53 protein-coding genes (2 of these 53 only partly in view) are annotated in these 55,371 nt (G+C 65.3%); 27 read left to right on the forward strand and 26 right to left on the reverse strand.

Annotation, left to right across the window (positions count from 1 at the left end):
• The 7 genes in view from AC3WUT_RS13520 to AC3WUT_RS13550 are tightly spaced (at most 53 nt apart) and all read left to right on the forward strand, a layout consistent with a single transcriptional unit that may run on beyond the window.
• Positions 1-750 carry the 3' portion of a Nit6803 family nitrilase gene (locus tag AC3WUT_RS13520; protein ID WP_492347587.1) on the forward strand. It extends 264 nt beyond the left edge of the window, so 750 of the gene's 1,014 nt are visible here — the last part of the coding sequence; its start codon lies beyond the left edge, outside the window; the stop codon is at positions 748-750.
• 53 nt (positions 751-803) lie between these two features.
• Positions 804-1,874, forward strand: coding sequence for an MSMEG_0568 family radical SAM protein (locus tag AC3WUT_RS13525; protein WP_492347807.1), 1,071 nt, complete (start codon positions 804-806; stop codon positions 1,872-1,874).
• A 26-nt stretch (positions 1,875-1,900) separates the two neighbouring features.
• Positions 1,901-2,479: an MSMEG_0567/Sll0786 family nitrogen starvation N-acetyltransferase gene (locus AC3WUT_RS13530; RefSeq protein WP_492347588.1), complete on the forward strand. Its 579-nt coding sequence runs from the start codon at positions 1,901-1,903 to the stop codon at positions 2,477-2,479.
• On the forward strand, positions 2,476-3,489 hold the full coding sequence (locus AC3WUT_RS13535; RefSeq protein WP_492347589.1) for a sll0787 family AIR synthase-like protein: 1,014 nt from the start codon (positions 2,476-2,478) through the stop codon (positions 3,487-3,489). Before AC3WUT_RS13530 ends, AC3WUT_RS13535 begins: the two co-directional genes overlap by 4 nt.
• Positions 3,486-4,715 (forward strand): MSMEG_0565 family glycosyltransferase, encoded by a 1,230-nt coding sequence (locus tag AC3WUT_RS13540; protein WP_492347590.1) that lies wholly within the window; start codon positions 3,486-3,488, stop codon positions 4,713-4,715. Before AC3WUT_RS13535 ends, AC3WUT_RS13540 begins: the two co-directional genes overlap by 4 nt.
• 10 nt (positions 4,716-4,725) lie before the next feature.
• Positions 4,726-5,022 (forward strand): MSMEG_0570 family nitrogen starvation response protein, encoded by a 297-nt coding sequence (locus AC3WUT_RS13545; RefSeq protein WP_492347591.1) that lies wholly within the window; start codon positions 4,726-4,728, stop codon positions 5,020-5,022.
• A gap of 22 nt (positions 5,023-5,044) precedes the next feature.
• The gene (locus tag AC3WUT_RS13550; RefSeq protein WP_492347592.1) at positions 5,045-6,358 is read left to right on the forward strand and encodes an MSMEG_0569 family flavin-dependent oxidoreductase; all 1,314 of its coding nucleotides are present in this window, start codon (positions 5,045-5,047) and stop codon (positions 6,356-6,358) included.
• 54 nt (positions 6,359-6,412) lie between these two features.
• On the opposite strand, the gene AC3WUT_RS13555 is transcribed toward AC3WUT_RS13550, so the two are convergent.
• The 7 genes from AC3WUT_RS13555 to AC3WUT_RS13585 form a co-directional block, all read right to left on the reverse strand.
• The gene (locus AC3WUT_RS13555) at positions 6,413-6,877 is read right to left on the reverse strand and encodes a hypothetical protein (protein WP_492347593.1); all 465 of its coding nucleotides are present in this window, start codon (positions 6,875-6,877) and stop codon (positions 6,413-6,415) included.
• Positions 6,878-6,961: 84 nt separating this feature from the next.
• Entirely contained in the window at positions 6,962-7,309 is a 348-nt protein-coding gene (locus tag AC3WUT_RS13560; protein ID WP_492347594.1) for a copper-binding protein, read from the reverse strand.
• Positions 7,310-7,315: 6 nt separating this feature from the next.
• A complete protein-coding gene (locus AC3WUT_RS13565; RefSeq protein WP_492347595.1) occupies positions 7,316-7,798 on the reverse strand; it encodes a DUF411 domain-containing protein in 483 nt (160 codons plus the stop codon).
• A gap of 30 nt (positions 7,799-7,828) precedes the next feature.
• On the reverse strand, positions 7,829-8,320 hold the full coding sequence (locus AC3WUT_RS13570; protein WP_492347596.1) for a cupredoxin domain-containing protein: 492 nt from the start codon (positions 8,318-8,320) through the stop codon (positions 7,829-7,831).
• Positions 8,321-8,348: 28 nt separating this feature from the next.
• Positions 8,349-9,761 (reverse strand): multicopper oxidase family protein, encoded by a 1,413-nt coding sequence (locus tag AC3WUT_RS13575; protein WP_492347597.1) that lies wholly within the window; start codon positions 9,759-9,761, stop codon positions 8,349-8,351.
• Positions 9,762-9,779: 18 nt separating this feature from the next.
• On the reverse strand, positions 9,780-11,213 hold the full coding sequence (locus tag AC3WUT_RS13580) for a TolC family protein (RefSeq protein WP_492347598.1): 1,434 nt from the start codon (positions 11,211-11,213) through the stop codon (positions 9,780-9,782).
• Positions 11,210-11,530 carry a hypothetical protein gene (locus AC3WUT_RS13585; RefSeq protein WP_492347599.1) on the reverse strand — a complete coding sequence of 107 codons (321 nt, stop codon included), beginning with the start codon at positions 11,528-11,530 and terminating at the stop codon, positions 11,210-11,212. The genes AC3WUT_RS13580 and AC3WUT_RS13585 overlap by 4 nt, the downstream gene beginning before the upstream one ends.
• Before the next feature lie 157 nt (positions 11,531-11,687).
• Between AC3WUT_RS13585 and AC3WUT_RS13590 the strand changes: the two genes are divergently transcribed.
• On the forward strand, positions 11,688-12,371 hold the full coding sequence (locus AC3WUT_RS13590) for a heavy metal response regulator transcription factor (RefSeq protein WP_492347600.1): 684 nt from the start codon (positions 11,688-11,690) through the stop codon (positions 12,369-12,371).
• A gap of 1 nt (position 12,372) precedes the next feature.
• The gene (locus tag AC3WUT_RS13595; RefSeq protein ID WP_492347601.1) at positions 12,373-13,758 is read left to right on the forward strand and encodes a heavy metal sensor histidine kinase; all 1,386 of its coding nucleotides are present in this window, start codon (positions 12,373-12,375) and stop codon (positions 13,756-13,758) included.
• A 66-nt stretch (positions 13,759-13,824) separates the two neighbouring features.
• Here the strand turns inward: AC3WUT_RS13595 and AC3WUT_RS13600 are convergent, their stop codons facing one another.
• The 7 genes from AC3WUT_RS13600 to iaaH all read right to left on the reverse strand — a co-directional run bounded on the left by AC3WUT_RS13600 (position 13,825) and on the right by iaaH (position 22,533).
• A complete protein-coding gene (locus tag AC3WUT_RS13600; RefSeq protein WP_492347602.1) occupies positions 13,825-14,514 on the reverse strand; it encodes an acyl-CoA dehydrogenase family protein in 690 nt (229 codons plus the stop codon).
• Positions 14,515-14,621: 107 nt separating this feature from the next.
• Complete coding sequence (locus AC3WUT_RS13605) at positions 14,622-16,601, reverse strand: acid phosphatase (protein WP_492347603.1); 1,980 nt, start codon at positions 16,599-16,601, stop codon at positions 14,622-14,624.
• 89 nt (positions 16,602-16,690) lie between these two features.
• Positions 16,691-17,377: an ATP-binding cassette domain-containing protein gene (locus AC3WUT_RS13610; RefSeq protein WP_492347604.1), complete on the reverse strand. Its 687-nt coding sequence runs from the start codon at positions 17,375-17,377 to the stop codon at positions 16,691-16,693.
• Positions 17,374-19,104, reverse strand: coding sequence for a branched-chain amino acid ABC transporter ATP-binding protein/permease (locus tag AC3WUT_RS13615; RefSeq protein WP_492347605.1), 1,731 nt, complete (start codon positions 19,102-19,104; stop codon positions 17,374-17,376). Before AC3WUT_RS13615 ends, AC3WUT_RS13610 begins: the two co-directional genes overlap by 4 nt.
• Positions 19,082-19,936 carry a branched-chain amino acid ABC transporter permease gene (locus AC3WUT_RS13620; RefSeq protein WP_492347606.1) on the reverse strand — a complete coding sequence of 285 codons (855 nt, stop codon included), beginning with the start codon at positions 19,934-19,936 and terminating at the stop codon, positions 19,082-19,084. The genes AC3WUT_RS13615 and AC3WUT_RS13620 overlap by 23 nt, the downstream gene beginning before the upstream one ends.
• Before the next feature lie 3 nt (positions 19,937-19,939).
• Positions 19,940-21,091 (reverse strand): substrate-binding domain-containing protein, encoded by a 1,152-nt coding sequence (locus tag AC3WUT_RS13625; RefSeq protein ID WP_492347607.1) that lies wholly within the window; start codon positions 21,089-21,091, stop codon positions 19,940-19,942.
• A gap of 17 nt (positions 21,092-21,108) precedes the next feature.
• Complete coding sequence (gene iaaH, locus AC3WUT_RS13630; RefSeq protein ID WP_492347608.1) at positions 21,109-22,533, reverse strand: indoleacetamide hydrolase; 1,425 nt, start codon at positions 22,531-22,533, stop codon at positions 21,109-21,111.
• Between the two features lie 181 nt (positions 22,534-22,714).
• Between iaaH and AC3WUT_RS13635 the strand changes: the two genes are divergently transcribed.
• The gene (locus AC3WUT_RS13635) at positions 22,715-23,623 is read left to right on the forward strand and encodes a helix-turn-helix transcriptional regulator (protein ID WP_492347609.1); all 909 of its coding nucleotides are present in this window, start codon (positions 22,715-22,717) and stop codon (positions 23,621-23,623) included.
• Here the strand turns inward: AC3WUT_RS13635 and lysA are convergent.
• Positions 23,571-24,815 (reverse strand): diaminopimelate decarboxylase, encoded by a 1,245-nt coding sequence (gene lysA / locus AC3WUT_RS13640; protein ID WP_492347610.1) that lies wholly within the window; start codon positions 24,813-24,815, stop codon positions 23,571-23,573. The genes AC3WUT_RS13635 and lysA overlap by 53 nt on opposite strands.
• 132 nt (positions 24,816-24,947) lie before the next feature.
• Here lysA and AC3WUT_RS13645 point away from each other — a divergent pair, with 132 nt between their 5' ends.
• From AC3WUT_RS13645 to AC3WUT_RS13660, 4 genes are all read left to right on the forward strand, one after another.
• Entirely contained in the window at positions 24,948-25,928 is a 981-nt protein-coding gene (locus tag AC3WUT_RS13645) for a LysR family transcriptional regulator (RefSeq protein ID WP_492347611.1), read from the forward strand.
• Positions 25,929-26,090: 162 nt separating this feature from the next.
• Positions 26,091-26,975 carry a pirin family protein gene (locus AC3WUT_RS13650; RefSeq protein WP_492347612.1) on the forward strand — a complete coding sequence of 295 codons (885 nt, stop codon included), beginning with the start codon at positions 26,091-26,093 and terminating at the stop codon, positions 26,973-26,975.
• Positions 26,976-27,020: 45 nt separating this feature from the next.
• The gene (locus AC3WUT_RS13655; RefSeq protein ID WP_492347613.1) at positions 27,021-27,434 is read left to right on the forward strand and encodes an OsmC family protein; all 414 of its coding nucleotides are present in this window, start codon (positions 27,021-27,023) and stop codon (positions 27,432-27,434) included.
• Between the two features lie 28 nt (positions 27,435-27,462).
• Positions 27,463-28,362: a LysR family transcriptional regulator gene (locus AC3WUT_RS13660; RefSeq protein ID WP_492347614.1), complete on the forward strand. Its 900-nt coding sequence runs from the start codon at positions 27,463-27,465 to the stop codon at positions 28,360-28,362.
• Between the two features lie 55 nt (positions 28,363-28,417).
• Here the strand turns inward: AC3WUT_RS13660 and AC3WUT_RS13665 are convergent, their stop codons facing one another.
• Positions 28,418-29,362: a DMT family transporter gene (locus tag AC3WUT_RS13665; RefSeq protein WP_492347615.1), complete on the reverse strand. Its 945-nt coding sequence runs from the start codon at positions 29,360-29,362 to the stop codon at positions 28,418-28,420.
• A gap of 86 nt (positions 29,363-29,448) precedes the next feature.
• On the opposite strand from AC3WUT_RS13665, the gene AC3WUT_RS13670 reads away from it, so the two are divergent.
• The 3 genes from AC3WUT_RS13670 (at position 29,449) to AC3WUT_RS13680 (ending at position 32,168) form a co-directional block, all read left to right on the forward strand.
• On the forward strand, positions 29,449-30,315 hold the full coding sequence (locus AC3WUT_RS13670; protein ID WP_492347616.1) for a LysR family transcriptional regulator: 867 nt from the start codon (positions 29,449-29,451) through the stop codon (positions 30,313-30,315).
• 280 nt (positions 30,316-30,595) lie between these two features.
• Complete coding sequence (locus AC3WUT_RS13675; protein WP_492347617.1) at positions 30,596-30,910, forward strand: helix-turn-helix transcriptional regulator; 315 nt, start codon at positions 30,596-30,598, stop codon at positions 30,908-30,910.
• The gene (locus AC3WUT_RS13680; protein WP_492347618.1) at positions 30,903-32,168 is read left to right on the forward strand and encodes a type II toxin-antitoxin system HipA family toxin; all 1,266 of its coding nucleotides are present in this window, start codon (positions 30,903-30,905) and stop codon (positions 32,166-32,168) included. Before AC3WUT_RS13675 ends, AC3WUT_RS13680 begins: the two co-directional genes overlap by 8 nt.
• 75 nt (positions 32,169-32,243) lie before the next feature.
• Here the strand turns inward: AC3WUT_RS13680 and AC3WUT_RS13685 are convergent, their stop codons facing one another.
• Positions 32,244-33,500: an MFS transporter gene (locus tag AC3WUT_RS13685; protein WP_492347619.1), complete on the reverse strand. Its 1,257-nt coding sequence runs from the start codon at positions 33,498-33,500 to the stop codon at positions 32,244-32,246.
• 95 nt (positions 33,501-33,595) lie between these two features.
• Between AC3WUT_RS13685 and AC3WUT_RS13690 the strand changes: the two genes are divergently transcribed.
• The 6 genes from AC3WUT_RS13690 (at position 33,596) to AC3WUT_RS13715 (ending at position 42,021) form a co-directional block, all read left to right on the forward strand.
• Positions 33,596-34,525, forward strand: a complete 930-nt coding sequence (locus AC3WUT_RS13690) for a LysR family transcriptional regulator (RefSeq protein WP_492347620.1) — start codon at positions 33,596-33,598, stop codon at positions 34,523-34,525.
• Between the two features lie 342 nt (positions 34,526-34,867).
• Entirely contained in the window at positions 34,868-37,384 is a 2,517-nt protein-coding gene (gene nirB / locus AC3WUT_RS13695) for a nitrite reductase large subunit NirB (RefSeq protein WP_492347621.1), read from the forward strand.
• 53 nt (positions 37,385-37,437) lie between these two features.
• Positions 37,438-37,776, forward strand: a complete 339-nt coding sequence (nirD, locus tag AC3WUT_RS13700) for a nitrite reductase small subunit NirD (protein WP_492347622.1) — start codon at positions 37,438-37,440, stop codon at positions 37,774-37,776.
• Positions 37,777-37,866: 90 nt separating this feature from the next.
• Positions 37,867-39,162 (forward strand): nitrate- and nitrite sensing domain-containing protein, encoded by a 1,296-nt coding sequence (locus AC3WUT_RS13705; RefSeq protein WP_492347623.1) that lies wholly within the window; start codon positions 37,867-37,869, stop codon positions 39,160-39,162.
• 307 nt (positions 39,163-39,469) lie between these two features.
• On the forward strand, positions 39,470-40,276 hold the full coding sequence (locus AC3WUT_RS13710; RefSeq protein ID WP_492347624.1) for a formate/nitrite transporter family protein: 807 nt from the start codon (positions 39,470-39,472) through the stop codon (positions 40,274-40,276).
• A gap of 11 nt (positions 40,277-40,287) precedes the next feature.
• On the forward strand, positions 40,288-42,021 hold the full coding sequence (locus AC3WUT_RS13715; protein ID WP_492347625.1) for a bifunctional protein-serine/threonine kinase/phosphatase: 1,734 nt from the start codon (positions 40,288-40,290) through the stop codon (positions 42,019-42,021).
• Positions 42,022-42,033: 12 nt separating this feature from the next.
• Here AC3WUT_RS13715 and AC3WUT_RS13720 read toward each other — a convergent pair whose 3' ends face one another.
• Genes AC3WUT_RS13720 through AC3WUT_RS13730 form a run of 3 tightly spaced genes read right to left on the reverse strand, consistent with a single transcriptional unit; the run spans position 42,034 to position 44,151 of the window.
• Positions 42,034-42,348, reverse strand: a complete 315-nt coding sequence (locus tag AC3WUT_RS13720; protein ID WP_492347626.1) for a non-heme iron oxygenase ferredoxin subunit — start codon at positions 42,346-42,348, stop codon at positions 42,034-42,036.
• A gap of 8 nt (positions 42,349-42,356) precedes the next feature.
• Entirely contained in the window at positions 42,357-42,854 is a 498-nt protein-coding gene (locus tag AC3WUT_RS13725) for an aromatic-ring-hydroxylating dioxygenase subunit beta (protein WP_492347627.1), read from the reverse strand.
• Positions 42,855-42,870: 16 nt separating this feature from the next.
• The gene (locus tag AC3WUT_RS13730; RefSeq protein WP_492347628.1) at positions 42,871-44,151 is read right to left on the reverse strand and encodes an aromatic ring-hydroxylating dioxygenase subunit alpha; all 1,281 of its coding nucleotides are present in this window, start codon (positions 44,149-44,151) and stop codon (positions 42,871-42,873) included.
• 322 nt (positions 44,152-44,473) lie between these two features.
• On the opposite strand from AC3WUT_RS13730, the gene AC3WUT_RS13735 reads away from it, so the two are divergent.
• Positions 44,474-45,535, forward strand: coding sequence for a lactonase family protein (locus AC3WUT_RS13735; protein ID WP_492347808.1), 1,062 nt, complete (start codon positions 44,474-44,476; stop codon positions 45,533-45,535).
• A 99-nt stretch (positions 45,536-45,634) separates the two neighbouring features.
• Here the strand turns inward: AC3WUT_RS13735 and AC3WUT_RS13740 are convergent, their stop codons facing one another.
• The 5 genes from AC3WUT_RS13740 to AC3WUT_RS13760 all read right to left on the reverse strand — a co-directional run bounded on the left by AC3WUT_RS13740 (position 45,635) and on the right by AC3WUT_RS13760 (position 50,233).
• The gene (locus tag AC3WUT_RS13740; RefSeq protein ID WP_492347809.1) at positions 45,635-46,585 is read right to left on the reverse strand and encodes a Bug family tripartite tricarboxylate transporter substrate binding protein; all 951 of its coding nucleotides are present in this window, start codon (positions 46,583-46,585) and stop codon (positions 45,635-45,637) included.
• A gap of 135 nt (positions 46,586-46,720) precedes the next feature.
• A complete protein-coding gene (locus AC3WUT_RS13745; RefSeq protein WP_492347629.1) occupies positions 46,721-47,500 on the reverse strand; it encodes an SDR family oxidoreductase in 780 nt (259 codons plus the stop codon).
• 4 nt (positions 47,501-47,504) lie between these two features.
• On the reverse strand, positions 47,505-48,203 hold the full coding sequence (locus tag AC3WUT_RS13750; RefSeq protein ID WP_492347630.1) for a fumarylacetoacetate hydrolase family protein: 699 nt from the start codon (positions 48,201-48,203) through the stop codon (positions 47,505-47,507).
• A complete protein-coding gene (locus tag AC3WUT_RS13755; protein ID WP_492347631.1) occupies positions 48,200-49,186 on the reverse strand; it encodes a Bug family tripartite tricarboxylate transporter substrate binding protein in 987 nt (328 codons plus the stop codon). The genes AC3WUT_RS13750 and AC3WUT_RS13755 overlap by 4 nt, the downstream gene beginning before the upstream one ends.
• A gap of 93 nt (positions 49,187-49,279) precedes the next feature.
• The gene (locus AC3WUT_RS13760; protein ID WP_492347632.1) at positions 49,280-50,233 is read right to left on the reverse strand and encodes a 2-hydroxyacid dehydrogenase; all 954 of its coding nucleotides are present in this window, start codon (positions 50,231-50,233) and stop codon (positions 49,280-49,282) included.
• 114 nt (positions 50,234-50,347) lie between these two features.
• Here AC3WUT_RS13760 and AC3WUT_RS13765 point away from each other — a divergent pair, with 114 nt between their 5' ends.
• A complete protein-coding gene (locus tag AC3WUT_RS13765) occupies positions 50,348-51,490 on the forward strand; it encodes a citrate synthase family protein (RefSeq protein ID WP_492347633.1) in 1,143 nt (380 codons plus the stop codon).
• Between the two features lie 263 nt (positions 51,491-51,753).
• Positions 51,754-52,983 (forward strand): MFS transporter, encoded by a 1,230-nt coding sequence (locus tag AC3WUT_RS13770; RefSeq protein ID WP_492347634.1) that lies wholly within the window; start codon positions 51,754-51,756, stop codon positions 52,981-52,983.
• 195 nt (positions 52,984-53,178) lie between these two features.
• Here the strand turns inward: AC3WUT_RS13770 and AC3WUT_RS13775 are convergent, their stop codons facing one another.
• Positions 53,179-54,027, reverse strand: a complete 849-nt coding sequence (locus AC3WUT_RS13775) for a MurR/RpiR family transcriptional regulator (RefSeq protein ID WP_492347635.1) — start codon at positions 54,025-54,027, stop codon at positions 53,179-53,181.
• A gap of 162 nt (positions 54,028-54,189) precedes the next feature.
• On the opposite strand from AC3WUT_RS13775, the gene AC3WUT_RS13780 reads away from it, so the two are divergent.
• Positions 54,190-55,371, forward strand: the 5' portion of a protein-coding gene (locus AC3WUT_RS13780) for an aspartate aminotransferase family protein (RefSeq protein WP_492347636.1). 153 nt of this gene lie beyond the right edge of the window; 1,182 of the gene's 1,335 nt are visible here — the first part of the coding sequence; its start codon is at positions 54,190-54,192; its stop codon lies beyond the right edge, outside the window.

Below are 55,371 nucleotides of genomic sequence, written 5' to 3' on the forward strand. Positions count from 1 at the left end.
GAGCGCGCCCGCGCCCGTGGCCTGGTCGTGGTGCTGGGCGTGAATGAGCGCGACCACGGCAGCCTCTACAACACGCAACTGATCTTCGATGCCGACGGTGCCCTGAAGCTCAAGCGCCGCAAGATCACCCCCACCTACCACGAGCGCATGGTCTGGGGCCAGGGCGATGCGCAAGGCCTGCGCGTGGTCGACACAGCCGTGGGCCGTGTGGGCGCCCTGGCCTGCTGGGAGCACTACAACCCGCTGGCCCGCTATGCGCTGATGACCGAGCACGAAGAGATCCACTGCGCCCAGTTCCCGGGTTCGCTGGTGGGCCCCATCTTTGCCGAGCAGATGGGCGTGACCCTTCGTCACCACGCGCTCGAATCGGGCTGCTTCGTGGTCAACGCCACCGGCTGGCTGACCGATGCCCAGATCGAGTCCGTGACCCCGGATGTGAGCCTGCAGCGCGCGCTGCGCGGCGGCTGCCACACCGCCATCGTCTCGCCCGAGGGCAAATACCTGGCCGAGCCGCTGACCGAGGGCGAGGGCATGGTGATCGCCGATCTGGACCTGGCCCTGGTCACCAAGCGCAAGCGAATGATGGATTCGGTGGGCCATTACGCGCGCCCTGAGTTGCTGAGCCTGGCCATCAACCGGCGCCCGGCCCAGACCCACTTTGAGATGCCGGGCACCCAGCCCATCTCGTCCGCGACCGCTGCGGCGCCTGCAGGCGATTCCGCGCCCGTTTCCACCCTTGTCCAGGAGTGAATCCCATGAGCCCTCAAGCCGCCTTGATGCCCGCGCCGGACACCCGGCACCTGATGAGTGAGCTGCAATCGCTGGGTCTGCGCCTGGTCGATACATCGGCGGGCGTGGCCAGCCGACGCGGCGGTGCCGGCCCCTCCGATCACAAGGCCGTGACGGTGGACGGCCACACCATCATGGTGCCGGTCCACACCTCGACCGCCTGGACCTCGCCCTTCGTGGCCCTGGCGCCGGATGCCCAGGGGCGCAGCGTGATCACCCGCGACGCGATTCCGATTGCCAGCATCAGCTTCCCCAGGCAACCGCGCTTTTATGCGCTGCAGACGCTGGACGGCGTGCCTTACTCGCACATCGCCACGCTGCATGGCGCCGATGTGCTGGCCACCACCGTGCTGCAGACCTGCATCCGCTACGAAAGCCGCAAGAAGACCTGCCAGTTCTGTTCCATCGGTCAGTCGCTGGCGGCAGGCCGCACCATCGCGCGCAAGACGCCCCAGCAACTGGCCGAGGTGGCCCGCATGGCGGTGCTGCTTGACGGTGTGAAACACATGGTGCTGACCACGGGCACACCCAACGCCACCGACCGGGGCGCGGCCCTCTTGTGCGAGAGCGCCCAGGCCATCAAGGCCGCGGTCGACCTGCCCATCCAGGGCCAGTGCGAGCCACCTGACGACGATGCCTGGTTCGCCCGCATGAAGGCGGCCGGCATCGACACCCTGGGCATGCACCTGGAGGCGGTCACGCCCGCGGTGCGCGAACGCATCATGCCCGGCAAGGCCTCGGTGCCGATTGCGCGCTACCTGAGCGCCTTCGAGGCTGCCGTGCAGGTCTTCGGCCGGGGCCAGGTCAGCAGCTACATCCTGGCCGGGCTGGGCGACAGCCGCGAAGCCATCCTGGACATGAGCGCGCGCCTGGCTGCGCTGGGGGTCTACCCCTTCGTGGTGCCCTTCGTACCCATCAGCGGCACCCCGCTGGAGAGTCACCCTGCACCCAGCCCCGGGTTCATGCGCTCGGTACTGGAGCCCCTGGGCCACATCGTGCGCGAGGCCGGCCTGCGCTCCACCGACATCAAGGCGGGCTGCGGCAAATGCGGCGCCTGCTCGTCGATGTCGGTCTATGAGTCCTGAACCCGTCAGAGCCCCACGGAGGCCCCATGAACAGCCTGATCACCCCACCGTCCACCCACCCCGCCGGGGCGCGTGACCCAAGCCCCGCCTGCCCGGCTTTCCATGTGCGCCAGGCCTTGCTTGACGAAGAGATCGCGCAGGCCATGGCCCTGCGCCGCGCCGTGTTCTGCGACGAACAGGGCATCTTCACCGGCAGCGACCGTGACGACATCGACTCGCGAGCCCGCATGTTGATCGCTGCCGCCTATGACGTGCGGCAGGCCCACAGCAGCGTGCTGGGCACGGTGCGCATCCACGAGGCCTCGCCAGGCCTGTGGTGGGGTTCCCGGCTGGCGGTGCAACGCGCCATGCGCCGCCAGGCCAGGCTGGGCGCCCAACTGATCCGTCTGGCGGTCTGTACGGCCCATGGCCTGGGCTGCGAGACCTTTCTGGCCCACGTGCAGGTGCAGAACGTGCCCCTGTTCGAGAAGCTGCACTGGCGCTCGCTGGACACCTCGCTGGCCCATGGCCGACCGCATCACCTCATGCAGGCCGATCTGGCGCACTACCCACCTTGCCACGACCCACTGATGGGGTTTTTTGTCGAAGCCGGGGGCCAGCCATGAGCGCCTTGACCGATCTGGTGGCCGCGTTGCTTGACAGCCGCGGCTTTGCCCACAAGCGTGACATCAGCGCCGTGGTCGACTGCTTTGACGATCTTTTGGCGCAGGGCGTGGGTCAGATGGACCAGGCTGTGCCCCTGGGTGACGACTGTGCTGCACTGCCCGATGGCCAGGGTGGTTACCAGCTGCTGGCCATCGAGGGCTTGGTGGAAGACTTCATCACCCGCATGCCCTGGTTTGCCGGCTACAGCAGCGTGATGGTCAACATCAGCGACATCTACGCCATGGGCGGCCGGCCCACGGCGGTGGTCAACGCTTTGTGGGGGCGGGGCGCAGGGGCTGAAACCCAGAAAATGCTGGCGGGCATGGCGGCGGCCTCGCAGCGTTACGGCGTGCCCATCGTGGGCGGGCACAGCAATCTGCGCTCCGAACGGCCTCAGCTGGCGGTCTCCATCGTCGGCCACGCCAAGAAGTTGCTCAGCAGCTTTTCGGCACGCCCAGGTGATCAACTGTTGATGGCGGTGGACCTGCGCGGCCAATGGCAGGAGCCGTTTCCATACTGGAACGCCTCCACCGAGGCCCCCGCCGAGCGCCTGCGGGCCGACCTGGCGCTGCTGCCCGAGATGGCCGAGGCGGGCCTGTGCGAGGCCGCCAAGGACATCAGCATGGCCGGCACCCTGGGCACGGCGCTGATGCTGCTGGAGTGCTCGGGTGTGGGGGCCATCGTCGATCTGGACGCGATCCCCCGGCCCGAGGGCGTGCCCCTGCTGCGCTGGCTGACCGCCTTCCCGAGCTATGGCTTCATCCTCAGTGTGCGGCCCGAGCATGTGGCGGCCGTGCGGCAGCGCTTCGAGGCGCGGGGCCTGGCCTGCGCCTCGGTGGGCGAGGTCAAGCCCGCGCGGCAGCTGATCGTGCAGCAGGGCCCCGAATGGGCCTTGTTGTGGAACCTGGCCGAGCAGCCCTTCATCCAGGGCACACCGGCACGCGGCCTTGAGGACAGGAGCTTGGCATGAGAGCAGATTCGTTGCGCATTGCCTTGCTCACCCATTCCACCAACCCGCGTGGCGGGGTGGTCCACTGCCTGGAGTTGGCCGATGCGCTGTGCGCCCAGGGCCATGCCGTGACGGTGCATGCCCCCGGCGTGCCCGGGCGGCCCCTGTTTCGGAGCAGCCGGGCCGCCGTGCGCATCCTGCCCGTAGCGGCCTCGGGTCCCAGCCTGCGCGAGGTGGTTCAGACCCGCATCCGCAGCTTTGTGCAAGGCCTCTCGGAGGCCGGGCAGGCCGGCTTCGATGTGTTCCATGCCCATGATGGCATTGGCGCCAATGCCCTGCTCACACTGCGGCGCCAGGGCTTGGTTGGGGCCTATGTGCGCACTGTGCATCATGTGGATGCCGGCTTTGGTGATCCGGTGGTGGATGCCTGGGAAGAGCAGAGCATCCGGCAGGCCGATCGCCTGATCTGCGTCAGCGAATCGTGGGCACCCAAGCTGCGCGAGCGCTTTCAGCGCGAGGCCCAGGTCATCCACAACGGGGTGGATCTGCGCCGCTTCAGCCCCGTGCCGCAGGCCACCGATGCCGACCTGGCCAGGCGCCTGGGCCTGGGCACCGGCCCGGTCTACCTGATGGTAGGCGGCGTTGAAGCCCGCAAGAACACCGTGGGCGCTCTGCAGGCTTTCGTGGCCTTGCGGGCCCGGGTGCCCCAGGCCCAATTGCTGATTGCCGGCGGCGCCAGCCTGCTGGATCACAGCCCCTACCGGCAGCGCTTCGAGCAGGTCCTGGCCCAGGCCGGTTGGCAGGCCGGGCCTGGCCAGCCCGTGGTGCTGAGCGGCGTGCTGGCCGATGCCGACATGCCCGCCCTGTACCGGCTGGCCACGGCACTGCTGTTTCCATCACTGCTTGAGGGTTTTGGACTGGCCATCGTCGAGGCCATGGCCAGCGGGGTACCCGTCGTCGTCTCGCGGCAAGAGCCCTTCACCGATTTCCTGGGGCCCGACGACGCCCTGTGGGTGGACCCGCATTCGACGCCCTCCATGACCGAGGCCCTGCTGCAGGTGTTGTTTCAGGGCACGGCCCAGGCGCTGCGCGAGCGGGGCCTGCCGCTGGCGCGCCGCTTTGACTGGGGCGCTGCGGCCCGCGCCCATGTTGCTCTGTATTCGGCCCTGTATTCGAACCTGGATAGGGCGCTAGGCGCCCCCGCCGCACAGCCTGCCCGCCCGCTTTCCCAACCGTCTTTTTGCTGAGGAGATATCCATGCCTGAAATGTTTTTCACCGTGAAATGGCCCGATGGTGCCCAGGAGCGCTGCTACTCGCCTTCGCTGGTCATCACCGACCACCTGGCTGTGGGCGCGGACTACGCGCTGGGCGATTTCGTGGCCCGTTGCGATGCCGCCCTGAGCGAGGCCTCAGACCGGGTGCAGCAGAAGTACGGCTACTTCTGCTCCAGTGCCATCGACCAGTTGGGCCAGATAAAACACCGTGCCCAGGCCTTCGAGTCAGAACCCGCGCCCCGCGTTCAGGTGCTGGCCTTCACCCCCGGATCCCGTTGATTTTTCCAAGGAGAACACACCCATGTCCACCCTCTTCAAGAACCAGGAACACCTGCTCAATCAAAAAGACTACCCCGTGGTGGTGGTCGGTGGCGGCCAGGCCGGCCTGTCGGTCAGCTACTACCTTCAGCAACAAGGCATCGAACACATCGTGCTCGAAAAGAAGTTCGTCGCCCACGCCTGGGCCAAGGACCGTTGGGATACCTTCTGCCTGGTCACGCCCAACTGGCAATGCCGCCTGCCCGACTTCCCCTACGCCGGTGACGACCCTGAAGGCTTCATGCTCAAGGACCAGATCGTCGAGTACGTGCAGGCCTTTGCGCTGAAGACCCGGCCCCCGGTGGTAGAGGGCGTGGGTGTGAACCGGGTCACCCGACAAGCCAATGGCGACCTGCTGGTGGCCACCACGGCAGGTGACTTTCACACCCGCCACGTCATCGTCGCTACCGGTGGGTATGACCTGCCCATCATTCCGGCCTATGCCGAGCGCCTGCCACGGCACATCCAGCAGATCCACTCGGTTGACTACCGCAACCCCGAGCAGTTGCCCGAGGGCGAGGTGCTGGTGGTGGGCACGGGCCAGTCGGGTGTGCAGCTGATGGAAGACCTGCACCTGGCAGGTCGCAAGGTGCATTTGTGCGTGGGCCCGGCCCCACGTTCGCCAAGGGTGTACCGTGGTCGAGAATCCACGGCCTGGCTGATGGACATGGGTGTGTATGAGCTGACGGTGGACCGCCACCCCCTGGGTGACAAGGCCCGCGAGCGCACCAACCACTACATGACCGGGCGTGATGGCGGTCACGAAATCGACCTTCGCAAGTTCGCCCTGGAAGGCGTGAAGCTGTATGGCAGCATGGCCGACATCGAAGGCAGCACGCTGCGCTTTCTGCCCGACCTGGAGAAGAACCTCGACGATGCCGACGAGGTCTACGTGGGCATCCGCCGCGACATCGATCGCTACATCGCCGCGCAGGGCATGGATGCCCCGGCCGAGCCGGATTTCGTCAAGGTCTGGCGCCCCGAACACGAGGTGCTGGCACTGGACGCCGAGGCCGCCGGCATCACCACCATCATCTGGGCCATCGGCTTCCGGCCCGATTACCGCTGGATCGAACTGCCTGCCTTCGATGGCCGCGGGCACCCGAAATACGAACGCGGCGTCTCCTCCGTGCCGGGCCTGTATTTTCTGGGCCTGCCCTGGCTCAACACCTGGGGTTCGGGCCGTTTCCTGGGCATTGCCGACGATGCGCGGTATCTGGCGGATGTGATTGGCGGACGCGAAGCGCCCGCCGGTGAGGCCCGACACGGCTGCGTACCGGAGGCGCTGGCTGCCTGAGAGCGGAGGACGGCCAGGGCGCAGGTGCTGCTGGTCTCAGGCCCGCGGCCGCGCTCAATTGGCAGGGCCAGAGGGGGGCATGCGGTCCATCATCATCCGCATCATGGACTCCATCATGTCCATGCGCTTTTCCAGCATTCGCTGCCGATCCGGCATGCCTGAGTTGGGGGCCTTGTCGGAGGGCATGCCTCCCATGCCGGGGGTTCCCCCCATGGGCTTCATCATGGCCATGCCTTCTTGCATGAGCTTCATGTGCTCGCTCATCAAGGCTTGCCGTTCCTCAGGGGTTTTGGCTGCGGCCATCTTCTCGTGCATGGCCTGCATCGCTTTCATGTGCTGGTCCATCGCGCCCATCTTGGTGGCCCCCATGGTGCTGTCGGCAGGCTTTTGAACGGGCGCCGCAGAGGGGGCTGTGGCCTGGGGATGATGGCTTTTGTGCTCGTCTGCCGTCTGCGCCGAGGCCGTCAATGCGGCGACGGCCATGCAGAGCCCCATCCATGTTTGGCGAGAGGTGGTCATGGTTTTCTCCATTCACGAGTTGATGATGCGGGGATTCACTTGAGAGCCGCTGAACTGGGCGCTTCGATCGCGCCCGCTAGCTTCTTACTTCTGCGCGGGCTGGATCTCGGTGACGATCAGTTTTCCGCCCTCGTCAGTCGCCATGAATCGGATCTTGTCGCCGACCTTGAGGGGCGCCAGAAGAGCCTTGTCTTTGGCGGTGAACACCATGGTCATGCCAGGCATGTCCAGGTGCTTGATGTCGCCGTGTTTGATCGTGACCTTGCCGGTGCCTGGGTCGATCTTTTTGATTTCGCCGTCGGTCAGGGATGCCGGCGTTTGTGCCGCGGCCATCGTGCTCTGGTCGAGGGCGGCTTGCGCCAAGCCTGCAACTGGCAAGGTGCTCCCCAGCGCAAGGGCGCAAATCGCCAGGGTTCGGGTGATTGGGTTCATGGCTTTTCACACGTCAGAGTTGAAGGTTTTTGCCGTTCCGTCCTTCTGGACCAGAAGCACCCGAAAGGCGTCGCGACGTCCGCCATACTCGGGTCCGTCCATCCCGGGTGAGCCGATCGGCATACCCGGAACGGCCAGACCCAAAGCGGCGGGGCGTTCCTTGAGCAGTCGCTGGATGTCGGCGACCGGCACATGGCCCTCGATCACGAAGCCCTGGACCATCGCCGTGTGGCACGAGCCAAATTGCGTGGGCATGCCCAGGCGGGACCTGGCGGCCGTGTTGCCCTGCTCAAGAACGGTGACCTGAAAGCCACTTTTCTCAACGACCGCGATCCAGTCTTTGCAACAACCGCATTGGGGGTCTTTCCAGACCCGCATTGGTACAGGTGCTGGCGACGCAGCATGTGCGATGGCCAGGCCACCCACGGCAGCGAGCCCCACCAGGAGCGCACGTCTGGTGGCTGAACTTGGGATGTACAGGTCCGTCATGCTGAATTCACTCCTTTGCACAAACAGTCATCATTTCTTGTCCACCTGGATCAAACCTCTCATGCCGGCCTCGTAATGACCTGGCATCAGGCAGGCAAAGTTCACGCTGCCTGCCTGGGTGAACTGCCAAACAATTTCGCCTTGCTGGCCCGGCGCTACCGTGACCTTGCTGGGTTCATCGTGCTCCATGTCCGGAAACCTCTTCATCAGTGCCAGGTGCTCCAGCAATTCCTGCCGGGTCCCCAGGCTCAGCTCGTGTTTGACCTGGCCGGTGTTCTTCACAACGATGCGAACGGTCTCCCCTTTGCCGACCCGGATGTCGGAGGGTGTGAAGCGCATGTTGTCTCCCATCTCAACCGTGAGGGTGCGGCTGGCCTTGGCGGCCAAGCCCGGCTTTCCGATGGCTGAATCTTCGTCGGCGTGAGCGTGTCCGCCGGTGTGATTTCCGTTGGCTAAAGCCGTGCTGGACACGGCCATCCATGCCAACCCAGCCAAGGTGCGAGCGCAGCGGGATGGTTTCATTTTCTCTCCTGAGGCCGACTGAATCGCTTCAATGGCCGGTGTGGGACGTGGGCTTGCGCACCTGCACTTCAGTGGGTGCCTTCGGCTTTTGGGCCAGGGGCATGGACTGACCCCCTTCAGCGCTGAAGCGGGCCGGCTGAGCCAATGGGCCTGTGTACTCGTGGGCCACCGTGCCTGGCGGGTGCTTGTACCAACCCGGGTCTTTGTAGTCCCCCGGCTTTTGATCCTTGCGGACCTTCAGGACGCTGAACATGCCGCCCATTTCCACGGGGCCGAACGGGCCTTCACCCGTCATCATGGGAGCCGTGTTGTCGGGGATGGGCATCTCCATGTCCGACATGTCTGACATGCCACGCTCGCCCATGACCATGTAATCAGGGATCAGCTTGTTGATCTTCTTGGCCAGCCCACTGTGATCAACGCCGATCAAATTGGGCACGTTGTGCCCCATGGCATTCATGGTGTGGTGGCTCTTGTGGCAATGGAGCGACCAGTCGCCTTCCTCATCGGCCACAAATTCGATCTGGCGCATCTGCCCGACGGCCACATCGGTGGTGACCTCGTGCCAGCGTGCCTGCAGCGGGGTCGGCCCGCCATCGGTGCCCGTGACCTGGAACTCATGGCCATGCAAATGCATCGGGTGGTTGGTCATCGTCAGATTGCCGACCCGGATGCGCACCTTGTCGCCGAGCCGCACATTGAGGGAGTCGATGCCCGGAAAGACCCGGCTGTTCCAGGCCCACAGATTGAAGTCCAGCATCGTCATCGTCTTGGGGGTGTAGCTGCCCGGGTCAATGTCGAAGGCATTGAGCAAAAAGCAGAAGTCGCGTTGCACCTCATCGATCAGCGGGTTCTTGGCCTTGGGATGGGTCACCCAGAAGCCATACATGCCCATGGCCATCTGAACCATCTCGTCGGCATGTGGGTGGTACATGAAGGTTCCCGGGCGCCGGGCGATGAACTCATAGACAAAAGTCTTGCCAGGCGGAATGGAGGGCTGGGTCAACCCAGAAACACCATCCATGCCGTTGGGAAGGCGTTGTCCATGCCAATGGACGGCGTGGTGTTCGGGCAGCTTGTTGGTGACAAAGATCCGCACCCGATCGCCCTCGACCACCTCAATCGTGGGGCCCGGGCTTTGACCGTTGTAGCCCCACAGATGCGCCTTGAATCCAGGGGCCATTTCTCGCACCACGGGTTCCGCGACCAGGTGGAACTCTTTGACACCCTGGTTCATGCGCCAAGGCAAGGTCCAGCCGTTCAGGGTCACGACCGGGTTGTAGGGGCGGCCACTGTTGGGCACCAGGGGGGCCATGGTTTCTGCGGAGGTCTGGAGGATGGGCTCGGGCAAGGCGGCCATGGCCACCCGGTTGACGGCGGCGGCGGCGAGTGCCCCCCCGGTCAGCCCGGCATGTTTGAAAAATTCACGTCTGGAAGTCATGGAGGTTCGCCTAGAGAGTCAGTGTCCGGTGACGTTGCCGGCGGTGGGGCTACCCGAGACAGGCAGGGGGGTTTTGGTGGGGCGGCCAATCAAGGACGACTGAAGCGCGGCATCGGCCAGCCAGAACTGTTGTTCGGCCTGGATGGCGCCGATCACCGTGCTGACCTGGTCTCTGGCGTCGGCCAGAAGTTCGAAAACGCCGATGATCATCCCGTTGTAGCGGAGTTGGTTCTCCTCGGAGATCACCTTGCGGACGGGAACGACTTCATCGCGAAAATGCCGGGCCATGTCATAAGCCGTCCGGTAGGCGGAGTAGCTTTCACGCAGACTGGAGCCTGCTGACCTGATCGTTGCCTCCAATTGGTTGGCTGCCGCGAGCGTGCGTGCATTCCAGGCCTGCCGCTGCATGCCTCCCCAGTCGAAGATGGGAAGGCGAACACCGATTTCATACCCCCGTTGATCGGAACGAGTGCCCGCTGCGCTGTCCCACTGGGTGTTGCGTCGCGCTGTCAGCTCGATGTCGGTGAGGCTGGTCACCGTGTTCAAGCCCTGCGACCGGCCCGCCGATGCGAGCGCGCTTTGTGCCAGCCTGACATCCAGACGCGCTTTGCTGGCAAGTTGCCCCACCACCGCGGGTGACAAGGCCTCTTTAGGCAGATCGGGCAAGCGATCCGGCAGTTGCAGTTGCTGCGCCTGAGACTCGCTCAAGCCCAGCAGCCGGATCAACTCTTCGCGATTGGCCGTGGCCTCGTGGCCTGCGGCGGCCAGGCGCGACGCCGAGTCGGCATAGAAGGCCTGCTCGCGGGCCCGGGTGAGTCGGTTGTAGTTTCCGACGGACTGCATCCGCCGCGCCAGTTCGGCACTGGCTTCGGCACTTTCGAACACTTGCTGGGCGTACCTCAAGGTTTGTCGGCTGGTCACGGCACGGACCCAGGCCTGCCGGACTTGGGTGACATGGTCGACAACATCAGCCGAGAGGCGCAGCTGAGCTTGTTCGATGCGGCGTTGCGCGATGCCCTGCCGCGCCGGCAGGGTCAGGACATCGAGCAAACCAAAGGACAAAGCGCGATTCACATCCAGGTCGTGGCCGGTGGTCAGGCGCTCAAACCCGAAAACAGGGTTGGCGATGCGACCGCTCTGCGCCGCCGAGGCTGACTCTGCCCAACCTTGGGCCAACAAGGCCTGCAAAGCCGGGCTGTTGACCAAGGCCAACTGCACAGCCTCCGTGGGGCCCAAAGGCTTGCTCAGCAACTTGGCTGATGCGTTGGTGCGCTGGGTTTGTTCTTCGCGCGTTTGGGCCAGGGTGACCTGGCCTCCGGTGAAATCGGCGGTTTCAGCGTTGACCCGGTCAAGGCTTTGTTCCAACGACACGCTGGCGCATCCGGACAAGGCGGCCACGACGGCAAGCGCCGTGAACAGGGAAGTGCGAGAAAGAGTGGCACCGCGACTCATGGCTTGGCGCCTCCATGGGAGGCGGGGTGCCCCTCCATGCCTGGCGAGCCCGACACCGGGGCCTGGTCAGACCGCTCTTTGGCATACGTGCGCCAACCGCCAATGCGTTGAACGCGATCATTGGCCTCACGCCAGGGCTGAACAGCCGGGTCGCTATAGGTTTCGTAGTGGCTGATCCATGACCGGTACTGCAAGGGCTGAGTCAGAATGGGCGCGATTTCGGGGGTCTGGTTGAGCGTTGGTGTCTGCGCGCCCACGGCGCTTGCAAACAAAGCCAGCGTCAGCGGCCATCGGGGCCTGACGAATTGAAATGGCATGGGCGGGTTCCTCTCGGTGATCTTTCGAAGCACAGCATGATTCTGATGGGATGAAGCTGTCAGAAACCCGCCTGGAAGATGACATGTTTGTCATCTTCAGCCCGGGCGGGCCGGGAGACGGCACACTAGGGCCAGCACAGAAACTGGAGCGAGGCTTGTGAAGATCTTGATCGTTGAGGATGAGCCCAAGACGGGTGAGTACCTTCAGCAGGGCTTGACGGAGGCGGGCTTCGTCGTGGACCTGGCCAAGGACGGCATTGACGGCTTGCACATGGCCGAGGGGCAGGACTACGACCTGGTGATACTCGATGTCATGCTGCCCGGGCTCAATGGGTGGGAGGTTCTCCAACGGCTGCGAGCGCGTGGCCTGAGAATGCCCGCCATGTTCCTGACGGCTCGGGATCAGGTGGAAGATCGCGTGAAAGGCCTGGAACTGGGGGCTGATGATTACCTGGTCAAGCCCTTTTCATTTGCCGAATTGCTGGCCCGCGTGCGCACCATTCTGCGCCGGGGCCGCAGCGCCCAAGAGGTCACAACGCTCAAGGTGGCCGACCTGGAACTCGATTTGCTGCGCCGCCGTGTTTCGCGAGCCGGCCGGCGCGTCGACCTGACGGCCAAAGAGTTTGGTCTGCTCGAATTGCTGATGCGGCGGCATGGCGAGGTCTTGCCTCGATCCTTGATCGCTTCACAGGTGTGGGACATGAATTTCGACAGCGACACCAATGTGATCGAGGTCGCCGTGCGCCGTCTGCGCAGCAAGGTCGATGACGGTCAAGCCGTCAAGCTCATCCAGACCGTGCGCGGCATGGGCTATGTGCTCGAAGTGCCGGAAGACCTGTGAGATGTTGCGTCGTCTTTCACTGATCCATCGCCTGACCGTATTCTTCACCGCCGTCGCGGCGGTGGTGGTGCTGGGCCTGGGCTGGCTTGTCTTCGCGGCCTCCGATCAACACTTTGCGGAACTGGACCAGATCACGCTGCAAGACAAGCGGCAGTTGATTGAGCACCTGCTGGCCCATGCCCAATCGGCGGAAGATGCCCAAGGGCGTCTGAACGAGGCCTTGAATCACCACCATGGGCTGTTGGCGGCCGTGGTGACGCCCGACGGGCAGATCTTGTTCCGATCGGATGGCTTTGTACCCTTGCCCCAGACCCAGTCGTTGGCCACAAGCCACGACACGGCGCCTGTGCTGCAACTGGGCTCGCCTGATGGCCGGGCGTTGCGGGCGCTGCTGTTCAAGGTCAGAGCCCCCTATTCATCGGCCTCCCCTCTGGAGGTCACGATCGAGATGGACACGGCGCACCATGCCCAATTTCTGGCCGATTTGCGCCTGCGCCTCACGCTTTATGCCTTGGCTGCCACGCTGGTCAGCGGCTTGCTGGGCTGGTTGGCGGCCCACCGCGGCCTGGCGCCGCTGCACGCCATGAGGGCGCGTGCCGCAGGGGTCAGCGGGCAGCGATTGAGTGAGCGCATGCCAGTTGACCAAGTGCCCGTGGAAATGGCGGAGCTGGCCGGTGAGTTGAATCGCATGCTCGACAGGTTGCAGAGCGATTTCACGCGCCTGCAGGATTTCTCATCGGATCTGGCGCATGAGCTGCGCACCCCCATCAGCAATTTGCTGACTCAGACCCAGGTCACCCTGTCGATGCCCCGCGATGCGGCCATCTACCGTGACATCCTGGCCTCGAACGCCGAGGAACTGCAGCGCCTGGCCAGAATGGTGTCCGACATGTTGTTTTTGGCCAAGACCGACCGTGGCGTCCATTTGCCTCGCAAAGAGAGTTTCTCAGCCTTGCAGGAGGTACAGGCGCTGTTGGAGTTCTATGAAGCCGTTGCTGAAGAGAAAAGCATCCGCATGAGCGCGCAGGGCCGAGGCGACATCCTGGGCGATCAGCTGATGTTCCGTCGTGCTGTCAGCAACCTGCTCTCCAACGCACTGCGCCACGCCCCTGAAGGTGGCGAGGTTCACGTCGTCATCGAGAGCGCGGGGCCCCACACCGAAGTCACGGTGGAGAACACCGGTGAAGACATTGATCCCCAGACCTTGTCGCGCTTGTTCGATCGATTCTTTCGCGCCGATCCGGCACGGCATCGGTCGGCCTCCGACGGCGCCGGTTTGGGCCTGTCCATCACCAAGGCGATTGCTGAGGCGCATGGGGGCACCGCCGTGGCCAGCTCCATGAACGGGCACACACGCTTCACGCTGACTTTTCCCTGCAGTTCATAGCGTTGGCATCGTTCGTGCCAATGGCCGCCTGATGGCGGCGACCGGGCCGGCACAGGCGCTGCGGCCTCAGATCAGTTCCACATGCTGCTGCAGGTGCTCGGCCACACGGCCCAGGGCCATCCGCACGGGGTGAACAGCCCTCTCCAGGGCGCTGTCGCCCAGCCACTCGTCCTCGCGAAAAAAGACCTGACGCACATCGATGCGGGCGCTCCAGGCCCGCGACGGCAGCGCGGTGTCGCCGCTGGTGCGCACGTCAAAGCCGTCTTCCTCGCTGCGCAACAGACACCAGCCTGCCGTCGACCCCATCTGAACGGGGGCGATGAACGAGAAGCCCTGGGGCGGCGCATTCACGGCCTGCAAGCCCTGGCCACTCAGCTGCCAGCCCCGACCGGTGTCGTGCGCCTGCAAGCGGTACAGCCCCAAGGGCAGCGGCACCGTGGCAGCACGCTCGCCACTCAACAGGTCAGGCAGCAGGTATTCGCGCAGGGCGCCGTTGGGCGACTGGAGCAGAAACTCGATGGCCATGCGCTGGCCCCAGAACACCAGGGCGGCCGACATCGAGTGCTGGCACACCTCGACCATGCGTGCCGCCAACTCATGGGCCTCGCCACCCAGGCCCCCGTAGCGGGTGGGGACGGCGCATCGGAACAGATCGTTGTCTTGCAGATACGTCAGATCGGGTACGGGCGAAGCGCCGGTCGAGGCAGGCAGTCTGCCGGGCGTGTGGCGGGGTGGGGCGATCGTTCTCGTAGGCATGCAGCCGAGTATCGGAACTCTGCCCCGCCGTGAGCAGGATCAGATCCGCCGAAGCGGGGCGGATCAGAGGCCGGTGTGCTCCAGGCGCCCTGGGGGCGCCTGCAGGCTCAAACGCCGTCCAGGCGGATCTGGACGCTGCCGCCCTGGTACAGCGGCGTGACCTTGCTGAAGCCAGCCACGCTCACGCTGCCGAACTGGCCCGAGCGGGCGCCAGCCGTGAGCACGGTCAGCGTGGTGCCGACGGCGGGGGTGTAGCCCGAGAAGCTGATCTTCAGGTCGCCGCCCTTGATCACCGCGTTGCCCTGGATGCTCAGCACCCCTTGCGAGGCCGACTTCATCACCAGGCTCAGCGTGCCCGCCGACTGGCTGTAGGCGCCGCCGATGGCCAGCGCTCCGGGTGCGGTGCATTCCAGCGTGCCGCCCTTCACGAACACATCGCCGGTACCGAGCGCCGTGGTCGAGTCCGCACCCAGCGTGCCGGCACTCAGCACAGTGCCGCCGCTGTAGCTGTTGGCTCCGGTCAGGCGCAGGCTGCCGCTGCCCAGCTTGCTGAGCAGGCCCTTGCCAGCGATGTTGTTGCGCCAACTGTCCAGCGCATTGAAGCCGCCCAGGCTGGCATCCAGGGTCACGGCCACATCACCATTGAAGTTGCCGTAGCCGTCGGCCGCGGCAAACAGGTTCAGGCGCCCCCAGCCTTCGCCGTCATTGCCCAGCGGGTACCCGGAATCGAGGGCCGTGCTTTTCAGCACCACGCGGCGCTGGTCGGCCGTCAGGTAGGGCAGGCGGGTTTCCAGCAGCACTTCGGCGCCCTTGGGCACGGTGCTGGTCTGGCTGGCCGCATTGATCTGCCCGAAGCCATAGGTCAGGCGTTGAACGTAGCTGCTGCGGTTGCTGCTGTAGCTGGCAAAGCGGTCGTAGTCGGCACTGCTGCTGTCGCTGGTCTTGGCGGTGTGGGCGTAGGTGTTGAGCGCATTGAAGTCCGTGCTGCCGGTCTTGCTCTGCAGGTAGGCCTGGGCCTGCTTGTAGGCGGCGCCTTTCACGGCGCTGGTGTAGTAGGCCACGTTGGAAAGGTTGTAGGCCACCACGGCGGTGGCGTGCACCCGGCCCCCCATCACGTCCAGCGGCGAATGCATGCCCGCCAGGATCCGGTTTTCACCCATTTCCATGGCACGGCTGATCAGCTCCTGGTAGCGCTGCGGCACCAGGTAGGCCATGGCCAGGGTGTCGCGCCAGGCCTCGGCGGTGTGGCCACTCGGAAAGCCGCCATCGGTGGCCGGTGTGCTGCTCTTGGCCGACTCCAGCGCGGGCACCACCTTCACATCGCTGCTCCAGCGCCAGGGGCGGGCGTACTTGTAGAAGCGCTTGGGGGGTTCGGTGGAGCCATCGGCCAGGCCGTTGATGAAGTCGACCGCCAGACCCAGGTCGGCATTGGCGCTGGAGCCCACGCCCAGGTTGTTGCCGCCATCGTTCACGGCCGGGCTCACGGCCTGCGTCGGGTCCACCGCGGTGATGGTGGTGGTCTGCTGGGTACCCTGGCGCCACAGGCTGGTCAGGGGGCCCAGGCCGTCGCTCACGCTGTAGCCCTTGTTGCGGCGGTCATCGAGGTAGGCGGCCAGGGCCTGCGCCGTGCTTCGGTTCTGGGTGGCGGTCTTCACATAGCCAATGTTGGCCGTGTGTACGGTGCTGTTCTTGATCGTGCCGTCGGTGCTGTCGCCCGGGATGCCGGTCCAGGTCGACGCGGTGACGGCGGGGCAGCCATTGGCGGCCGCCAGGGTCACACCGGCATCGACGAGCTGGGTGCTGGGTGTCCACAGGTCCAGAAAGCCTTGCAGCACCCGGGCGCCGGCGTTGGTGGCCAGCGTCACGTTGCAAGGGTTGCTGCGGCTGTTGGTGGCACCGGCGTCGACGTAGGCGGTTGCTGTTGGCACCGCAGCGGTGTCTGCAGCCCCGATGCCGGTGGGCTCGGCCGGCAGGGGCAGGTTCAGTTCTGATCCACCTCCGCCACAGGCGACGAGCAAGGTGGTGGTGGACAGGGCAAGGATCAGGGGGCGCAAGGCCCAGTTCGGTTTCAGGCTCATGATCGCCATCCATGTTGAGTTGCAGAAAGCTCGGGATCTTTCCAAGCTTGTGTGTCAACTTGACGGCAGGCCAGGGACATCGGCCTGCTGGACCCGCGCTAGACCACCATGTGCCGCTCGATCCGCTCGCGGCCCAGCTCGCCCAAGGCCCCCTGAAGCACCTGTTCGCCGTGGTCCAGCACGATGACATCGTCCGCACAGGCCGATACGAATTCCAGGTTCTGCTCGACGATGATGAAGCTGGCCCCTGTGCTTTTGCGCTGCCGTATCAAGTGGGCCATGCGGTCGATGTTTTCGGGCTGTACCCCTTCAGTGGGCTCGTCCAGCAGGGCCAGCTTGGGGCGCAGGCCCAGGGTGCGGGTGAAGGCCAGCAGCTTGCGTTCTCCGCCGCTCAAAGAGCCCGAGCGCTGGCTCCGCCGCCGGGCCAGCAAGGGGAATTGCTCGAACAGCTCGGTGTAGCGGTCGGCATCACGGGCGTCGAGGTGCAGCCACAGGTTCTCGGCCACGCTCAGCTCGGCGAACACCACATTGTCCTGCGGCGTGTAGGCCATGCCCAGCGCTACCCGGGTGTGCAGTGCGCTGCCGGTGATGTCGCGACCACCCCAGATCAACTGCCCCTGGGCCAGGGGCAACAGGCCCGCCAAGCCCTTCAGCAGGGTGCTTTTGCCGACCCCGTTGCGCCCCACGATGGCCAGTGCCCGGCCAGCTTGGACCTGGCCCGATACGCCCCTGACGACCAGGGTGTCGCCATAGCCGCAGACGATGTTGGAGAATGTCAGGCTCATTTTCGGCCTCCGGCGTAGATGGCCCGAACCACCGGGCTGGCCTGGATTTGCGCCAGCGACCCTTGCTCCAGCAGGCGGCCTTGGTGCAGGACATAAACCTCACCGCCCAGCGCGTCAACGGCCGACATGTCGTGTTCGATCAGCAAGGCTGCCGCCCCGATGCGTAGCACCAGCGACTGGATGGCCTGGATCATGTGGTGGGTCTCTGCTGGCGATAGCCCGGCGCAAGGCTCGTCGAGCAACACAAGGCCGGGCTCGGGCAGGAGGGTCATCGCCAACTCCAGGGCCTGCCGATGCCCTTGTGCCAAGTTGCCGGCCGGGTTGTCCAGGCGTTCGCTCAATGCTTGGAATTGGCCCAGGATGTCGGTCAGCAAGGGGGTCTGCCAGCCCAGGGTGGCCAGGCGCAGCAGGTCTGAGCCGTGGGCTCGCCCGGCCCAAAGCGCCAGCCCCAGGTTTTCTCGCACGCTCAGCGCCGGGAAGACAGAGGGCACCTGCATCTTTCGGCCTATGCCCTGGCGGGCCACCCGCCAGGCGGGCTGGCCGCCGATGTCGTGGCCGTTCAGCCTGATGCTGCCGCCCAGCAGCGGCAGTCGCCCTGTGATGAGGTTGAACATCGAGGTCTTGCCCGCGCCATTCGGGCCGATGATGCAGCGTATGCCCGGGCCCTGAAGCCCGAGCGACAAGCCGTCCAGGATGCGCACGCCCGACTGGCCTGTTTGGACCTCGGCCAGGGCCAGCGAGGCTGTTGGGGCATAAGGGCGCTGTACGGGCTTGGCCTGCCCGGCATTGGCGCGCCGTGGCGCCTGGCCCCGGCGCATCAAACCGGCCACCCCGTCTGGCAAAAACAGCACGACCCCGATGAACAGCGTGGCCACGGCGGCCTCCCAGTACGGGAATTGCTCCCGCAGTTCGGCCGAAGCGTATCCGACGATGGTGGCGCCCAGCAGAGGGCCGAGCGCACTGGCCTTGCCCCCGACAGCCGCCCAGATGACCAGTTCGGTCGACAGCACAAAGCTCATGGCCTGGGGGGTCACGATGCCCTGGTGCGCGGCAAACAGGGCACCCGCCAGTGAGGTCAGCAGGGCCGAACCAGCGAAGGCCAGGGCCTTGATGCGGTCGGTGGCGTAGCCCAGCAGTTGCAGCCGGTCCTCGTTCTGGGCGATGGCCTCCCAGACAACCCCGATGGGGCGTGCCACCAGCAAGGACAGCGCCAGCGTGGACCCCACCGCGCAAGCCGCAATCACCCAGTAAAGCGTCTCGTAGCGCGAGGTGCCCGGAAGCTCCGGAATGTCGGCCATGCCGTTGAAGCCGCCCGTCAGGCCGCTCCATTGCTGAGCCGCCAGAAAGCCCAGCATGGTGAGGGCCAGTGTGATCAGCGAAAAGTAAGGCCCGCTGCGGGTGCTGCGCGCAAACACCACACGTGCGATCAGATAGGCCAGCAGCGCAGGCGCCGCGATGGCCAGCGGCAGCAGCAGGTACCACAGGGCCCCGTTGCTCGCCGCCCGCAGCACCCCGCCACTCAGGTAGGCCCCCAGGCCGAAGAACAGCGCATGCCCCAGCGACAGAAAGCCAAGGCGGCCCCAACACAGCGCCACGCCCTGGGCGGCCATGCCGTAGACCAGGAACAGGGCGATTTGATAGGCGGTGAAGTCATTGCTGGCCCAGGGCAGGCCTGCCAACACGGCTGCGAGAGCAGCCGCCGGTTTAGCGTCGCGAAAAAAGGCCATCGGGTTTCAACCACAAAAAAACAATGGAGAGCATGAGCACGACCGCGTAACCGCTGGTTTGGCCCGCCATGCTGCTGGTGATGGCCTGAGCGCCACCGATGATGCCAACCCCGCCGAACAGGCCTCCCAGCGTGCCCATGCCGCCCACCACCAACACGAAGAATGCATCCAGCAGGTAGTCGACCCCGATCCCTGGCTCAATGCGGATCAGTGGGGCCAGCAGCACGCCCGACAGGCCGGCCAGCACCACGCCAATCACGAACGCTTGGGAGGCCAGGCGCCGGGTCGGGATGCCCAAGGCCTGGGCCAGGATCGGGTTGGCGGTCATCGCTCGCACACGCAGGCCAGCCGCACTTTGCCGATACCAGGCGAACAGACCCGCCATCACGGCCAGCGTGAAGGCGATCAGCGCCAGTCGGTACACGGGGTAGGGCGACCCCAGAACCAGAGTGGGCTGCGTCAACGCCGATTCGACGTTGCGGTAGCCACGGCCGAAGATCGCTTCGACCAGCTTGCGCAGCAGCATGGCCAGCGCCCAGGTGGCCAGCAGCGTGTCGAAGGGCCGAGCGTAAAGCGGTTGGATCAGCCAGCGCTCCACCGCGTAGCCGAGCCCGCCACAAACCACCACGGCCAGCGGCACTGCGGTGATCAATGGCAGCCCCCACTGTTGCACCGCGACTGCGGCGTAAGCGCCCATCATCACGAACTCGCCGTGGGCCATGTTCATCACCCCCAGCAAGCCGAAGACAATGGCCAGGCCCAGCGTGGTGAGGGCCAGCGTGGCCAATTCATAGGCCAGGTTCAAAACATGCAAGACCGTGCCGCTGTCCATGCGTCACACCTTGCAGCTTTGGCCAGCGCCGACCTTGGCAAAGGTCTTGAGCACCCGAAAGCCCTTGTCGGTGACATCGGCCACGTGAATGTCTTGCTCGGCATGGCGGTTTTGCAGCGTCACCGTGCCTCGGGGGCCGCTGTAGGTGTTGCCCTCCGTCATGGCGTCCATCTTGGCAACATCCAGGCTGCCCGCCTTTTTGGCCAGGGCTTCCAGCATCAGGAAGCCTTCGTAGGTGGATTCGGCCAGCCCGTTCAGCGTGGGCGCATTGGCACCCAGGCGCTTGGCATAGGCGGCGGCAAAGGCTTTGGCCGCCGGCGTGTCCAGGTTGGCAAAGTAGCCCGAGCTGGCATACAGGTTACGGGCGTTGCCCAAGCCGATGCCCGCCAGGGTGTTTTCTTCGATCAGGGTGCCCAGGCGCAAGGCCTTGTCGGCCAGGCCAAGGCTGGCGAAGGCCTTGTTGAAGGTGACCGACGAGCCCCCCACCAGCGAGACCAATACCGCATCGGCACCGCTGTCGCGGATGCGGGCCAGGCTGGCGTCAAAGTTGTCCACGGTGAAGGGCAGGTACTCGTCACCCACCACCTTGGCGCCGGTCTTCTCGATGTAGCCCTTGGCGGCTGCGTTGGTGTTGCGGCCCCAGACATAGTCGTTGCCAATCAGGTACCACTTGGTGGGCTTGCGCTCTGTGGCCAGCCAGGGGATGACGCGCTCCAGCTGCTGCTGGGGTGTTTCGCCTGTCACGTAGGTGCCTCGGGCGCATTCGCCGCCTTCATACACCGGCGTGTAGACATAAGGCACCTGTCCTTTGAACAGGCCGACCAGCGCACCGCGCACCGCGCTGTCGTGCATGCCGATGAAGGCTTCGGCCCGCTGGCCTTTCCACAGCTTCAAGGCGGTTTGCGCCGACTCGGCCGGTGCCAGCCCGGCGTCCCCAAAAAGCAGTTCAAGCGGACGCCCGAGAAGGCCCCCACGGGCATTCAACGCGGCCGCCGCCATCTCGGCGCAGGCTTTGGATGAGGGGCCGAACAGGCCGGCCGGCCCGCTTTGCGGAATCAGCACCGCCACCTTCAGGGGGTTGGTCGCGAAGGCCGATGTGGCGATGCCGGCCGCGGTGGCGGCCAAGGTGTGGTGCAGGAATGAACGACGGTCCATGGCGGTTTCCTTTGGGTTCAGGCGGGGATGGGGGTTTGAGGTGCAGGCGGCAGGGCTGCCTGTACGACCTCGGCGATGGCGAGCAACTGCTGGTCGGATCCGATGGGGCCGTCCAGCGCTAGGCCCACGGGCAGCCCGTTGGACAAGCCTGCCGGCAGCGAGATGCCGGGCAGAGAAGCCGTGCTGCCGGGGTCCGTCTGCCGGATGAAGGCGCTGAACGTGGGGATCTGCACACCATTGATGTCGACTGTCTCGTCTTCGCCAATGCGTGCGGCTGTGCGCGCTGTGGTCGGGAAGGCCAAGGCCTGCACCCGGTGGGTTTCGAAGGCCCGGGCGTAGAGGGCCTGCAATTCGGCCCGTGCCGTTAGCGCAGCCTGGTAGGCTGCTGGCGCAATGTCACCGCCGCTCAACAGCGGGCCGACGATTTGGCGCACATCAGGGCTGCCGACCTGGGCGATCAGTTCTTCGAGAGGCACGCCCCGATTTCGCTGTTGCAGATAAGCACGCATGTCGCGCACAAACTCATACAGCACGATGGGGAAGCTGGCCGCAGCACACAGTTCGGTCAGGCACGGCAGTTCGACCTCGACCCATTCAACACCGGCATTGCTCAGTGTGTTCAGGGCGCTTTCGCAGCTCGCTTGGACCCCGGGTTCCAGGTCGCGCCAGAACGGTGCGCGTGGCAGGCCGATGCGAAGGCCCTTCAGGTTTTGCAGATTTTTCAGGCCGATCGGTGTCGGGGTGACCGGCGCGCCGGTCAGAACGGCATCGATCAGAGCGCAATCTGCCACGGTCGCGGCCAGTGGGCCGGCGGTGTCCCGCGTGGTCGAGATCGGGGCAATGCCCCCATTCGCGTAACGCCCCACCGTGGGGCGGAACCCGGTCACCCCGCACAAGGCGGCAGGGATCCGGATCGAACCGCCGGTGTCGGTGCCCAGCGCCGCCCGTATCTGGTGGGCGCCGACGGCGGCGCCCGAGCCGCCACTGCTGCCCCCAGGGCTGCGGGTGCGGTCCCAAGGGTTGCGCACAGCGCCTGTGACCGCGTTGTGGCTGGTGATCCCCATGGCCAGCTCGTGCATGCCCAGTTTGCCCGCGATGACCGCACCAGCGGCCTTCAGCCGCGTCACGACCTCGGCGTCGGCCTGGGGCGCCTGGCCCGCCAGGGCCGCCGTGCCGGCGCCACAGGGGAAGCCCGTGGCCTCGATGTTGTCTTTCAGGGCCATCGGGATGCCCAGCAGGGGCAGGCGCTCTCCGGCCGCAAGGCGCCGGTCGGCTTCACGGGCCGCATCGCGCAGGGCCTGGGGGTTGAAACTCGACCAGGCGTTCAGTTCCTGGTCGGCCGTGACCCTGGCGATGCAGATATCGACGAGCTCTGCGCTGCTCACCGTCTGGGCATCCAGCTGCCGTCGCTGTTCATGGAGGGGAAGGTCAAATGCGTGCATGGGGTCATCCATCCGTGGTGATGGGCTCCAATTTACGAAGCGGCTTTCCGGTCTTGACCTATAGGAATCGTTAGGGGCCCCCTCCTGTGGATCGGAAAAGCCAGGGTCTGACCGGAGGGCAAAGCTGCACGACCGTCCGTAGCATCAAGCTCCCGCGCATGAACTTTGCTTGGATCCCCGCATGCACCTTTCCACCGTCCAGACCCGCGCGCTCGCCGACCTCATGAAGCTGATCGCCGATGCGACCGATGCTGATGAGCTTCGTGAACGCATGGCGCTGCCCATGCTGGATCTGCTGGGGGCCGACACCTACGTGTCGATGGTCTGGGATGGCGGGCGCCAGCGCTTCGAGCGCGTGACGGCACTCAATATGTCCGAGGACAACCTGCGCTCCTGGGATGCGCACTTCCGGTTCGTCGACCCTCTTACCTTCCCCATGATGCAGCGCCGCAAGCCGACGGTCGCCACCCAGGTCATGTGCCAGACCGATCTGTCCCGCACCGAGTTCTTCAATGATTTTTTGCTGCGCGACCGGATGTATTGGGGGGTCAATGCCTACTTTTACGATCAGGACCAATGCGTGGGCGATGTGCGCATCTGGCGTCACCGTGAGCGCGGCAACTTCGACACCAGCGAGCTGAGCATCCTGCGCATGGTGGAGCCCGCCATCACCGCGGCCCTGAGTCGCCTGGGCCTCAAAGACCAGTCCTTGGCGCCAGACGACGGCGAATGCGCCGAGGCCACGCTGCAGCGCGAGGGGCGCTTGAGCCGGCGTGAAGCCCAGGTGGCCTGGCTCGTCAGTTGCGGGTGCCCAGACAAGGAGATCCAGCACCGGCTCGGGCTGGAGTATCCGACCGTCCGCTTCCATCTGGGCAATGCCTTCAAGAAACTGCGGGTCGCCAACCGCACGGCCCTGGTGGGCCGGGTGCGCTCGCTGCTGGCGCATCAGCCAGTGGGGGCTGCTGCCATTGAGGGCTTGGCTGAGCCGGTGGCCAGCGTGGGACCAGGGGTGCGTTTGGGCGCTCAGGCTGCTGGCGTTACCAACCCAATTCCAGCGCCAACAACTCATCCACTGTCTGGCGGCGTCTGATCAGGCGGGGCTCTGCGCCATTGACAAGCACTTCGGCAATCAGCGGGCGGGTGTTGTAGTTGGATGACATGGATGCGCCATAGGCCCCGGTGTCGTGTATCACCAGCAGGTCACCCACCTCCGCCGCCGGCAGGTCACGAGGCAATACGGCGCCGCCATCGCCCTGGGTGAACACGTCGCCCGACTCGCACAGCGGGCCCGCCACCACCGTGGGCTGGCTGGGGCCCTGGCTGCCATCTCGGCGCAGCACGCTGATGGCATGGAAACTGCCATACATGGAGGGGCGCATCAGTTCGTTGAGCCCCATATCCACCAGCACAAAGTGATTGTTGCCCGCCTTCTTGGTGGCACACACTTCACCCAGCAGCACGCCTGATTCGGCCACCAGGAAGCGGCCGGGCTCAATTTCCAGCCCCAGCGCATGGCCGACGAGGGTCTCGGCGTGCTGACGCGCCCTGTCCCACATGCCGTAGTAATGCTGCGTGTCGATCACGGGATCGCCTTCGCGATAGGGGACGGACAGCCCACCGCCGGCCGAGATCGCACGCAGGTCATGCCCTTGGGCGTGCACCTGTCGCACCAAGTCCACCATGACGTCACATACCTTGGACAGGTGGCTGTAGTCCACGCCCGAGCCAATGTGCATGTGCAGACCCGCCAGCGTCAGACCCTGCTCACGAATGGTTTGCAGTGCCAATGTCACATCGGTGTGCCAGATGCCGTGCTTGCTGTGCTCGCCGCCTGTGTTGGTCTTGTTGCTGTGACCATGGCCAAAGCCGGGGTTGATGCGCAGCCATACCGTGTGCCCTTTGGACCGACGGCCCAACTGGTGCAGCATATCGATGGAGCCCGTGTTGACGGGAATGCCGTGCTCCACCACGCAGTCGAGTGTGGCGGCATCGAACAAGTCAGCAGTGAACACGATCTCTGACCGCTCATCGCCTGCCTGGAACCCCGCAGCCAGGGCCCGCAGAATTTCGCCGCGTGAAACCGCGTCGACCTTGACGCCTTGCTCGCGCATCAACTTCAGGATGTGGATATTGGAGCAGGCCTTTTGGGCGTACCGCACCGTGTCGAAGTTGGAAAGCTGGGCAATGCGCTGGCCGATGGTGGCGGCGTCGTACACCCAAAGCGGTGTACCGAACTGCTCGGTCAGTGACCACAACTGGGCGGGGTTAAAGAGAGTGGACATGTGGGGCTTCAAAAGGATGAGAAACACAAATAGGACGCCAAGGCGAGACACCGCTGGAATCCTGCCGAAACGGGGATATTCAGTCCAATGGAAATTTGTCCATTAATCATTCATTCTTGATATGCTTTTGACATGATCCAGCCCTCCATCAGGGACCCGCAAAGCACCCGCAGCGCCCTCATCACCCACCGGCACATCGAAGTCTTTCGCGCGGTGATGACTGCCGGCAGCGTGACCCATGCTGCCGCTTTGCTCAGCAGCTCTCAGCCCACTGTCAGCCGCGAATTGGCACGACTTGAGCACCTGCTGGCCTACCCACTGTTTGAACGCTCGCAGGGCCGCCTGCGCCCCAATGCCCGCGCTCTGGCGCTGTGGGACGAAGTGCAAATCTCATGGCGGGGGCTAGAGCGCGTCGTGGAGCGGGCGGTGGCCCTGGGGCAATCGCAGGAGGCACAGCTTTCGGTGCTGTGCCTGCCGGCCCTCGCCCATGCTTTGTTACCTGGCGCCATGGCCCGGCTGCTTCAGGCGCAGCCCCGTCTGCGTGTGTCCATCACCCCGCAAGAGTCACCGTTGCTGGAGGAATGGATGAGCGCCCAGCGCTTTGACTTGGGCCTGAGCGAGCAGCCCGGTACACCTGTGGGTGTGCAGGCCCTTCCGCTGCTGACACTGGATGAAGTGGCTGTGTTGCCAGCCGGGCATCCCCTGACTGCGCATGCGGTACTGCGTTTGCAGGACTTTGCAGGCCAGCAGTTCATCAGTCTGGCTGCCGATGACCCTTACGGCTGTCAAATAGACCAGCTTTTTTCCGAGGAGGGCGTGGTGCGCCAATTGCACCTGCAAACCCACAGTGCAGTGGCTGTGTGCGCCATGGTGCAGCAAGGTCTGGGGCTGGCCATCGTCAATCCCTTCACCGCCCTGGCCATGGCGGGGTCGGGGCTTGTGTTGCGCAGGCTGGCATTCTCCATCCCATTCAGCATCACCCTGTTGCGCCCTTTGTACCGGCCGGCCATGTCAGAAACGCAGGCCCTGGTGCAGTGCCTGCAGGCGCAGGCTCAGGAGGTGACCGCCGCGCTGCACCGATTGCTTGAGCCGTCATTCGCTGTTCCCCGCTGATCCCGCCTGAAAAGAATCCGCTGCCCAGTCTGTCTGGGTCAGTTGCGGCGCCATTGTTCCGTCTAAGCAACAAAGAGGCGCTCAAAAGGCTATTCCATAAAACTATTAGCAACAATAAAGTCTAGCCTTCGATTCAACCCGTCTAACACCGAAAGGCCCGCCATGACATCCAGCTCTGTTCAGATCACCCCGGTCACCCAATCGCGCAGCGTCGAGCAACTGGTGCGCGGCCAGGCCACCTCGGATGGCGCGGGCGTCAAGCTCAGCCGCGTGCTGACGCAGCCCTTGCAGCATCGGCTCGACCCCTTCCTGATGCTCGATGCCTTTGGCAGCGACAACCCCAACGACTACATTGCCGGCTTTCCCGACCACCCGCACCGCGGCTTCGAGACCGTCACCTACATGATTGCCGGCCGCATGCTGCACCGCGACAGCGCCGGCCATGAGGGCCTGCTGCAAAACGGCGGCGTGCAGTGGATGACGGCCGGCAAGGGCGTGATCCACTCCGAGATCCCGCAGCAGGAGGAGGGCGTGATGGAGGGCTTTCAGCTCTGGCTCAATCTGCACAGCAGCGAAAAGATGAACACCCCCTGGTACCGCGACTTCCAGGCCGCCGACCTGCCGCATTTCGTGACGCCCGCCAGCGTGGCGGTGACGGTGATCGCTGGCAGCAGCCATGGTGTGCAGGGCGCGGTGCAGCGCCCCATCACCCAGCCGCTGTACCTGGATCTGCACCTGCCCCAGGGCGCACGCTTCGATCAGGTGCTGCCACCGCAGCACAATGCCTTCGTGTACGTGTACCGGGGCGAGGTGTCGGTGGGCGGTCAGGCCGTGCCGCTGCAGCGCATGGCCATCCTGCGCAATGAGGCGCAGGCCGATGGGGTGGTCATCGAGGCCACGGCCGATGCCCGTGTGCTGCTGATCGCAGGCCAGCCCTTGAAGGAGCCCATCGTGCAGTACGGCCCCTTCGTGATGAACACCAAGGAAGAGATCTACCAGGCCCTGAACGATTTCCGCGATGGGCGCCTGGGCGAAGAAGCTGCCTGAGGCTGCGCCGCAGCCCTGATTTTCTGCATTGAACGGAGACTGACCATGACCATCGAAGCCACCCTGCAGCGCGCCAACGGCGCGCTCACCACCCTCAGCAACGGCCGCCATGTCTGGAACTCGGACATCGACAAGACCCTGGGTTCGCAGGATCGGGCCCCCGATCCGCACGACCTGCTTGATTCGGCCCTGGCCGCCTGCACCACCCTGACGCTGGAGCTTTACATTCGCCGCCGTCAGCTGGCCGTCACGGCCTTGCGGGTCACGGTGGATCATGTGGAAGACAAGGCCGACGACGGTCGTGTGCGTTACCAACTGCAGCGTCGCATCGCCATCGAGGGCACACTGACCGATGCCGAGCGCCAGCGCCTGCTCGAGATCGCCGACAAATGCCCCATCCACCGCCTGCTCAGCGGCGAGATCCACATCGAATCGGCGCTCGAAGCCACACCGGGCTGAGGCCCGCGACACACCCGCCGCAGTGCCCATGGAATCCCTCAACCCCAACGATCTGCTGATCTACGCCCGTGTGGCCGAGGCGGGCAGCTTCAGCAAGGCGGCCGAGCGCCTGGGCCTGCCCAAGTCCTCGGTGTCGCGCCGCGTCGCGCACCTGGAGGAGCAGTTGGGCGAGCGCCTGATGTCACGCTCGACCCGCCGCTCCACCTTCACCGAGTTCGGCCTGCAACTGCTCGAACATGCGCGCCAGGTGGCGGCAGAAGTCGACGCCGTCACCGCCCTCAGCGAACACCGTCAGCTGCAACCCACGGGGCGCCTGCGCGTCTCCATGCCGCCCGAAGTGGCCACCCTGATGCTGCGCGACATGCTGGCCGCCTTTGTGGCCCTGCACCCGGCGGTGACGCTGGAGCTGGACCTGTCGCCGCGCCGGGTCGACCTGGTGGGCGAAGGCTTTGACCTGGCCCTGCGCTTTGGCGAACTGCAGGACGATGCCTCGCTCACCGCGCGACGGCTGGCCACGCTGTCCATCGGTCTGTACGCCGCACCGGCCTACCTGGCCGAGCATGGTGATCCGCAATCCCCCGAAGACCTGGCGCAGCACAAGAGCGTGCTGCTGCTCAAGCGCAACCTGGAGCCCGCCCGCTGGACGCTGTTGCATGGCGACACCCGCTGGGAGGGCGCCCCCCCGAGCAGCTTTGTCGCCAATGCCCCTGGCCTGTTGCTGGAGATGGCCGTGGGCGGCTGTGGCATTGTGGCGGTGCCCGATGCCATGGCCCAGGCCCGTGTGCGCAGCGGTGAATTGCGCCGTGTGCTGAGCGCCTGGTGCCTGCCCCCCGAGCCGGCCTGGGCGGTGTTTCTGGGCCGGCGCCTGATGCCCAGCAAGACCCGGGCTTTCATAGAGATGCTGCAGGTGGCGCTGCAGCGAGATTGAGTGCTTGGGCTGCCGGGCCTCAGGGGTCGTACCGGGCCACCTTGAGTCTCCGTACTCAGTCATCCAGCGCCGGGCGCGCTGCGTGTCTGGTTTTGACAATGCTCCAAACCGAAGCCCCCATCAGGGCCATGCCTGCGAGCTGCGTGGGGCTCAAGCGGGTGCCATACAGGCCCCAATCGAAGAGCACGGCCGCCAAGGGGTAGACAAACTGCAGCACGGCAATGCGACCCAGCGGGAGCCTGGCCATGCCTGCAAAAAGCACCACGTAGGCCAGGCCCGTGTGCAACACGCCGAGGCCCGCCAGCCAGGCCCAGGTGCCGGGTTGTTGGGGCAAGCCAAAAACCCAGGGTGCCCAGACCAGTACCAGGCTGCCCACCGCGCACTGCCAGAAGGCCAGCGTCAAGGGCGCGATTCCCTGCTGGGTCTTGGCCAGCAGGGTCACGGCGGCATAGCTCAGCGAGCCTCCCAGGCACAGCAGCAGCCCGAGGGCATAGCCGCTGCGGGCTGTGTGGGAGATGGCCAGGTCGTCCAGCAAACCGGTGGTAAGGGCCAAACCGCACAGGGCCACCGGCGTCGCCATCCACTGGCCCCAGGACACCCGCTCGCGCAGAAACAACGCGCCAAACACGATGACCCAGATGGGCTGAATGTGAAACACCACAGTGGCCACTGCCATGGAAGTGCGTGGAATGGCGGCAAAGAAAAGGGCCCAGTTCAGCACCATCAGGCAGCCCATGACACAGACCACGCCCAGGCGCCTGCCCTGTAGGTGAAGGCCCTTCAGATTCCCTGTGGCTGCGCACCACAAGAACAGGGCCAGCGCACCCATCGCGCAGCGAAACCAGACGGTCACCAGCGGGTGTTGAGCCGCCTCTTGCACAAACACGCCGAGGGTGCCCAGCAAGAGGCCACCGGCCACCATGAGCCCCAGGCCGCGCTGCTCGCCGGTGGTGCGTGATGTGGATGTTGAGGCGGTGGTGAGGGCGGTCTTGCTGTGCATGGGGCGATGTTCCCGGGGCGCAAGAATTCAGTAAAGCGCATAGTTCTGACAGCTACCATGCGTTTATCGAATGAATGGCTGTCGCGATGAAACACCCGGATCTTCAAATCGATTGGTTGCGCGCCTTTGTGGCGGTGGTGGATGCCGGCTCCTTGTCGGCGGCAGCCCCCTTGCTGCACCGCTCGCAGTCGGCGGTGAGCATGCAGATCAAGAAGCTGGAGGGCGCCTTGGGCAAAGCTGTGCTGGTGCGCAGCCCGCGCCACATGGACATCACGGCGGCCGGAGCCGAGTTGCTGTCCTATGCGCACCGCATGCTGGAGTTGCAGGCCCAGACCCAGGCCGTGATGTTCGGCCCCGAGTTGGAAGGCCGCATTCGCCTGGGGGTGCCCGATGACTATGCGGCCACCTACCTGACGCCGGTGCTGCGCAGTTTTGCGGCTCGTCACCAGGGGGTGGAGATTGAGTTGACCTGCGAGCAGTCGACCTCGCTCATCCCCAAGGTGCTGCGTGGCGACCTGGACCTGGCCCTGGTCTCCCGTGACAAGCCCCAGCGCGGCAGGCTCCTGTTCCATGAGCCTTTGGTGTGGGTCGGTGCCCCCCAGTTTGAAGTCTGGCGCAAGAACCCCATGCCGATTGCCGTCTACGAATCAGGTAGCCTGGCCAGAATCGAAGCCATGTCCGCCTTGGCCGCCAGGCGCCGCGCCTATCGGGTGGTCTATCACAGCTCCAGCCTGGCCGGCCAGGTGGCCGCCGTGGAGAGCGGGCTGGCGGTGGCGGTATTGACGCGCTGCAGCGTGCCAGCCAGCTTGCAGCCGCTCCAGGGCCTGCCCAAGGGGTTTGAGCTGCCCGCCCTGGGCGGCATGGAGGTGGCGGTGTTCCGCAGCAAAAGCTCACAACGTTCGAGTGCCGTCGACGCGATGTACGAGCAATTTGTCAGCACCTTGGCCAGGTAGCCCTGGGGGCAGTGAGGTCGTTCCCGATGCCATGGCCCAGGCCCCTGTGCGCAGCGCGCATGTGCGACGTGTGCTGAACGCCTGATACCCAGCAAGACGCGCGCTTTCATTGATGTGCTGTAGGCAGCGCTGAAGATCGATGGAGGCTGGGGTGTCCGTTGGGCCTGCTGCAACCCAAGTTCGATGGGCTCGGATGATCCTCAATGGTTTTGACGGTATGGATTCATAAATCTAAAATATTGAGTTTTAAGTCTATTAACTGGACTTAACACATGAAAAAATGGATTTAATTTACCAGCGCCCCGATGAGATCGTGAGCCAGCTCTGCACCCGCCTGCGGCAAGAGCGCCTGGCTCAGCAGATGACGCAGGCCGAGGTGGCGGCGCGTGCCGGTGTTGGCGTGAACACCCTGTCCAACCTCGAATCGGGTCGCAATACGAGCTTTGAGAGCGTGGTCCGCGTTGCCATGGTGCTGGGGCGGTCGGCAGAGCTGGAGGCCCTGTTTCAGCCCCGTTTGGACAGCCTGGACGACATGCTGCGTTACGAGGCCGGCGCCCAACGCCGCCGTGTCAAGCGAAAGGCGACCCGTGCCTGAGCAGATCGATGTGTTCTACAACGGATGGGGCGAGCATTGGCGCTGGGGCCGGCTGGTGGCCTCAGATGCGATCACCGGCCGACCCCTGGTGGCCTTCGAATACAGCGATGAGGCGCTGGCCCGGGGGCTTGAGCTGTCGGCTTTGCGTTTGCCGCTCAAGGGCCCGCGCTTTCGAAAAGACTTCCCGGCCCACCAAGCCGGCTTGCCCGGCCCCGTCTATGACGCCCTGCCGGATGGTTGGGGCATGCTTCTGATGGACCGCTGGTTCAAACGGCAGGGGCTGCAAGCAGCCCGGGTTGGCCCGCTGGCGCGTCTGGCCTATGTCGGCGCGAGCGCCATGGGCGCCATGAGCTTTGTGCCTGCGGCGCCAGAGGCCCAGGGCTCGCAAGAGACCCCGGTCCTGGCTCACCTGGCCACGCAGGTCCAGCAAGTGTTGCAAGGCGAGGGCGGGGCCTTTCTGCAAAGCCTGCTGCGAATGGGCGGCTCGCCTCAGGGCGCCCGGCCCAAGGCCATGCTGTACCGCGACCCTGGGTCCGGTGGGTTCAGCACGGTCGATGCGCCGGGTCTGGACGCCTGGCTGATCAAGTTTCCTGGTCGGCATGAGCCCGCTGAGGTGTGTGCGGTAGAGGCCATCTACGCCCAGTGCTTGCGAGCCTGCGGCATCGAAACGCCTGAGACAGTCTATTTCGAACTGCCCAACGGCCACGCCGCCTTTGGCTCACGACGCTTCGATCGGCAGGCTGGCCAGCGCATTCCCCAGCAGAGCCTGGCCGCCTTCACCAGGGCCGACTTCCGCATCCCTGGCGCGCTCGACAGCGTCAACTTTCTGCGGGCCACCCAGTTGTGCACCAATGACATGCGGGAGAAAGCCCGGGCTTTCGAGCGGGTCGTCTTCAACGTGGTGTTCAACAACCGCGACGACCACCCCAAGAACTTCGCCTACCTGATGCAGTCCACGGGTCAATGGCAGTTGGCGCCGGCCTACGATGTCACCTTCTGCGAAGGCCCGGGGGGTTACCACCAGATGGATGTGATGGGCGAGGCCCTGGAAGTGGGCCGCAGCCCCCTGCTGCAACTGGGGCTCAGAGAGGCTGAACTCTCCGCCCAGGCGGTCGCCGCAGTGCTGGAGCGGGTCTGTAGCGTGGCCAGCACCTTCACCACCACGGCGCACAGCCAACTCGCCGGGCAAATCACCCCCGGCACCCTGCGCCTGATCCAGGGCCGGATCGACGACAACATCCGGCGTGTAATGGCCTGACGGCCCGTTTTTTTGCCCCTTGGTTCTTGGGCCTGGACCGCAGCGAGGCGGCTGCCAGCCCCGCCAACTTCAGCGTCAGGCCTGGGCCAGACCTGTCTTGGTCAGACTTGCCGACCGGGTGCTGACCGCCAGCCGCACCGCCAAGGCCCCCAGCGCGGCCACCGTGGCCAGGCCCACCACCCCCAGCCAGCCCCATTGGGCCAGGGCCAGGCTGCCGAGCCAGGCGCCGGTGGCCATGCCGATGAACATGCCCACGAACAGCAGGGCGTTGAGCCGGCTGCGAGCGGCCGGCTCCAGCCCGTAGACCAAGGTCTGGTGGGCCACCAGGGTGGCTTGCACGCCAAAGTCGAAGGCCACCGCGCTCACCACGATCAGCACCAATTGGCCCTGAGGTGGCAGCCAGGCGGCGCCCGCCATGCTGGCAAAGGCGAGGGCGCTCAGGCCGGCGCCCAGGCGGGTCACCAGTTCGGGGCCTCGGCGGTCCGAGATGCGTCCGGCCAAGGGCGCGGCCAGCGCGCCCGCCACGCCTGCCAGGCCGAAGGCACCGGCGGCTCCGCTGCCCAGGTGGAAGGGCTCGGCGTGCAGCATCACCGCCAAGGTCGACCAGAAGGCGCTGAAGCCCACGGCCAGCAGACCCTGGGCCAGCGCGGCATGGCGCAGCCCTGGGTAGCGCTGCCACAGCAGGCCCATCGAACCGATCAGGGCGGTGTACGAGACCCGGGTGGTGGGGGCGAAGTCGGGCAACCCGCGCCACAGGGCCAGGGCCAGGATCGCCACCGAGCCTGCGGCCGCGCCATACACCGCACGCCAGCCCAGTTGCTCGGCCACCAGGCCGCTCACCACCCGCGACAGCAGAATGCCCAGCAGCAGCCCGGTCATCACCGAGCCCACCGCCTTGCCCCGGCTGGACTCGGGCGCCAGGATGGCCGCTGCGGGCACGATGTCCTGCGCCACCGTGGCCGACAGGCCGATCAGCAGGCTGGCCAGCAACAGCCAGGGGACTGACGGGGCGAAGGCACTCAGCAGCAAGGCCGCCGTCAGAGCCAAGGCCTTGGCCAGGATCAAGCGGCGCCGGTTCAATCGGTCACCCAGGGGGGCCAGCAGCAGGATGCCCAGGGCATAGCCCAGTTGCGTCAGGGTGGGCACCAGGCCGATGTGGCTGGCGCTGGCCTGCAGGTCGGCGCCCAGCACGCCCAGGATGGGCTGGCTGTAATACAGCGAGGCCACGCTGAAGCCCGCGCCAGCGGCCAGCAAGACCAGGTGCTTCTGACGCCATTCGGGGAGGGGGGCTGCTGGGGGTTCTTGTTCATGCGCAACGGGTATGGAATTCATGGATTTCTCCGGTGAAGATCGATGCCTTTAACTGTAATGACGCCGAATCAGCCCGTGTAGTGCCCTGATTTGAACAATTGATATACGCTTGGCGCATGAAAACCACTCCGCCCGCCAGCCGCCAGGTCGATCGCATCGAGCTCTTCGACACCTTTGTCCGCATCGTCGAGGCGGGCAGTCTGTCAGCGGCGGCCAGCCAGATGGGCAGCACCCAGCCCACCATCAGCCGCCGCCTCACGGCGCTGGAGCAGCAGCTGGGGCTCAAGCTTTTGCAGCGCAGCACCCATGCCATGAAGCTCACCGAGGATGGTGAGCGCTGCCTGACGCTGGCGCGGGGGCTGCTGGAGACCTGGCAGTCGATGGACGAAGGGCTGCGCGGCCAGGCGGCCCAGCCCCAGGGCACTTTGCGCGTATTGGCCCCGCACGCCTTTGGCCAGCAGCAGTTGATCGGCCCCGTGGCTGACTACCTGGCGCGCTACCCCGGGGTCTCGCTGGAGTGGCTGTTGAACGACCGCCTGCCCGATTTCATTGCCGAGGGGGTGGATTGCGCCATCCGTGTGGGCACGGTCGAAGACCCTTCGCTGGTGGCACTCAAACTGGGTGAGGTGCGGCGGGTGGTGGTGGCCGCACCGCAATGGGTGGATGCGGCCAGGCCACCCGCCCACCCCCGCGACCTCGCGGCCTTGCCCTGGATGGCTGTGCGCACCTTCTATCAGAACGAGGTGGTTCTGAACCAGCGCGCCACAGCCGAGTCGTTCAGCTTCGCCATCCGCCCCCGCTTCAGCACCGACAGCCTGTACGCCTTGCGCAATGCTGCGCTGAGTGGCTTGGGCCTGGGCATCTTCTCGTACTGGCTGGTGGACGAAGACATCGCCGCAGGCCGTCTGGTGCATCTTCTACCCGGCTGGGAGGCACCCTCCCTGCCGGTGTACCTGGTCTACCCCTACAGCCGGCTGATCCCTGCGCGCCTGAGCCGCTTCATCGAGTTGATCCGCCAGGCGGCCCCTTCGGCCATCGACGTTTGAGGGCGCCGCCGTGCTGTTGTGCACCGCATCGGTGCCCTGCCGGCCTGATCTGGTGCGGTGAGGCCCATCGTGCAGCGCCAAGCCGATCCGAGGGGCATTTTTTGGCAGGCACGGAAGCTGCTTGTATGAGGCCGTGGCCGGCAGCATCGACGCTTCACCGGCCCCTTCTGCACCGCTAACGACGGCGGACACGCGTCGCACACAGCGCCGGGCCTGGGCCCGCTCGCTGCCTGTACCGACGCGGCATCAACCCCTTTGATTTTTTCATCCATGGCAGGCACGGCACTTGAGGCCCGGCCCGCCGGTGCGCCGCGCTGCGCACTTCATTCAGGAGCACGCAACATGAAAATCATCGTCGTCGGACATGGCATGGTGGGCCACAAATTCCTCGAGAGCCTGGCCGAAGCCGGCCTGCAGGGGGCCCAGGTCACGGTGCTGTGCGAAGAGCCACGCCCTGCTTACGACCGGGTGCACCTGTCGGCGTTCTTTGCCGGCAAGTCGGCCCAGGACCTGTCGCTGGTTGAGCCCGGGTTTTTCGAGCGCACCGGCTTCAGCTTGCGCCTGGCCGCCCGGGCCGCGCACATTGATCGCGATGCCCACACCGTCACCCTGGTCGATGGCCAGGTGCTGGTGTATGACAAGCTGGTGCTGGCCACCGGCTCCAGCCCCTTCGTGCCGCCGGTGCCGGGCCATGATCGGGCCGACTGCTTTGTGTACCGCACCATCGAAGACCTGGAGGCCATGACCGAGTGTGGCGCCCGGGCCCAGAGCGGTGTGGTGGTGGGCGGCGGCCTGCTGGGCCTGGAATGCGCCAAGGCCTTGCGCGACCTGGGCCTGCAGACCCATGTGGTCGAATTTGCACCGCGCCTGATGGCTGTGCAGGTCGACGAGGGTGGCGGCCGCGTGCTGCGCCAGAAGATCGAGGACCTGGGCCTGCAGGTGCACACCCAGAAGAACACGCTGCAGATCATCGACGGCGAGACGGCGCGCCACCGCATGGTGTTTGCCGATGGCAGCCACCTGGAGACCGACATGATCGTCTTCTCGGCCGGCATCCGCCCAAGGGACGAACTGGCCCGCACCAGCGGCCTCGCCCTGGGCCCGCGCGGCGGCGTCGAGATCGACAGCGAGTGCCGCACCAGCGACCTGGACATCTACGCCATCGGCGAATGCGCCGCCTGGAACGGCCAGACCTTCGGCTTGGTGGCCCCGGGCTACGACATGGCCCGCGTGGCCGCCCGGCATCTGGCCGGGCAGGACGACGTGGCCTTTGTCGGGGCCGACATGAGCACCAAGCTCAAACTCATGGGGGTGGACGTGGCCAGCATTGGTGACGCACACGGCAAGACCCTGGGCAGCCGCAGCTTCCAGTATTGCGACGAGATCGCCCAGGTTTACAAGAAGATCGTGATCAGTGCAGACGGCAAGCGCCTGCTGGGGGCGGTGCTGGTGGGCAATGCCGACGAGTACGGCACCTTGCTGCAAATGGCCTTGAACGGCATCGAGCTGCCCAAGAGCCCCGAGTTTCTGATCCTGCCCAGCAGCGAAGGCCAGGCCAAACCCGGCCTGGGCCCGGACGCCTTGCCGGCCAGCGCCCAGATCTGCTCGTGCAACAGCGTCACCAAGGCCCAGATCTGCGATGCCGTGGCCGGCGGCGTGACCAGCATCGGCGAGCTCAAGGCCTGCACCAAGGCTGGCGCCACCTGCGGCGGCTGCGTGCCCCTGGCCACCCAGGTCATGAAGCTGGAGATGAAGAAGCAGGGCCTGGCCGTGAACAACCACCTGTGCGAGCACTTTGCCTACTCGCGCCAGGAGCTGTACCACCTGATCCGGGTGGGCAAGATCCGCAGCTTTGACGAGCTGCTGGCCGCCCATGGCAAAGGCCTGGGCTGCGACATCTGCAAGCCCGCGGCGGCCAACATGCTGGCCTCGTGCTGGAACGAGTTCGTGCTCAAGAAGGACCTGGCCAGCCTGCAGGACAGCAACGATTACTACCTGGGCAACATCCAGAAAGACGGCAGCTACTCGGTGGTGCCCCGCATGCCGGCCGGTGAGGTCACGCCGGACGGCCTGATCGCCGTGGGCCAGGTGGCGAAGAAGTACGGCCTCTACACCAAGATCACCGGCGGCCAGCGGGTGGACCTCTTCGGTGCCCGTGTCGAGCAACTGCCCGCCATCTGGGAAGAGCTGATCGCCGCAGGCTTCGAGTCGGGGCATGCCTACGGCAAGTCGCTGCGCACCGTGAAGAGCTGTGTCGGCTCCACCTGGTGTCGCTACGGCGTGGGCGACAGCGTGGGCCTGGCCGTGCTGCTGGAAAACCGCTACAAGGGCCTGCGTTCACCGCACAAGATCAAGTTCGGTGTGTCGGGCTGCACCCGCGAATGCGCCGAGGCCCAGGGCAAGGACGTGGGCATCATCGCCACCGACAAGGGCTGGAACCTGTACGTGTGCGGCAACGGCGGCATGAAACCGCGTCACGCCGAACTGCTGGCCTCTGACCTGAGCCAGGACGAGCTGATCCGCACCATCGACCGATTCCTGATGTTCTACGTGCGCACTGCCGACCGCCTACAGCGCACCAGCACTTGGCGCGAAAGCCTGGAAGGCGGACTGGCCTACCTGAAGGATGTGCTGTTGCAGGACAGCCTGGGCCTGGGCGCCGAGCTCGAAGCCCAGATGCAGCAGGTGGTCGACACCTACGCCTGCGAATGGAAGGCTGCCGTCAGCGACCCGGTCACGCGTCAGCGCTTCCGGTCTTTCGTGAACAGCGAGCAGCCCGACGAGCACATCGTGTTCGTCGAAGAGCGAGGCCAGATCCGGCCTGCCCGCCCCGAAGAGCGCGCTGGCGCACCAGCCTGACCCCATCGCACCCATTCCAGGCACGACACCCACCCCACCGGAGAACTTCAGCCATGAACACCGAAACCCTGAACTGGACCGCCGTCTGCGCGGTGAACGACATCCTGCCCAACACCGGCGTGTGCGCCCGCCTGGGGCAGCGCCACGTGGCCATTTTCCGCGTTGGCCACAGCGAGCTGTATGCGATCGACAACGTCGACCCCGTGTCACGCGCCAGCGTGATGTCGCGTGGTCTGGTGGGCAGCCTGGGTGAACGCACCGTGGTGGCCTCGCCCTTGTACAAGCAACATTTCGACCTGCGCAATGGCGAGTGCCTGGAAGACCCGGCCTTGTCGGTGCGCGCCTATGCCGTGCGTCTGGACCAGGACCAGGTGCTCCTGGCCGCGGCCTGAACGGCGGGTCGGCACGTGGCCCCTCCCATGCTGACGAAAGCCGCGATGGAGCCTGCCGAGCCCGCTGTTTTGGCAACACAATATGGCTCCATGCACCAGTCTGTTTCTCACCTCGTCCTGCGCGCCAAGCAACTTGAGATCGAGGCCTTGCGTCACCTGGAGTCCCGTGTCCAGCTGGCGGGCGTGGTCGGTCAGCTGATCGACGCCCTGCAGCGCGAGCGCGGGGCCAGCAGCGTGTTCCTGGCTTCGGAAGGGGCGCGCTTTGGCGCCGAGCGTGAGGCCGCCTGTGCTGCCAGCCAACCCCTGGAGGCTTTGCTGCGTGCCCAGGTCGAGGCCCAGATGGCGCCTGAGCAGGGGGCCTCGGCACGCTTGCTGTCCTTGATGGCCTGGGCCCTGCTCGACCTGGAGGCCCTGGCCGCGCTGCGCCATCAGATCGCGTGTCGGGCCTTCAGTGCCAGCGACGCCGTGGGCGCCTACAGCCGCCTGATTGCCGGTCTGCTGGAGCTGGTGTTCTACATGGCCGATGCGGCCCCTTATCCTGAGGTGTCGCGCCTGCTGGTGGCTTTCGTGCACCTGGTGCAGGGCAAGGAGACTGCCGGCCAGGAGCGCGCCGTGGGGGCACAGCTGTTCGCCTCGGGCCTGTGCCGTGACGACCAGCAGCAGCGCATCGTGCACCTGATTGATGCGCAGGAACGCAGCCTGCGCCTGTTTGAAGAGTTTGCCGAGCCCGAGTTGCGCCAGCGTTGGCAGCAACTGCAGCTCAGCCCCAATGTGGCGATGCTGGAGCGCTTGCGCCGCACCCTGTGCATGGCCCGCGACGGTGCGGCCCTCGAGCCCCCCCTCAGCGAAACCTGGTTTGACGTGGCCAGCGAGCGCATTGCCCAACTCTGGCAGTTGCAACAGGCCCTGCTCGAATGCCTGCACCAGGCCTGCGAAAGCCAGATCCAGCGCGCCCAGAACGATCTGCAGGATTCGGCTGGCCTGCTGCGCCAGTTGCGCGACAACCCTCCGCCTCGCGCTCATGAGGCTGACCGCTTCTTTCAAGCCAGTGGACAGGCTCAATCTCCTGCGGCTGCGGCCCCTGCAGGCACCACCGACCCCGATTCGGCCGCCTCGCTGGCCGGCCTGTTGCAGGCCCAGTCCGAGCGCCTGGCCCGCATGGAGGTTGAGCTGGACGCAGCGCGCCGGGCCCTGCATGAGCGCAAGATCATCGAGCGCGCCAAGGGCGCACTCATGGCCCGCCTGGGCCTCACCGAAGAGGCGGCCTTTCGCGCCCTGCAAAAGGCCTCGATGGACCACAACCGGCGCCTGCTCGATGTGGCCGAGGCCACGCTCAGCCTGCCCGACATGGTGGCACCGGCGCAGCGTGGCGCGCCACAGAAGTGAGCCTTGGCGTCGGTGGACGATCTCGCTCCCATCGGCCGTGCTGAGCCCCCCTGGGGATCGTCAACAGGCGCTTGCTGCACCGGTCTGGTGCAGGCCGACGGGCCCAGGCACCCTGCCGCAGGCATGGAACCTGCATGGTTTGCGGTGAACAAGCTAATGGCGGCTTGACTTCCACCACACCGGCCCCCGCCGGGTGTGAGCCCCGATCCCGCGGATGATGGCGTCCCGTGAGTCCCGATCCTGATCGGTGACCCCACGGCGACGCCTTTTTTTTCGCGCTCCTCAGACTGCTTTTCAAGGAAGTGCCATGGCCTACCTCGCCCCCGCCGAATTCGTCACCAAGATGGTCGATGCCGGTGAATCCAAGCTTTTGATGTCCACCCGCGACACCCTGATCCGTGCCTACATGGCAGGCGCCATCCTCGCGCTGGCAGCGGCCTTTGCCGTCAGCGTCAATGTCAACACCGGCAACCCCTTGATTGGTGCGTTGTTGTTTCCGGTCGGCTTTTGCATGCTCTACCTGATGGGCTTCGATCTGTTGACGGGCGTCTTCACCCTGGCGCCCCTGGCCGTGTTCGATCGCCGCCCGGGCGCCACCTGGGGTGGCGTGATGCGCAACTGGGGCCTGGTCTTTGTGGGCAACTTTGCCGGGGCGCTCACGGTGGCCGTCTTCATGGCCATCATCTTCACCTTTGGCTTCTCCGAGGCTCCCAATGCCATCGGCCAGAAGATCGGTTCGATCGGCGAAGGCCGTACCGTGGGCTATGCCGCACACGGCGCGGCCGGCATGCTGACCCTGTTCATCCGAGGGGTGATGTGCAACTGGATGGTCTCGACCGGTGTGGTGGCGGCCATGATGTCCAGCACGGTGTCGGGCAAGGTCATCGGCATGTGGATGCCCATCCTGGTGTTCTTCTACATGGGCTTCGAACATTCCATCGTGAACATGTTCCTGTTTCCCTCGGGCCTGATGCTGGGGGGGCATTTCACCATCATGGACTACCTGATCTGGAACGAGATCCCCACCGTGCTGGGCAATGCCATCGGCGGCCTGACCTTTGTGGGCGCCACGCTGTATTCCACCCACTACAAGACGGCACCCAAGCGCGGCTGAGCCCCGAGGCCATGAGCACGCGTCTGCGCCTCACGCTGGGCCAGCATTCCGAAGCCGGTCGCAAGCCGGTCAACCAGGACTTCCATGGTGCGGTGGTGCCGCCCCAGCCCTTGCTGGACAGCAAGGGCATCGCGCTGGCGCTGGCCGACGGCATCAGCAGCAGCGCGGTCAGCCAGGTGGCCAGCGCGGCCGCGGTGCGAGGCTTTCTGGAGGACTACTACTGCACCTCCGAGGCGTGGTCGGTGCGCCGATCGGCCCAGTGCGTGCTGAGCGCCACCAACTCCTGGCTGCACGCCCAGACCCAGCGCAGCGATGCGCGCTTCGACCTGGACCGTGGCTACGTCTGCACCTTCAGCGCCCTGGTCTTCAAGGCGACCCAAGTGCACCTGCTGCATGTCGGAGACGCCCGCGTGTACCGTCTGCACCCGCAGGCCCTGGAGCAGCTCAGCGAGGACCACCGTGTGCGCGTGTCTTCGGGCCAGACCTGCCTGGGCCGCGCCCTGGGCACCGGCCCGGCAGTCGAGATCGATCACCAGCAGTGGGACGCCGAGCCGGGCGAGGTCTATCTGCTGGCCACCGATGGTGCCTACGAGTTCCTGGACGCCGCCGCGGTGCACGCCGCCCTGTTGGCCCACCCCACCAATCTGGATGCGGCCGCCGCCGCCCTGGTGGCGCTGGCATTGGCGCGCGGCAGCCAGGACAACCTGACGGTGCAACTGGTGCGGGTGGACGAGCTGCCTCTGGCCGCAGCCCCCCGGCTGCTCGCCCAGCGCGAAGGGCTGCGCTTGCCGCCACCGCTGCAGGCCCGCATGCACTTCGAGGGCTACGTGCTGCTGCGGGCCTTGCACACCAGCTCGCGCAGCCATGTGTTCCTGGCCCAGGACACGGTCGGCGGCCAGTGCGTGGCACTCAAGGTGCCTTCGGTGGACTTGCGCGACAACGCCGACTACCTGGACCGCTTTGTGCTGGAGGAGTGGATTGCCCGCCGTCTGGACAGCCCGCACGTGGTCAAGGCCTTTGCCAGTGAGCGCCGGCGTGAGCACCTGTTCGTGGCGCTGGAATACGTTGAAGGCCAGACCCTGGCCCAGTGGATGCGTGACCACCCGCGGCCCGAGCTGGAGGCGGTGCGCCGGCTGGTCGAACAGGCCGCCGCCGGGCTGCAGGCCTTTCACCGCAAGGAGATGCTGCATCAGGACCTGCGACCCGAGAATTTCATGATCGCGGCCGGGGGCACGCTCAAGATCATCGACTTCGCGTCGACCCACGTGGCCGGCCTCACTGAGGGGCAGGTCGATGGCCGGCCGCAGGCCCTGCTGGGCTCGTTGCAGTACAGCGCGCCAGAGTACTTCGTGGGCGGTACGGGCAGTGTGCAATCCGAGTTGTTTTCCTTGGCCGTGGTCACCTACCAAATGCTCACGGGCCAACTGCCGTATGGTCTGCAGGTTACACGCCTGCGCTCGCCCGCCGATCTGCGCACCCTGCGCTATGTGTCGGTGCGTGAACTGCGTCCCGACTTGCCGCCCTGGCTGGATGCCGTGCTGCGCCGTGCCCTGCATCCACAGCCAGCGCGGCGCCAGGAGGCCTTGTCCGAGTTCGTGCACGATCTTCATCAGCCTGCGGCCCACTACCAGACCGCCCGTGCAACCCCCCTCATCGAACGCAATCCGGTGGTGTTCTGGCAGGTGCTCAGCCTGCTGCTCGCCCTGGCCGTGCTGGGGCTGGTGGCGGCGTTGATGGTGCGCTGACGAGCGTGGCCATCAACCCAGCCTCAGCCACACCCGCCCGCCCTCGACGCGCACCGGGTAGGTGCGCAGGTTTTTCGTCAGGGGTGCGCACAGGGCTTGGCCGGTGCAGATGTCGAAGCGGCCTTGATGCAGCGGGCACTCGATCTCGCGTCCTTCCAGAAAGCCATCGCTCAGGCGGGCCGCGCCGTGGGTGCACAGGTTGTCGCTGGCGTAGATCTCGCCCTCGCATTCATAGAGGGCAATGTCGTGTCCTGCCACTTGCAGGCCCAGCACTTCGCCTTCGAACACGTCGTCACGGGCCAGGGCATCGATCCAGGGTGTGGTCATGGGTCTGCTCAGATGGGGTAGATGAGTGAGTTGGCGATCATTTCGCTGTCGTACACGCACAGGCGTGTGTGCAGCCTCAGGCCCCCAGGCGTGGGCACGATGTGGTCGTGGTACACGCCCACGTTGAACACCGTGGATTCGCCATCGAGCTTGGTGCGGAACACCGCGTAGTTGGCCTGGGTGTGCCAGGCGCACACCTGGCCATCAGGGCCGGTCTCCGTGCGCAGCACCCGGGGCAGGCCCACGATGTGGCGCTGGTAGTAGGGGTCGTGGTAGAGGGTTTCTTTCACGCCATACACGCGGTCGCGCATCATGGCCTGGCTGTCCAGGGCCAGCAGGCACAGGGGCAGGCCTTGTTCGTGGTTTTCGCGCGGCTGCAGGCGGTAGCGGCCGTCTTCGGTGAAAAAGTCGGGCCAGCGCGCCCAGTCGGCCGAGTCGCAGGCCAGGGCGTAGTCGGTGTGCAGGGCCAGCACCTGCTGGAAGGTCTCGAAATCAAGGGCTTGCATGGGGCTCGTTCCTCGCTCACTCGTCCATCACCTGACGCCAGTAGGCGTACATGCCACGGATCAGGGTCTCGGTCACCATGTGCTCGCTGTCTGCGATGTCGCGCCCGCCCATTTCCACCAGGGTGCGGTGCTCGGGTTTTTGCTCAAAGCCCTGTTGCGACCACTCGATCACTTCGCCGTCGTCGGCCGACACAAACCCGGCGGGCCCGAACAGATTGGCCTGGGTGAGGCGGCGCTGCGTCATCTCGGCGCTGTCGTCCTCGAAGCCGAAATGCGTCCACACAAAGTCAAACGAGCCCGGGCCATGCGGCTGGATGTGCCGCATCGACACGCTGTTGACCTGCTGCTGGATGATCAGGCTGGGGAACACCGTGGTCATCACCGCGGTCGGCCCGCCCCACCAGGGTTCGGGCACGATGTCGAGCAGGCTCGGGTCGTTCAGTTGCATGCCCTCCTTGAAGCTGTCCACGCCGGCCACCACCTCGGCCACCTCCTTGGCCATCCCTTGACCTTGTGGCCTGCCCTGGCCCCGGGTCGAGATCATGGCGGCATGGCGGTGATGCGCGTCCATCCTCAGGGCCGATCGGTTGTCGGCCCGCCAGAGCCCGAAGGTGGAGAACCACGTGTGCAGCAGCCCCGGGTGGTAGGGGTCTTTGATGTTCTCCTGCATCAGCTTCCAGTTGCCCGGAATGCGCTGGCGCCGGTAGCCCAGGATCTTCAGCAGCCGGCCGCTGAACACGCGGTCGAACCAGGGCAGGATGTTGGGGCCCAGGTAGTCTTCCAGCGACTCCACCGCGTGATCGAATGAGGCAAACACCACGCCCCCGCGGCATGCCACCTTCAGCCGGGTCAGGCCGTGCTCTTCGGGTTTGAAGTCTTTGGGCATGCCGCCCTGGACCTGACCGTCCTGCTTCACGCCCCGGCGAAACGGCACCCCCTGCAGGTCGCCCTTGAGGCTGTAGTTCCACTGGTGGTAAGGGCAGAGAAAATCCTGGGCCCGGCCGTGGCGTTCGCGGCAAAACCGCATGCCGCGGTGTGCGCACACGTTCTCGACCACGTTGATGCCGCCGTCGGTGTCGCGCACCATGATCACCGAGCGCTCGCCAATCACCGAGCGCCTGAAGTCACCAGCTTGCGGGATCTCGGCCTCCAGCCCCACGTAGCACCAGTGGCCCTGGTAGAACAGGCGTTCAAGCTCGCGCTGGTAAAGATCGGGGCGGGTGTAAGCCCAGAAGGGAATCCGGCTGGTGTCGGGGCCCGGCCAGGCGGGTGCCGCAGCGCTGTGAGGTTGGCTCATGCTTTTGGGCCTGTGGGTGGGCAGGCTTGTCTCTTGTTGCGGCCATTCTGCGCAGCGCAGTGATATCAGTCCATGCAGCCGAATACATAGATCGAATCACGGTTGTGAATATCAGTGGCTTTCGACACGAGATGTATGACAACGGGCGTTTCATCATGGAAAAATCCCGGGAAAACCCTCTTTTTGCTTCAACTGCATGGGTTAATCTGCATAAGTTGTACGATGTCGTATGTCAATTTGCGCGGGCTCAGCCCTGCGCAGCCCTCAAGCCACCTGCACCATGCCGCACCACCCAACGCCTGTTCACCCATCCCTGTCCAACATGGCCATGGGTATCGCCAGCCTTTTTCTTGCCATGACCCAGGTCAGTCATGCGGGCACGATGGTCTATGTGTCCAATGCCGATAGCCAGGAAATTTCAGTGTTGGAGCTGGACCGAGCCCAAGGTCAACTCAAAGCCGTCGAGACGGTGGTGGTGGGGGGCACGGTCATGCCGATGGCGGTCAGTCCGGACAAACGCCACCTCTACGCCGCCTTGCGCTCCCAACCCTATCGGGTGGTGAGTTTCTCCATGGATCCGGCCAGTGGTCGGCTCAAGAAGCTGGCGGAGTCGGCCTTGGCAGAGAGCATGGCCAACATCGACACGGATGTGAAAGGCCGCTGGCTCTTTTCAGCCTCTTATGGCGGCGGACGGATTGCGATCAATGAAATTGGCAAGGATGGTGTTGTCGGGCCAATTCGGCAGCTCATTGAGACTGGACCGAACGCCCACGCCATTCATGCAGACCGGCGGAACCACTTTGTGTTGGCCACAAGCCTTGGAGGCGATGAGATTTCTGTCTGGAAATTGGATCAGGAAAGAGGGCGTTTGAATGCCTCGGAGGATTCGCGAATCAAGGTCACAGCGCACTCCGGGCCACGCCATTTCGTATGGGACGCGACACAACAGCACCTGTATCTGCTGGGTGAACTGGATGCCTCGTTGACAGTCTATGACTGGGATGCGGCTTCTGGCAGTTTGCGTGAGAAGCAACGACTCAGCACGCTCCCTCCCGGCTTCTCCGGCAAACCCTGGGCTGCGGATCTGCATTTTTCACCTGATGGCCGTCATCTCTACACCTCCGAACGCAGCACCAGCACCCTGGCAACCTTCCGCGTGGATCAGGAAACCGGGCGACTCCAGGCCCAAGGCCACACGCCGACGGCCAAAACGCCGCGCAGTTTCGCCATCGACCCGAGTGGCCATTACTTGATCGCTGCAGGTCAGGACTCCCACAGCGTGTCACTGCACACCCTGGATCCTGCCAACGGGGCCCTGGGCACCGCCCGTGAGACACCGGTTGGCAAGAATCCAAACTGGGTGGAAATCGTTGACCTCCCCTGATCGGCAAGCGATGCCGAAGTGACTCAGGTATTTGGGGTTGGCTGGAATTCAAACTGCCAAGCGTTTGAATTCCAGCTGAGCGGCTGATATTTGAAGCTGCTATTCCGGTGAAATGCCCGCTTGGCTGATGACCTTGCTCCATTTGGCCAAGTCCATGTGAATCAAGTTTGCATATTCCTGAGGGCTTCCACCCTTGACCTCAATGCCCATGCTCTCGAGCTTGGCGAGCACTTCGGGCAAGCGCAGGATGGTGTTGATCTCCTGGTTCAGCCGTTGGACCACTGCTTTGGGCGTCCCCGCCGGCGCCAGGAAGCCGCCATTGGTGTTGGCCTCATAGCCCGCCAGTCCCTGCTCGGCCGCGGTCGGTACGTCCGGCAGCTGGGAGGCCCTTTTGAGGGTTGAGACCGCCACCGCCCTCAGGCTGCCTGCCTTCACATGGGCCTGCACGGCACTGAGGGTGTCGATGAACAGCACCGTGCGGCCCGCCAACAGATCGGGATGCGCAGCCGAGGAGCCTTTGTAGGGCACCAGCAGCAACGGCAGGCCGCTGGCCAGGCGGAACATCTCGGCGGCCATCTCCTGCGCACTGCCCCGGCCCGAGGTGGCCACTTTGGCCTCGTCTGGATGAGCCTTCATCCAGGCCATCAATTCGGGCAGGTTTTTGACCGGCAGTTTGGGTGGGATGGCAAAGACCAAAGGCACTTCGTGGGTGTAGACGATGGGCTCAAAGCTTTTCTCGGGGTCCCAGCTCAGATGACGGAACAAGAACTTGTTGATGTTATGGCTGCCGCCCACGATGCCGATGGTGTAGCCATCTGGTACCGAGCGGGCCAGGACCTCCGTGCCCAGGTTGTTCGAGGCCCCGGGCCGGTTGTCGACGATCACGGGCTGGCCCAGGGCCACCGCCAGCTTGTCCCCCACCACCCTGGCCAGGGTGTCGATGGCCCCGCCTGGCGGGGCGGGCACGATGATCTTCAGGGCGCGACTCGGGTAGCTCTGCGCTTGGGCAGGCAAACAGCCGGTGGCCCAAAGGCCTGCGCCCAGGCCCATGACGAGTGTGGCCCGAAGGGCCCGTTGCAACATTGGCTTCATGGTGGTCTCCGTGCAGGTGCTGACCGGCCCCGGGGCCGCCGCACCTGTCTTGTGGGGTGGTTGGAAATGCGAAAACGGGGCGCGTGGCGGCGTTCAGCCGCGTCCGACAAAGGGCATGGCACTGGCCATCACGGTCATGTTGAGAATGTTGACGCTCAGCGGCATGGCCGCGATGTGACGCACGGCATCGGCCACATGCGCAGCCGCCATCATGGGCTCGGGGGCCACGCTGCCATTGGCCTGCAGCACGCCGCGGGTCATGCGCTCTGACAGCTCGGTCAGCGCATTGCCGATGTCGATCTGGCTGGCCACGATGTGGAAGGCCCGACCATCCAGGGCCAGGGCCTTGGTCAGGCCGGTGACGGCATGCTTGCTGGCCGTGTAGGGCGCGGTGAAGGGGCGCGGGGTGTGGGCCGAGATCGAGCCGTTGTTGATGATGCGTCCACCTTGCGGCACCTGGCGTCGCATCAGGCCGAAGGCCGCACGGGCGCACAGATAGACGCCCGTGACATTGGTGTTGATGACCTTGAACCAAGTCTCCAGCGGCAGCTCGTCCATCGGAACGGCCGGGGCATTCACCCCGGCGTTGTTGAAGAGCAGATCCAGGCGTCCGAATTGCTGCTCCACGTTGTCGAACAAGGCCTGCACCTGGGTTGGATCGCTCACATCGGTGGGCATGGCCACGGCCTGCTGCCCGGCGCTGCGGGCCTCCTCGACCAGGCTGTGCAGGGGCTCGGGCCGACGCCCCACTGCGACCACGGTGAAGCCATCCTGCAGCAGCCCCTGGGCGACCACGCGCCCGATGCCGCTGCCAGCACCTGTGACCAGGGCGATGCGGGATGTCGTCGTGTGTTGTGTCGTGTGTTGTGTCATGTTCCTACTCCTTGGTCGGTGCCAGCACCGTGCTTGAAAACGTTACTAGGCCCTCGATACCGGCGCTGAAGGTGTCACCCACCTCCAGTGGGCCGACCCCGACGGGGGTCCCGGTGAAGATCAGGTCGCCTGCCTGCAGGCGGACCGAGCGCGACAGCAGGGCCACCAGTTCAGGGACGCCGAACAGCAGCTCGGCCAGGTCGGCTTGCTGACGCCGCTGGCCATTGACGTCGAGCCAGATCGCGCCCCGTCGCAGGTGGCCGCAGCGCGCCGCCGGCACCAGTGGGGAACACATGGCCGATTGGTCGAAGGCCTTGGCTGGCTCCCAGGGTTGCCCCTGTCGCTTGGCCTCCTGCTGCAGGTCGCGCCGGGTCAGGTCCAGGCCCACGCCATAGCCCCAGATGCAGCGGGCCTCGACCTCCTGGGCTGGCAGATCACGTCCGCCCGCGCCGAGGGCCACGACCCATTCGACCTCGTGGCAAAAGTCGCGTGTTTGCGGCGGGTAGTGCAGAGGCTCATGGGCATCCAGCACCGCACTGGCCGGCTTCATGAACCACGAGGGCGGGCCCATGGGTGCCGGTTCGTCGGCCTGCCAGCGGAAGTTGCGACCGATGCAAAAGACACGCGCCAATGGGAACCGTGCCGATGTATCGGCGACGGCCAGAGAATGCACCGGCGGTGGGTTGATGACGAAGTGAGTCATTCCAGGCTGATGTTTTGGCTGCGGATGATCTGGCCATAGCGTTGGCGATCGTCCGTGATGAGCTTGGCGAAATCGATCGGGGAGGTGCTCCGTGGGATCGCGCCGGCGCTGGAGAAACGCTCGCTGACGGCCGGGCTGGCCAGAACAGCCTGGATGTCGGCCGCGATCCGCTCGACCAGCCGGGGCGGGGTGCCTGCCGGGGCCAATGCGCCGATCCAGGAGGTGGCATTGAAGCGGGGCAGGCCCGACTCGGCCAGGGTCGGAACCTCGGGCAGGGCTGGCACGCGCTGCAGACTTGTCACCGCCAGGGCCCGTAGCTTGCCGCTCTTGAGGTGGCCCCAGGCCTCCATCACGGTCATGAAGGAGAGCTGCACATGGCCCGCGAGCAGGTCGGCCACAGCCGGCCCGCCCCCGCGGTAGGGCACGTGAAGCATCTGCGTCTTGGTCTGCTCCTTGAACATCTCGGCGGCCAGATGGGGGCCGCTGCCCGGGCCTGAACTGCTGTAGCTCAGCTGCCCCGGGCGGGACCGCGCCAGCGCGATGAACTCGGCCACCGAGTGGGCCGGGACCGCCGGGTTCACCATCATGGCCAGGGGCAGCTCGGCGACCAGGGAGATCGGTGCAAAGGCCTTGTCGGCGTCGTAGGGCAGGCGCGCGAACAGTGAGGGGTTGATGGCCTGGGTGCCGACATTGCCCAGCAAAAGCGTGTAGCCATCGGGCTTGGCCTTGGCCACAAAGTCGGCCCCGATCTGGCCCGAGGCCCCGCCCTTGTTGTCGATGATGACGGGTTGACCCCAGCGCCGAGAGAGCTGCTCGGCCAGGATACGGGCCCCGGTGTCGGTGCCCCCACCTGGCGGGAAGGGGACGACCAGGGTGACCGGCCGGGCCGGGTACGCCTGCGCCAGGGCCGGTGGGCTGCTCAGGCTGAGAGCCCCCAAGGCCACCAGCCCAAAGCTGAAAATTGCGCGACGGCGCTTGAACATGTTTGTCTCCTTTTTTTGTTGGAACACCGAATAGGGAACACCCAGCTGAGCGGTGCGGGCTGCACCGGGCACTCGGCTGGCGTGCTCAGGTGGTCAGGTGGTCAGGCTCATGACCGGGCGCTGGCCCGCCAGGGCTTGAGCCACGCTGTCGAGCACCATCTGGCCCATCGCCGCGCGGGTCTCCCAGGTGGCGCTGGCGCGATGCGCCTGCAACAGCACCCGCTCGGAGCCGCGCAAGGCCAGGGGCACGTGGGGCTCGTCGACGAACACATCGAGGCCGGCCCCGGCGATGCGCCCAGTGACGATCGCCTCGGCCAGGGCCGCCTCATCGACCAAGCTGCCCCGTGCGACATTCACGAGAAAGCCCTCGGGACCGAGGGCCTGCAAAACTTCCGCGTTGACAATGCCCCGGGCTGATTCGGCTGCCGCGCACAGCACGAGGGCGTCAGACGCCTGTGCCAGCGCCACCAGATCAGCCACAAACTGATGCGGCACGTCGTCCATGGGGCGCAGGTCGGTGTAGGCCAGCGGACAACCGAAGGCCGACGCGCGCTGGGCCACGGCCCGCCCCACACGGCCCATGCCGACGATGCCGACGCGCATGCCGCTGAAGCGCCGTCCCAAGGGGATGGCACTGGGCTGAGGGAACCGCTCCCAAAGGCCATCCCGCACAAAGCGATCGCCGCCGCCCAACTGGCGGCAGATCGAGATCAGCATGCCGATCGCCATGTCGGCCACATCCTCTGTCAGTGCCCCGAGGGTGGCGGTCACCGGCAGGCCGCGCTCGCGGCAGTAGGCCAGGTCGACGGCATCGGTGCCGACGCCGTTGACCGCCACCACCCGGAGTGCCGGTAGCCGCTCCAGCAGAGCCCGTGAGATGCCGGTGTGGCCACCGGTGATCACGGCCTGGACGGCATGGGCATGCTCATCGAGCCAGGCTTCCGGGTTGTTGAGTTCGAAGTAGCGGTGAACTTCGTAGAGCGACGCCAACTGCTGGTTGATGGCCGGGACCAGGATGGGGTTGAGTTGCAGGATGAGGGCTTGCATGAGGGTTCCATCAAAGCGGGCTGAGTGCCCTGTTTCTGAGATGGACTGAAGTTTGTATATAGTTGATTTGATTGGCAATCTTGAATCACATAATCAACATAAAAAGGACCTGCGATGGCCACTTGGATCTCGATGGCGGAGGCCTGCCGTCTCCTGGGCGTACAGCAGCAGACGGTGTATGCCTATGCCAGCCGAGGCAAGGTCGAAGCCATGACCGACCCCGGCGACTCGCGCAAAAGCCTTTACCGGGCCGAGGATGTGCAGCAATTGGCCCGGCGAAAACAGGCTGGTCGCAAGCGCGAAACCCTGGTGACGCAGGCGCTCTCGGGGGTCGAGCCCAGCATTCCGACCGCACTGTCCACCTTCCACCGGGGTCGGCTGCTGTTCCGTGGGCAAGATGCGGTGGAACTGGCGCGCAGCGCCAGCCTGGAGGACCTGGCTGGCCTGCTCTGGGCCACCCAGGGCCCTGTCGATTTCCAGGTGCCCGGGCCGGCGCCTGTCGAAAAGGGCCGGGTGGCTGCCTTCACCTTGCTGGGCGGTCTCGCCGCGACCGGGCTGGCCACCAGTGGCCGTACGCCCCGTGTGCTGCATGAGGAAGGGCAGAAGCTGGTGGGCCATCTGGCCAATGCCCTGGGCGCCCAGGGGCCGCGACGCGCCCTGCACCTTCGCCTGGCCAAGGGCTGGCAGCAGGGGCCGGCCGCGGCCGAGCTCTTGCGCGCGGCCATGGTGTTGACGGTGGACCACGAGCTGACCAGCTCGGCCTTCGCCACCCGCATCGCGGCCTCCACGGGGGCCTCACTGCCAGCCAGCCTGCTGGCCGGCCTGTGCACCTTCTCCGGTCCACGCCACGGCGATGCTTCGGGTCAGATTCGGACCCTGTTGGCCGAGGTCAAACAATACGGAGCCGACCAGGTCGTGGAGCGACATCTGCTTGCCGGGGTCGCCCTTCCTGGGTTTGGGCACCACCTCTATCCCGAAGGAGATCCTCGCGCACGGGCCTTGCTCGACTTGTGGACACCCGCCTCCCCCACTGCGCGATTCATCGAACGAGGAACTGCACTCACCGGGCTGGCGCCCAACATCGATCTGGCGATCGCCGCTTTGGTGGAGTACCTGGACCTGCCCATTGATTCAGGCTTTTGCCTCATTGCCTTGTCACGCAGCATCGGGCTGCTCGCGCACTGTTTCGAGCAGCTTGAAATACGACAGACATTTCGCCCACGGGGGCGCTACATCGGGTCGATTCCCAGGTCTTGAGGCGCCGCGAACTCACATCAGGTGCATTCCGGCTGCTCGTATGAGGGATGAATACCCCCAGTGGGTTGACCCTGCGCCAAATCCGGGGCGACATACCGCAGCGGAACAGGTGATGCGGCGTGCGTCGCCCCGCGCTTGCATCCTGGCGCAGCTTCGCTGGTCCGGCTCACGCACGAAGATCCGAAGCAAGTCAAAATGAACAGTTCACCCCGACAAAAGTGCGCTGAAGATCCGTCAAGGTCCCGCGCCCAAGCAATAGCCCCATGTCCTCGCCGAATGAATCCTCCCCTGAATCCGAAGCCGCCTTGCCCTGGCCAGCCCTTTTGACGTTGGTCAGTGCCTTCGCACTGAGCCAGGCCTTTCGCAGTGTCACCGCCATGATGGCGACCGGCCTGCAGCAAGAGTTTGGGCTGTCCTCGCAGGACCTGGGCTTTTTTGCCGCCACCTTTGCATTCGCCTTCGGGCTGACCCAGTTTGCGGTCGGGATTGCGCTTGACTTTTACGGGCTGCGCCGTACCTGGCTGGTCACCTTTCCCCTGGCCATCGTGGGCGCCCTCATTTCTGCGTTGGCCCCCAATTTCGCCGTGTTGGTCGTTGGGCAGGCGCTGGTGGGCATGGGGTGCTCGCCAGCCTTCGTGGTCTGCACGCTGTTCATCGCCAGGCGTTTTCCCGTCAAGCGATTTGCCGCGGTCTCAGGCACGGCCATGGGTCTGGGGGGGCTTGGGCTGATCCTCACGGGAACCCCCTTGGCCTGGCTCATCGACGTCAGTTCCTGGCGCGTGGGTTTTGCGGTGCTGACCGTGCTGGCTTGCATTTCGTGGGTCCTGGTCTATCGCCAGTTGCACGAGGGACCGGCCGCCACCCTGCAGCGGCCGGAGACGCTCGGCAGTGCCCTGCGAGGCGTGGGGGCCATTTTCTTGTTGCCGCAGACTTGGGGCATCTTGGCGCTGGCCGGGGTCAACTACGCCTCGTTCCTGACCCTGCGTGGCCTGTGGCTGGGGCCCATGCTGATGCACCGCCATGCCATGACCTTGGTGCAGACCGGCAACGTCGCCTTGTTGGTGTCCTTGATATCGCTGTTCACCCCTGCCTTGTTCGGGCACTTTGATCCAGGCCCGGCGCGGCGGCGACAGTGGATCATCCGTGCCGTGACGCTCATGGCTGCTGTGTCCGCTGTGATGGCCTTTGTCCCCTCGTCCTGGGTCGGCGTCGGTGGCATGGTGGCCTTGGCAGTGTTGTCAGGTGCCGGTGTTCTTCAATACGCCAACGTGCGCGCTTCCTATGGCACCGAAATCGGCGGGCGTGCCATGTCGGTGTTCACCATGTCCATGTTTCTGGGTGTGGCCATCGTACAAAGCCTGAGCGGCTTGGCCGCCTCGTGGTCCACCGCCTTGGGGGGCGACCCCTATGCGGGGGTGCTGGTGTGCATTGCAGCGTTGTTGATGCTTGGCGCGATGGCGTTTCGCTGGCTGCCTGCCGCGTCAGTGCGTTGAGCATTGATTTGGCAGATGCTGTCCGCGTCAGAATGGAATGGCCCCGAGATTCGCGCAGGCGCCCACCTCGCGCATGGAGCCAGGATGCCGCGCTCGCCCCGTCGTCAGAGACGGCCGCTCGTCCCCCCATAGGTTCTTTATGACGATCCCAGAGTCGCAGGGCTCGCAGCCTGTTCAGGCGAGTCGTTGCGGGTGCTACAGGCCTTGGTAGGCCCCGGACTCGAACAGGCGCCGCTCTGCCTGCTCGATGCGCGAGACACCCGCCTTGCCAGCACGGCTCACCAGAAGCTCCAGCAGGGCTTCTGACAGGGCCTGTGCCGCTGCGATCGATGGGAAAAATGAAGGGCTTCGGGTTGAGAAAAACAAGGCCTCGTCCGCCAGCAAGGCCAGCGGCGAAGACGGGGCATCCGTCAGGGCCAGCACCTTGCAGCCTATCTCCCTGGCCTGCTTTGCCACGGCAATGGCCTCTCTGGAGTAGGGGCTGAAGCTCACTATCGTCACAGCGTCGTCCGCCTGGATGGCTCGCATCTGCATTTCAAGGGCGCCCCCCATGCCATCCAGCAGGGTCACCGAATCGCGGAACAGGCGGTACACGTACATCAACGAATAGGCCACTGGCAGGCAGGCCCGAAAGCCCGCCACATGCACAACCCGGGCGTTCTCCAGCAACGTGGCCGCACGTTGCAGCCCGCCTGTATTTTGGGTTTCGGTGATCTCCAGATTGGCCTGGTGAACTTTGAAGATCTCGGCCACCAGACCGGTGTCCCGGGCTCTTCCGAGAAGTCCTTGTGCCTTTTTCGCGTAGGGCTCGACATCCAGTCCCAGATCCTGTTGCAGCGCCTCCTTGAGCGCGGGCCAGCCTTCAAAGCCCAGGTGCTGAGCAAATCGGACCAGGGAGGCTGGCGGCATGGCCATGCTCGTGCTCACGGCTCGCATCGAGCTTGTCACCACCTCGTTGGGGTGATCCAGCACATACCTTGCCGCTTGCTGCTGTGCGGGGGTCAGGCTGTCGAATTGGTGGCGAAGTGTTTCTCTGAATCCCATGCTGCCCTGCGCCCTGTGCGAGCTGACTTGTCATTGGGTTCACTGTAACGGATGTCCGGCTGACCGGATTTCGTGGGTTCTGTGATTTTGTGGATCAAATGTTCCAAAAATAAAAATAAATGGTACATTTGCGTCAAATCAACTCTTCAATGAAGCCAGGCCATGACCCACGTTTTCCACCGTCATCTGAACCATCTCCCGCCGATGGCGGTCGGCGGCCGCGGTCTGTACCTGCGCGATGCCATCGGGCGCGAATACCTAGACGCTTCGGGGGGCGCTGCCGTTTCGTCGTTAGGGCATGCCCACCCGGATGTCATGGCCGCGATGCATCGCCAGATCGATCAGATCGCTTATGCCCACACCAGCTTCTTCACCACGGAAGTGGCTGAGTTACTGGCGGATCAGTTGGTTCGGACAGCGCCGCAGGGCACCAGCCATGCCTATTTCGTCAGCGGTGGATCGGAAGCCATGGAGGCCGCGCTGAAGATGGCGCGGCAGTACTTCGTCGAGATCGGCCAGCCCCAGCGGACTCATTTCATAGCGCGTCGGCAGAGCTACCACGGCAACACACTGGGCGTCCTGGCAGTTGGTGGCAACGAATGGCGGCGAGCTCCATTTGCACCACTCCTGGTCGAGGCCACACATGTGTCTGCCTGCTATCCCTATCGTGACCTGCGTGAGGGCGAGACCCCTGAGGCTTATGGACTGCGTCTTGCCAAGGAGCTGGAGGACACCTTGCTGGCACGAGGTCCCGAAAGCGTGTTGGCGTTTGTGGCCGAGACCGTGGGCGGGGCCACTGCAGGGGTGTTGACGCCCGTACCGGGATATCTGAAAGCCGTGCAGGCTGTCTGCAGGCGCCACGGTGTGTTGCTGATTCTTGACGAGGTGATGTGTGGCATGGGTCGAACCGGAACCTTGCATGCCTGTGAACAAGAGGACGTTGTGCCCGACCTGATCGCCGTTGCCAAAGGGCTGGGGGGCGGGTATCAACCCATCGGAGCGGTGCTGGCGCAAAAGCACATTGTTGACGCCATGTCGGCTGGCAGCGGATTCTTTCAGCACGGACATACCTACGTCGGGCACCCGGTGGCTTGCGCTGCGGCGTTGGCGGTTCAGCAGGTGATCGCGCGTGATGGTTTGCTGGCCAAGGTCCGGCACGACGGCGTCATGTTCGGGCAGATGTTGCACACCGCCCTGGGGGGGCATCCCCATGTCGGAGACATCCGTGGGCGCGGCTTCTTCTGGGGTGTCGAGCTCGTCGCGGATCGTGCGAGCAAGCGGCCCTTTGCGACCTCCGACAAGGTGAACGTGCGACTGAAGAAAAAGGCCATGGAGATGGGCCTT

The organism is Curvibacter sp. EU05-FHT14A10, assembly GCF_058791075.1.

Bases quoted from the DNA above. Each gene is read 5' to 3' on its own strand.
- AC3WUT_RS13525 (WP_492347807.1), top strand. From the start codon at position 804: ATGAGTGAGCTGCAATCGCTGGGTCTGCGCCTGGTCGATACATCGGCG.
- AC3WUT_RS13530 (WP_492347588.1), top strand. From the start codon at position 1,901: ATGAACAGCCTGATCACCCCACCGTCCACCCACCCCGCCGGGGCGCGT.
- AC3WUT_RS13535 (WP_492347589.1), top strand. From the start codon at position 2,476: ATGAGCGCCTTGACCGATCTGGTGGCCGCGTTGCTTGACAGCCGCGGC.
- AC3WUT_RS13540 (WP_492347590.1), top strand. From the start codon at position 3,486: ATGAGAGCAGATTCGTTGCGCATTGCCTTGCTCACCCATTCCACCAAC.
- AC3WUT_RS13545 (WP_492347591.1), top strand. From the start codon at position 4,726: ATGCCTGAAATGTTTTTCACCGTGAAATGGCCCGATGGTGCCCAGGAG.
- AC3WUT_RS13550 (WP_492347592.1), top strand. From the start codon at position 5,045: ATGTCCACCCTCTTCAAGAACCAGGAACACCTGCTCAATCAAAAAGAC.
- AC3WUT_RS13555 (WP_492347593.1), bottom strand. From the start codon at position 6,877: ATGACCACCTCTCGCCAAACATGGATGGGGCTCTGCATGGCCGTCGCC.
- AC3WUT_RS13560 (WP_492347594.1), bottom strand. From the start codon at position 7,309: ATGAACCCAATCACCCGAACCCTGGCGATTTGCGCCCTTGCGCTGGGG.
- AC3WUT_RS13565 (WP_492347595.1), bottom strand. From the start codon at position 7,798: ATGACGGACCTGTACATCCCAAGTTCAGCCACCAGACGTGCGCTCCTG.
- AC3WUT_RS13570 (WP_492347596.1), bottom strand. From the start codon at position 8,320: ATGAAACCATCCCGCTGCGCTCGCACCTTGGCTGGGTTGGCATGGATG.
- AC3WUT_RS13575 (WP_492347597.1), bottom strand. From the start codon at position 9,761: ATGACTTCCAGACGTGAATTTTTCAAACATGCCGGGCTGACCGGGGGG.
- AC3WUT_RS13580 (WP_492347598.1), bottom strand. From the start codon at position 11,213: ATGAGTCGCGGTGCCACTCTTTCTCGCACTTCCCTGTTCACGGCGCTT.
- AC3WUT_RS13585 (WP_492347599.1), bottom strand. From the start codon at position 11,530: ATGCCATTTCAATTCGTCAGGCCCCGATGGCCGCTGACGCTGGCTTTG.
- AC3WUT_RS13595 (WP_492347601.1), top strand. From the start codon at position 12,373: ATGTTGCGTCGTCTTTCACTGATCCATCGCCTGACCGTATTCTTCACC.
- AC3WUT_RS13600 (WP_492347602.1), bottom strand. From the start codon at position 14,514: ATGCCTACGAGAACGATCGCCCCACCCCGCCACACGCCCGGCAGACTG.
- AC3WUT_RS13605 (WP_492347603.1), bottom strand. From the start codon at position 16,601: ATGGCGATCATGAGCCTGAAACCGAACTGGGCCTTGCGCCCCCTGATC.
- AC3WUT_RS13610 (WP_492347604.1), bottom strand. From the start codon at position 17,377: ATGAGCCTGACATTCTCCAACATCGTCTGCGGCTATGGCGACACCCTG.
- AC3WUT_RS13615 (WP_492347605.1), bottom strand. From the start codon at position 19,104: ATGGCCTTTTTTCGCGACGCTAAACCGGCGGCTGCTCTCGCAGCCGTG.
- AC3WUT_RS13620 (WP_492347606.1), bottom strand. From the start codon at position 19,936: ATGGACAGCGGCACGGTCTTGCATGTTTTGAACCTGGCCTATGAATTG.
- AC3WUT_RS13625 (WP_492347607.1), bottom strand. From the start codon at position 21,091: ATGGACCGTCGTTCATTCCTGCACCACACCTTGGCCGCCACCGCGGCC.
- iaaH (WP_492347608.1), bottom strand. From the start codon at position 22,533: ATGCACGCATTTGACCTTCCCCTCCATGAACAGCGACGGCAGCTGGAT.
- AC3WUT_RS13635 (WP_492347609.1), top strand. From the start codon at position 22,715: ATGCACCTTTCCACCGTCCAGACCCGCGCGCTCGCCGACCTCATGAAG.
- lysA (WP_492347610.1), bottom strand. From the start codon at position 24,815: ATGTCCACTCTCTTTAACCCCGCCCAGTTGTGGTCACTGACCGAGCAG.
- AC3WUT_RS13645 (WP_492347611.1), top strand. From the start codon at position 24,948: ATGATCCAGCCCTCCATCAGGGACCCGCAAAGCACCCGCAGCGCCCTC.
- AC3WUT_RS13650 (WP_492347612.1), top strand. From the start codon at position 26,091: ATGACATCCAGCTCTGTTCAGATCACCCCGGTCACCCAATCGCGCAGC.
- AC3WUT_RS13655 (WP_492347613.1), top strand. From the start codon at position 27,021: ATGACCATCGAAGCCACCCTGCAGCGCGCCAACGGCGCGCTCACCACC.
- AC3WUT_RS13660 (WP_492347614.1), top strand. From the start codon at position 27,463: ATGGAATCCCTCAACCCCAACGATCTGCTGATCTACGCCCGTGTGGCC.
- AC3WUT_RS13665 (WP_492347615.1), bottom strand. From the start codon at position 29,362: ATGCACAGCAAGACCGCCCTCACCACCGCCTCAACATCCACATCACGC.
- AC3WUT_RS13670 (WP_492347616.1), top strand. From the start codon at position 29,449: ATGAAACACCCGGATCTTCAAATCGATTGGTTGCGCGCCTTTGTGGCG.
- AC3WUT_RS13675 (WP_492347617.1), top strand. From the start codon at position 30,596: ATGGATTTAATTTACCAGCGCCCCGATGAGATCGTGAGCCAGCTCTGC.
- AC3WUT_RS13685 (WP_492347619.1), bottom strand. From the start codon at position 33,500: ATGAATTCCATACCCGTTGCGCATGAACAAGAACCCCCAGCAGCCCCC.
- AC3WUT_RS13690 (WP_492347620.1), top strand. From the start codon at position 33,596: ATGAAAACCACTCCGCCCGCCAGCCGCCAGGTCGATCGCATCGAGCTC.
- nirB (WP_492347621.1), top strand. From the start codon at position 34,868: ATGAAAATCATCGTCGTCGGACATGGCATGGTGGGCCACAAATTCCTC.
- nirD (WP_492347622.1), top strand. From the start codon at position 37,438: ATGAACACCGAAACCCTGAACTGGACCGCCGTCTGCGCGGTGAACGAC.
- AC3WUT_RS13705 (WP_492347623.1), top strand. From the start codon at position 37,867: ATGCACCAGTCTGTTTCTCACCTCGTCCTGCGCGCCAAGCAACTTGAG.
- AC3WUT_RS13710 (WP_492347624.1), top strand. From the start codon at position 39,470: ATGGCCTACCTCGCCCCCGCCGAATTCGTCACCAAGATGGTCGATGCC.
- AC3WUT_RS13715 (WP_492347625.1), top strand. From the start codon at position 40,288: ATGAGCACGCGTCTGCGCCTCACGCTGGGCCAGCATTCCGAAGCCGGT.
- AC3WUT_RS13720 (WP_492347626.1), bottom strand. From the start codon at position 42,348: ATGACCACACCCTGGATCGATGCCCTGGCCCGTGACGACGTGTTCGAA.
- AC3WUT_RS13725 (WP_492347627.1), bottom strand. From the start codon at position 42,854: ATGCAAGCCCTTGATTTCGAGACCTTCCAGCAGGTGCTGGCCCTGCAC.
- AC3WUT_RS13730 (WP_492347628.1), bottom strand. From the start codon at position 44,151: ATGAGCCAACCTCACAGCGCTGCGGCACCCGCCTGGCCGGGCCCCGAC.
- AC3WUT_RS13735 (WP_492347808.1), top strand. From the start codon at position 44,474: ATGGCCATGGGTATCGCCAGCCTTTTTCTTGCCATGACCCAGGTCAGT.
- AC3WUT_RS13740 (WP_492347809.1), bottom strand. From the start codon at position 46,585: ATGGGCCTGGGCGCAGGCCTTTGGGCCACCGGCTGTTTGCCTGCCCAA.
- AC3WUT_RS13745 (WP_492347629.1), bottom strand. From the start codon at position 47,500: ATGACACAACACACGACACAACACACGACGACATCCCGCATCGCCCTG.
- AC3WUT_RS13750 (WP_492347630.1), bottom strand. From the start codon at position 48,203: ATGACTCACTTCGTCATCAACCCACCGCCGGTGCATTCTCTGGCCGTC.
- AC3WUT_RS13755 (WP_492347631.1), bottom strand. From the start codon at position 49,186: ATGTTCAAGCGCCGTCGCGCAATTTTCAGCTTTGGGCTGGTGGCCTTG.
- AC3WUT_RS13760 (WP_492347632.1), bottom strand. From the start codon at position 50,233: ATGCAAGCCCTCATCCTGCAACTCAACCCCATCCTGGTCCCGGCCATC.
- AC3WUT_RS13765 (WP_492347633.1), top strand. From the start codon at position 50,348: ATGGCCACTTGGATCTCGATGGCGGAGGCCTGCCGTCTCCTGGGCGTA.
- AC3WUT_RS13770 (WP_492347634.1), top strand. From the start codon at position 51,754: ATGTCCTCGCCGAATGAATCCTCCCCTGAATCCGAAGCCGCCTTGCCC.
- AC3WUT_RS13775 (WP_492347635.1), bottom strand. From the start codon at position 54,027: ATGGGATTCAGAGAAACACTTCGCCACCAATTCGACAGCCTGACCCCC.